Annotated in this window: 49 protein-coding genes (2 of these 49 cut by a window edge); 11 read left to right on the top strand and 38 right to left on the bottom strand. The window is 67.7% G+C overall.

Annotated elements, in window-relative coordinates:
• Positions 1 to 866: the start of a monovalent cation:proton antiporter-2 (CPA2) family protein gene (locus C2U31_RS15810; protein WP_103273631.1), read on the bottom strand. 949 nt of this gene lie to the left of the window's left edge; only the first 866 of its 1,815 coding nucleotides appear in the window; its start codon is at positions 864 to 866; its stop codon lies off the left edge, out of view.
• Positions 867 to 1,004: 138 nt separating this feature from the next.
• On the bottom strand, positions 1,005 to 2,780 hold the full coding sequence (msbA, locus tag C2U31_RS15805) for a lipid A export permease/ATP-binding protein MsbA (RefSeq protein WP_103273630.1): 1,776 nt from the start codon (positions 2,778 to 2,780) through the stop codon (positions 1,005 to 1,007).
• Between the two features lie 101 nt (positions 2,781 to 2,881).
• Between msbA and C2U31_RS15800 the strand changes: the two genes are divergently transcribed.
• The 4 genes from C2U31_RS15800 (at position 2,882) to C2U31_RS15785 (ending at position 5,944) form a co-directional block, all read left to right on the top strand.
• Complete coding sequence (locus C2U31_RS15800) at positions 2,882 to 3,853, top strand: glycosyltransferase family 9 protein (RefSeq protein WP_103273629.1); 972 nt, start codon at positions 2,882 to 2,884, stop codon at positions 3,851 to 3,853.
• A 15-nt stretch (positions 3,854 to 3,868) separates the two neighbouring features.
• Positions 3,869 to 4,633 carry a YdcF family protein gene (locus C2U31_RS15795; protein WP_103273628.1) on the top strand — a complete coding sequence of 255 codons (765 nt, stop codon included), beginning with the start codon at positions 3,869 to 3,871 and terminating at the stop codon, positions 4,631 to 4,633.
• Positions 4,634 to 4,769: 136 nt separating this feature from the next.
• Positions 4,770 to 5,051, top strand: a complete 282-nt coding sequence (locus C2U31_RS15790) for a YkgJ family cysteine cluster protein (RefSeq protein WP_103273627.1) — start codon at positions 4,770 to 4,772, stop codon at positions 5,049 to 5,051.
• 338 nt (positions 5,052 to 5,389) lie between these two features.
• Complete coding sequence (locus C2U31_RS15785; protein ID WP_103273626.1) at positions 5,390 to 5,944, top strand: ATP phosphoribosyltransferase regulatory subunit; 555 nt, start codon at positions 5,390 to 5,392, stop codon at positions 5,942 to 5,944.
• 100 nt (positions 5,945 to 6,044) lie between these two features.
• On the opposite strand, the gene C2U31_RS15780 is transcribed toward C2U31_RS15785, so the two are convergent.
• Genes C2U31_RS15780 through dnaE form a run of 7 tightly spaced genes read right to left on the bottom strand, consistent with a single transcriptional unit; the run spans position 6,045 to position 15,234 of the window.
• Positions 6,045 to 7,205: a glycosyltransferase family 4 protein gene (locus C2U31_RS15780; protein ID WP_103273625.1), complete on the bottom strand. Its 1,161-nt coding sequence runs from the start codon at positions 7,203 to 7,205 to the stop codon at positions 6,045 to 6,047.
• Positions 7,180 to 7,905 (bottom strand): polysaccharide deacetylase family protein, encoded by a 726-nt coding sequence (locus C2U31_RS15775; protein ID WP_103273624.1) that lies wholly within the window; start codon positions 7,903 to 7,905, stop codon positions 7,180 to 7,182. The genes C2U31_RS15780 and C2U31_RS15775 overlap by 26 nt, the downstream gene beginning before the upstream one ends.
• Positions 7,906 to 7,921: 16 nt before the next feature.
• Positions 7,922 to 9,037 (bottom strand): glycosyltransferase, encoded by a 1,116-nt coding sequence (locus tag C2U31_RS15770; RefSeq protein WP_103273623.1) that lies wholly within the window; start codon positions 9,035 to 9,037, stop codon positions 7,922 to 7,924.
• Positions 9,034 to 9,792 (bottom strand): glycosyltransferase family 2 protein, encoded by a 759-nt coding sequence (locus C2U31_RS15765; protein WP_103273622.1) that lies wholly within the window; start codon positions 9,790 to 9,792, stop codon positions 9,034 to 9,036. Before C2U31_RS15765 ends, C2U31_RS15770 begins: the two co-directional genes overlap by 4 nt.
• Positions 9,789 to 10,646 carry a polysaccharide deacetylase family protein gene (locus tag C2U31_RS15760; protein ID WP_103273621.1) on the bottom strand — a complete coding sequence of 286 codons (858 nt, stop codon included), beginning with the start codon at positions 10,644 to 10,646 and terminating at the stop codon, positions 9,789 to 9,791. Before C2U31_RS15760 ends, C2U31_RS15765 begins: the two co-directional genes overlap by 4 nt.
• Positions 10,643 to 11,743, bottom strand: a complete 1,101-nt coding sequence (locus tag C2U31_RS15755) for a glycosyltransferase family 4 protein (RefSeq protein ID WP_103273620.1) — start codon at positions 11,741 to 11,743, stop codon at positions 10,643 to 10,645. Before C2U31_RS15755 ends, C2U31_RS15760 begins: the two co-directional genes overlap by 4 nt.
• Entirely contained in the window at positions 11,743 to 15,234 is a 3,492-nt protein-coding gene (gene dnaE, locus C2U31_RS15750; protein ID WP_103273619.1) for a DNA polymerase III subunit alpha, read from the bottom strand. Before dnaE ends, C2U31_RS15755 begins: the two co-directional genes overlap by 1 nt.
• A gap of 128 nt (positions 15,235 to 15,362) precedes the next feature.
• Here dnaE and lpxO point away from each other — a divergent pair, with 128 nt between their 5' ends.
• On the top strand, positions 15,363 to 16,262 hold the full coding sequence (lpxO, locus tag C2U31_RS15745) for a lipid A hydroxylase LpxO (RefSeq protein ID WP_103273618.1): 900 nt from the start codon (positions 15,363 to 15,365) through the stop codon (positions 16,260 to 16,262).
• A 73-nt stretch (positions 16,263 to 16,335) separates the two neighbouring features.
• Here the strand turns inward: lpxO and C2U31_RS15740 are convergent, their stop codons facing one another.
• From C2U31_RS15740 to hrpA, 3 genes are all read right to left on the bottom strand, one after another.
• The gene (locus C2U31_RS15740; protein ID WP_103273617.1) at positions 16,336 to 17,634 is read right to left on the bottom strand and encodes a nitrate/sulfonate/bicarbonate ABC transporter ATP-binding protein; all 1,299 of its coding nucleotides are present in this window, start codon (positions 17,632 to 17,634) and stop codon (positions 16,336 to 16,338) included.
• Between the two features lie 8 nt (positions 17,635 to 17,642).
• Positions 17,643 to 19,376, bottom strand: a complete 1,734-nt coding sequence (locus tag C2U31_RS15735; RefSeq protein ID WP_103273616.1) for an ABC transporter permease subunit — start codon at positions 19,374 to 19,376, stop codon at positions 17,643 to 17,645.
• A gap of 338 nt (positions 19,377 to 19,714) precedes the next feature.
• Complete coding sequence (gene hrpA, locus C2U31_RS15730) at positions 19,715 to 23,743, bottom strand: ATP-dependent RNA helicase HrpA (protein ID WP_103273615.1); 4,029 nt, start codon at positions 23,741 to 23,743, stop codon at positions 19,715 to 19,717.
• Positions 23,744 to 24,005: 262 nt separating this feature from the next.
• Here hrpA and argA point away from each other — a divergent pair, with 262 nt between their 5' ends.
• Positions 24,006 to 25,364: an amino-acid N-acetyltransferase gene (gene argA, locus C2U31_RS15725; RefSeq protein WP_103273614.1), complete on the top strand. Its 1,359-nt coding sequence runs from the start codon at positions 24,006 to 24,008 to the stop codon at positions 25,362 to 25,364.
• Positions 25,365 to 25,536: 172 nt separating this feature from the next.
• Positions 25,537 to 25,809 (top strand): oxidative damage protection protein, encoded by a 273-nt coding sequence (locus C2U31_RS15720; protein ID WP_103273613.1) that lies wholly within the window; start codon positions 25,537 to 25,539, stop codon positions 25,807 to 25,809.
• Positions 25,810 to 25,901: 92 nt separating this feature from the next.
• Here the strand turns inward: C2U31_RS15720 and C2U31_RS15715 are convergent, their stop codons facing one another.
• Complete coding sequence (locus C2U31_RS15715; RefSeq protein ID WP_158658391.1) at positions 25,902 to 26,378, bottom strand: hypothetical protein; 477 nt, start codon at positions 26,376 to 26,378, stop codon at positions 25,902 to 25,904.
• A 212-nt stretch (positions 26,379 to 26,590) separates the two neighbouring features.
• Here C2U31_RS15715 and C2U31_RS15710 point away from each other — a divergent pair, with 212 nt between their 5' ends.
• A complete protein-coding gene (locus C2U31_RS15710) occupies positions 26,591 to 28,576 on the top strand; it encodes a phosphocholine-specific phospholipase C (RefSeq protein WP_103273611.1) in 1,986 nt (661 codons plus the stop codon).
• Between the two features lies 1 nt (position 28,577).
• Here the strand turns inward: C2U31_RS15710 and C2U31_RS15705 are convergent, their stop codons facing one another.
• The 11 genes from C2U31_RS15705 to phoU form a co-directional block, all read right to left on the bottom strand.
• Complete coding sequence (locus tag C2U31_RS15705; protein ID WP_233772396.1) at positions 28,578 to 29,210, bottom strand: hypothetical protein; 633 nt, start codon at positions 29,208 to 29,210, stop codon at positions 28,578 to 28,580.
• 60 nt (positions 29,211 to 29,270) lie between these two features.
• The gene (locus C2U31_RS15700; RefSeq protein ID WP_233772395.1) at positions 29,271 to 29,897 is read right to left on the bottom strand and encodes a hypothetical protein; all 627 of its coding nucleotides are present in this window, start codon (positions 29,895 to 29,897) and stop codon (positions 29,271 to 29,273) included.
• A 60-nt stretch (positions 29,898 to 29,957) separates the two neighbouring features.
• Positions 29,958 to 30,959, bottom strand: a complete 1,002-nt coding sequence (locus C2U31_RS15695; protein ID WP_158658390.1) for a hypothetical protein — start codon at positions 30,957 to 30,959, stop codon at positions 29,958 to 29,960.
• Between the two features lie 293 nt (positions 30,960 to 31,252).
• Positions 31,253 to 32,311 (bottom strand): hypothetical protein, encoded by a 1,059-nt coding sequence (locus C2U31_RS15690; protein ID WP_158658389.1) that lies wholly within the window; start codon positions 32,309 to 32,311, stop codon positions 31,253 to 31,255.
• Between the two features lie 74 nt (positions 32,312 to 32,385).
• Entirely contained in the window at positions 32,386 to 33,372 is a 987-nt protein-coding gene (locus C2U31_RS15685; RefSeq protein ID WP_103273607.1) for a hypothetical protein, read from the bottom strand.
• Positions 33,373 to 33,382: 10 nt separating this feature from the next.
• Positions 33,383 to 34,390, bottom strand: coding sequence for a hypothetical protein (locus C2U31_RS30570; RefSeq protein WP_158658388.1), 1,008 nt, complete (start codon positions 34,388 to 34,390; stop codon positions 33,383 to 33,385).
• A 32-nt stretch (positions 34,391 to 34,422) separates the two neighbouring features.
• Positions 34,423 to 34,923 carry a hypothetical protein gene (locus C2U31_RS15675; RefSeq protein WP_233772394.1) on the bottom strand — a complete coding sequence of 167 codons (501 nt, stop codon included), beginning with the start codon at positions 34,921 to 34,923 and terminating at the stop codon, positions 34,423 to 34,425.
• Between the two features lie 17 nt (positions 34,924 to 34,940).
• Positions 34,941 to 35,627 (bottom strand): pilus assembly protein, encoded by a 687-nt coding sequence (locus tag C2U31_RS15670; RefSeq protein WP_158658387.1) that lies wholly within the window; start codon positions 35,625 to 35,627, stop codon positions 34,941 to 34,943.
• Positions 35,628 to 35,648: 21 nt separating this feature from the next.
• Positions 35,649 to 37,907 (bottom strand): TcfC E-set like domain-containing protein, encoded by a 2,259-nt coding sequence (locus tag C2U31_RS15665; RefSeq protein ID WP_199770827.1) that lies wholly within the window; start codon positions 37,905 to 37,907, stop codon positions 35,649 to 35,651.
• 120 nt (positions 37,908 to 38,027) lie between these two features.
• Complete coding sequence (locus C2U31_RS15660; RefSeq protein ID WP_103273604.1) at positions 38,028 to 38,582, bottom strand: fimbrial assembly protein; 555 nt, start codon at positions 38,580 to 38,582, stop codon at positions 38,028 to 38,030.
• Positions 38,583 to 39,004: 422 nt separating this feature from the next.
• Positions 39,005 to 39,730: a phosphate signaling complex protein PhoU gene (gene phoU, locus C2U31_RS15655; protein WP_103273603.1), complete on the bottom strand. Its 726-nt coding sequence runs from the start codon at positions 39,728 to 39,730 to the stop codon at positions 39,005 to 39,007.
• Positions 39,731 to 40,001: 271 nt separating this feature from the next.
• Between phoU and C2U31_RS15650 the strand changes: the two genes are divergently transcribed.
• Both C2U31_RS15650 and C2U31_RS15645 read left to right on the top strand, forming a co-directional pair.
• Entirely contained in the window at positions 40,002 to 40,325 is a 324-nt protein-coding gene (locus C2U31_RS15650; protein WP_103273602.1) for a type II toxin-antitoxin system RelE/ParE family toxin, read from the top strand.
• Complete coding sequence (locus tag C2U31_RS15645) at positions 40,322 to 40,651, top strand: addiction module antidote protein (protein ID WP_103273601.1); 330 nt, start codon at positions 40,322 to 40,324, stop codon at positions 40,649 to 40,651. The genes C2U31_RS15650 and C2U31_RS15645 overlap by 4 nt, the downstream gene beginning before the upstream one ends.
• 57 nt (positions 40,652 to 40,708) lie before the next feature.
• Here the strand turns inward: C2U31_RS15645 and rpiA are convergent, their stop codons facing one another.
• The 4 genes from rpiA to rmuC form a co-directional block, all read right to left on the bottom strand.
• Complete coding sequence (gene rpiA / locus C2U31_RS15640) at positions 40,709 to 41,386, bottom strand: ribose-5-phosphate isomerase RpiA (protein WP_103273600.1); 678 nt, start codon at positions 41,384 to 41,386, stop codon at positions 40,709 to 40,711.
• A 42-nt stretch (positions 41,387 to 41,428) separates the two neighbouring features.
• On the bottom strand, positions 41,429 to 43,093 hold the full coding sequence (locus tag C2U31_RS15635) for an isovaleryl-CoA dehydrogenase (RefSeq protein ID WP_103273599.1): 1,665 nt from the start codon (positions 43,091 to 43,093) through the stop codon (positions 41,429 to 41,431).
• A gap of 56 nt (positions 43,094 to 43,149) precedes the next feature.
• Complete coding sequence (locus tag C2U31_RS15630; RefSeq protein ID WP_103273598.1) at positions 43,150 to 44,679, bottom strand: amidase; 1,530 nt, start codon at positions 44,677 to 44,679, stop codon at positions 43,150 to 43,152.
• A gap of 99 nt (positions 44,680 to 44,778) precedes the next feature.
• The gene (rmuC, locus tag C2U31_RS15625; RefSeq protein WP_199771037.1) at positions 44,779 to 46,179 is read right to left on the bottom strand and encodes a DNA recombination protein RmuC; all 1,401 of its coding nucleotides are present in this window, start codon (positions 46,177 to 46,179) and stop codon (positions 44,779 to 44,781) included.
• A gap of 161 nt (positions 46,180 to 46,340) precedes the next feature.
• On the opposite strand from rmuC, the gene C2U31_RS15620 reads away from it, so the two are divergent.
• On the top strand, positions 46,341 to 47,048 hold the full coding sequence (locus C2U31_RS15620) for a YrbL family protein (protein WP_103273596.1): 708 nt from the start codon (positions 46,341 to 46,343) through the stop codon (positions 47,046 to 47,048).
• Positions 47,049 to 47,114: 66 nt separating this feature from the next.
• Here C2U31_RS15620 and C2U31_RS15615 read toward each other — a convergent pair whose 3' ends face one another.
• From C2U31_RS15615 to C2U31_RS15570, 10 genes are all read right to left on the bottom strand, one after another.
• On the bottom strand, positions 47,115 to 47,843 hold the full coding sequence (locus tag C2U31_RS15615) for a DNA-3-methyladenine glycosylase (protein WP_103273595.1): 729 nt from the start codon (positions 47,841 to 47,843) through the stop codon (positions 47,115 to 47,117).
• Positions 47,844 to 47,855: 12 nt separating this feature from the next.
• Positions 47,856 to 48,212 carry an arsenate reductase gene (locus C2U31_RS15610; RefSeq protein WP_103273594.1) on the bottom strand — a complete coding sequence of 119 codons (357 nt, stop codon included), beginning with the start codon at positions 48,210 to 48,212 and terminating at the stop codon, positions 47,856 to 47,858.
• The gene (locus C2U31_RS15605) at positions 48,209 to 49,018 is read right to left on the bottom strand and encodes an ABC transporter permease subunit (RefSeq protein WP_103273593.1); all 810 of its coding nucleotides are present in this window, start codon (positions 49,016 to 49,018) and stop codon (positions 48,209 to 48,211) included. Before C2U31_RS15605 ends, C2U31_RS15610 begins: the two co-directional genes overlap by 4 nt.
• Positions 49,015 to 49,935: an ABC transporter permease subunit gene (locus C2U31_RS15600; RefSeq protein WP_103273592.1), complete on the bottom strand. Its 921-nt coding sequence runs from the start codon at positions 49,933 to 49,935 to the stop codon at positions 49,015 to 49,017. The genes C2U31_RS15605 and C2U31_RS15600 overlap by 4 nt, the downstream gene beginning before the upstream one ends.
• A gap of 22 nt (positions 49,936 to 49,957) precedes the next feature.
• The gene (locus C2U31_RS15595) at positions 49,958 to 51,085 is read right to left on the bottom strand and encodes an ABC transporter ATP-binding protein (RefSeq protein WP_103273591.1); all 1,128 of its coding nucleotides are present in this window, start codon (positions 51,083 to 51,085) and stop codon (positions 49,958 to 49,960) included.
• Positions 51,086 to 51,091: 6 nt separating this feature from the next.
• A complete protein-coding gene (locus C2U31_RS15590; protein WP_103273590.1) occupies positions 51,092 to 52,195 on the bottom strand; it encodes a polyamine ABC transporter substrate-binding protein in 1,104 nt (367 codons plus the stop codon).
• Positions 52,196 to 52,362: 167 nt separating this feature from the next.
• Positions 52,363 to 53,094 (bottom strand): 3-deoxy-D-manno-octulosonic acid kinase, encoded by a 732-nt coding sequence (locus C2U31_RS15585; protein ID WP_103273589.1) that lies wholly within the window; start codon positions 53,092 to 53,094, stop codon positions 52,363 to 52,365.
• A gap of 107 nt (positions 53,095 to 53,201) precedes the next feature.
• Positions 53,202 to 54,911 carry a dihydroxyacetone kinase family protein gene (locus C2U31_RS15580; RefSeq protein ID WP_103273588.1) on the bottom strand — a complete coding sequence of 570 codons (1,710 nt, stop codon included), beginning with the start codon at positions 54,909 to 54,911 and terminating at the stop codon, positions 53,202 to 53,204.
• A gap of 234 nt (positions 54,912 to 55,145) precedes the next feature.
• On the bottom strand, positions 55,146 to 55,562 hold the full coding sequence (locus tag C2U31_RS15575) for a group II truncated hemoglobin (RefSeq protein ID WP_199770826.1): 417 nt from the start codon (positions 55,560 to 55,562) through the stop codon (positions 55,146 to 55,148).
• Positions 55,562 to 57,671, bottom strand: partial view of an ABC transporter permease gene (locus tag C2U31_RS15570; protein ID WP_103273587.1) — the 3' portion only. The gene runs 422 nt beyond the window's last position; 2,110 of the gene's 2,532 nt are visible here — the last part of the coding sequence; the start codon falls outside the window, past its right edge — the gene reads right to left on this strand; the stop codon is at positions 55,562 to 55,564. The genes C2U31_RS15575 and C2U31_RS15570 overlap by 1 nt, the downstream gene beginning before the upstream one ends.

The raw sequence follows: 57,671 nt of genomic DNA, 5'->3' as shown, positions 1-57,671 counted from the left end.
AGATCCAGCGACATGCCCACGCCCAGGAAGAACAGGCCCAGCAGAATGCCCCGGAACGGTTCGACCTCGGCTTCCAGCTGATGCCGGAAAGTCGATTCGGACAGCAGCACGCCGGCCAGGAATGCGCCCATCGCGGTGGACAGGCCGCCCAGCTCCATCAGCAAGGCCGCGCCCAGCACCACCAGCAGCGCCGCCGCCGTCATGACCTCGCGCGCGCGGGCCGCGGCCAGCAGGCGGAACAGCGGATTGAGCAGCCATCGGCCAGCCGCCAGCAGCGCCAGCACGCAACCCAGCGCGATGGCGGCCTGGGTCCAGGGATCGCCGTGCCCGCCCGTGCCGGCGGGCGCCAGCAGCGCGGCCAATGCCAGCAGCGGCACGATGGCCAGGTCCTCGAGCAGCAGGATGGAAACGATGCGCTGGCCCTGGGCGCTGGCGGTCTCGTCGCGCTCGGCCAGGATCTGCATGACGATGGCGGTGGAGGACAGCACGAAGCCCATGGCCGCCATGAACGCGGCCGGCGCCGACAGCCCGGCCAGCAGGCCGACCCCGGTCAGCAGCGCGCCGCAGGCCAGCACCTGGGCCACGCCCAGGCCGAAGATCTCTCCGCGCAGCTTCCACAGCCGCGAGGGCTGCATCTCCAGCCCGATGATGAACAGGAACATCACCACGCCCAGCTCGGCGACGTGCAGGATGGACTTGGGATCGGAAAAGAAGCCGATGCCGAACGGGCCGATCGCCAGGCCGGCCGCCAGATACCCCAGCACCGACCCCAGCCCCAGCCGCTTGAACAGCGGCACGGCGACCACCGCCGCGCCCAGCAGCACGACGACGTTGACGAGTTGATTGCCTTCGGCGGGCACGGACATGAGGCTTCTCCTGGTTCGGGCAGCCCTCAGTCGGGCATCTAGAGCATCGATCGCCACCCATCGGGATGCCGCGGAGCCGGCTTTGCCGGTCCGCAGGCATGCGCCGCGAGGGGCAGCGCGCAAGCGCTTCGGGGAGGGCTAGTCCTCGCGGAACTGCATCTTGTAGAGCGATGCGTACAGGCCATTGGCCGCCAGCAACTCGGAATGGGCGCCCTGCTCGACGATCCTGCCGGCGTCCAGCACGATGATACGGTCGGCGTTCTGCACGGTGGACAGGCGGTGCGCGATGACCAGCGTGGTGCGACCGCGCATCAGGCGTTCCAACGAGGCTTGAACCTGACGCTCGGACTCGTTGTCCAGGGCCGAGGTGGCCTCGTCCAGGATCAGGATGGGCGCGTTCTTGATCAGGGCGCGCGCGATCGCCAGGCGCTGGCGCTGGCCGCCGGACAGGCGCGCGGCGTTCTCGCCCACCTGGGTCTGCAGGCCGTTGGGCAGGCCCTCGACGAATTCCAGCAGGTTGGCGGCGGCGAGCGCGTCGCGGACCTGCTGCTCGCTCGCCTCGCCCAGCGCGCCGTAGCCGACGTTGGCGGCGATGGTGTCGTCGAACAGCACCACGTCCTGGCTGACCAGCGACAGATGCGAGCGCAGGCTGCGCAGCGTCAGGTCGTTGACGGGCACGTCGTCGACCAGGATGGTTCCGGTCTCGGCCAGCACGAAGCGCGGCAGCATGTTCACCAGCGTGGTCTTGCCGCTGCCCGAGCGGCCCACCAGCGCCACGGTCTGGCCGGGCTCGACGGTGAAGGACACGTCGTGCAGCGTGTCGCGGTCGGCGTCGGGGAAGCGATGGCCGACGCCTCGGAATTCCACGCGGCCGCGCACCGGCTCGGGCAGCGTGCGCGTGCCCTGGTCGATTTCCGGCTTCTGGTCGATCAGCGTGAACACGCTTTCGGCGGACACCAGCATCTTCTGCATGCGGGCGGCGACGTTGGTCAGGCGCTTGATGGGATCGAAAATCTGCGCCAGGGCGGCCATGAACGAGGCGAAGCTGCCCACGGTCAGGGAACCGCTATTGGCCTGGCTGAGGGCGACGGCGATCACCGCGCCCACAGAAATCGAAATGCAGACCTGGGTCAGCGGCGTCAGCGCGGCGTCGGCCGTGGTCGTGCGCATGGCGAAGCGGCGCAGCTTGCCGCTGACGAAGGCGAAGCGGCCGCGCTCGACCTCATAGCCGTCGAACAGCTTGATGACGCGCTGGCCGTCGATGCCCTCGCTGACCACCCGGGTCAGCTCGGCATTCATGTTGACCGTGTCGCGGTTGATGCTGCGCAGGCGCTTGATGAACACGCGGGCGACCAGCACCGACACCGGCAGCATGATCAGGATGATCAGGGTCAGTACCCAGGACATGTACAGCAGCACGCAGATAAGCGCGATCACGACCAGGGTTTCGCGCACCAGCACGGAAATCACATCGGTGGCGTAGCCGGTGACGTTGCCGGCGTCGATGGTGAAGCGGTTCAGCAGGCGGCCGGTGTCGCCGGTCTTGAAGTCGGCGTCGGGCAGCCCCAGCAGACGTTCGAACATGTCGCGGCGCATGCCCAGCAACACGTTGTTGGCCACCCAGGCCAGCAGGTAGTCGCTGAAGAAATTGCAGACCCCGCGCACAAAGATCAGTCCCACCACCGCCAGCGGCAAGGACCAGACATAATGCGGCTTGACGCCGGAAAAGCCCTCGTCGAGCAGCGGTTTCATGATGACCGCCAGCGTGGGCTGGGTGGCCGCCGCGCCCGCCATCAGCAGGATGGCAAGCACCAGGCCCTTCCAGTAGGCGCCCACGCGCTTGTAGATCCGCCCCCAGAGTTCGGCTTTGACAGGCTCGGAGCCCAAGGTCGCTTTGCGTGCGGCAGAATTCAAAGGAATCACTCGCTTCAATACAATTATGCGGTGGATTGTACCGGCTGCGCGCCGCCGTCCGCCCCCTGTCCCGTCCTTGACCTGCGCCCCGGCGCCCGCCCATGTCCGAATTCAGCTGTCTGTATGTCCGCCTGCCCAACTGGGTTGGCGATGTCTGCATGAGCCTGCCCAGCCTGCGCGCCCTGCAGGCGGCCGGCCTGCCCCTGGTGATCTGCGCCCGCCCGTGGGCGCGGGACCTGCTGGAAGGCATCGACAAGCAGGATTTCATCGCGATGCGAGGCAAGGTTGGGCCCGACCGGGCCGCGGTCAGCGCCCACCGTCGCGCGCTGGGCGTCGACGGCAGGCGCGCCCGGGGCCTGCTGCTGCCCGACTCGCTGTCCAGCGCCCTGGTGTTCCGGCTGGCGGGCCTGCCGTCGGCGGGCTACCGGGACGACGGCCGCAGCCTGCTGCTGCGCTGGCCGGTGAACAAGCCGGAGGCGTCCCTGCACGCCGTCGAATCCTGGCACTACCTGACCCGCGCCGCGCTCACGCGCTGGGGCCTGCCCGCCGGCCCGGCCCACCCCGCCCCGACGCTGGACCTGCCGCTCACGCCCGCCCACGAGCGGGCAGCCGACGAGGCCCTGGCCGCCGCCGGGCTGACAGGCAAACGCTTCGTCCTGATCGCGCCCACGGCCACCGGCCTGCACAAGGGCAAGGTCAAAGTCTGGCCAGGATTCGATACACTTACCCGCGGCTTGCAGAATCAGGGCCATACCGTGGTAATGTGCCCTCCTCCCGCGGAAACGGACGAGGCCCGGCGCAATGCGCCGACCGCCCAGTTGCTGCCGCCGCTTTCGCTCGGCGCCTTCGCCGCCCTGACCGCGCGGTCGGCCCTGGTGATCTGCAACGATTCCGGCGTCTCGCACGTGGCCGCCGCAGCGTCCGCACGGCAGCTCACGCTGTTCGGCGTCACCCGGCCCGGCCGCACCGGCCCCTGGTCGCCGCGCGCGGTCTGCGTGGGCGCCGAAGACGCATGGCCGCCGGAGGATGAAGTCGAACGGCAGGCCAGGCGCCTGCTGGACGGCCAGCAGTAACCGGATTGTTTAGACATGACCTTTTCCAGCTATCTGACCAACCTCATCATTCCATTCAACCTGTGCATGACGCTGGTCGTCATCGGCTTGGTGCTGGGCCTGTTCCGGCTGCGCAAGACCGGCGGCGCGCTGATCGTCGCGGGCCTGCTATGGGCGCTGGCCTGGTCGCTGCCGGTGACCTCGGTCTGGCTGGGCGGAGCGCTGGAAAGCCGCTATCCCCACCTGTCGCCCGAGCAATCCCCGACCGCCGACGCGATCGTGGTGCTGGGCGGCAACACGGCCAACGGCCGCGCCAACTGGTTCCTGCCTTATGAAAAAGACAAGGCCGTGGTGCGGATCGACATCGCCGCCCAGCTCTACCTGGCCGGCCGCGCGCCCAAGGTGCTGCTGTCGGGCGGCGCACTGGAAGGCGACGTCAGCGAAGCCCGCGGCATGGCCCACGCCATCCGCCAGCAGGGCGTGCCGGAAACGGCGCTGATCCTGGAGAACTCCAGCCGCACCACCTACGAGAACGCCGCCATGACCGAGGACCAGCTCAAGGCCCGCGGCATCGGCAAGATCCTGCTGGTGACCTCCGCGCTGCACATGCCGCGCGCCATGGCCGCCTTCGCCAAGCAGGGCGTGGTCGCCATCGCCGCGCCGGCGCCGCCGCAGATCGTGCCGCCCACCGACGGCTCGCTGTCGCTGTGGGTGCCCGACCAGCGCACGTTCGACGCCAGCCGCTCCATCATCAAGGAATACGCGGGCCTGTTCGTCTACTGGCTGCGCGGCTGGGTGTAGGTCCACCCCCGAAGCGCCTGCGGCGCTTTCCCCTCAAGGGGGCGCCGCTGCGGACCGGCGGAGCCGGCTCCGCGCGGCCCGGGTCGCGGTGGTTGCTGGCGTGGACCAGGGTTGCTGGCGTGGATAAATAAGATCTATGAATGTGCATTTGCAGGGGCAGGACTGCCGGCCTGGTTGTGGGGCCTGTTGTACTGCGCCGTCGATTTCCAGTCCGATCCCTGGCATGCCGGATGGCAAGCCGGCCGGCGTGCGCTGTGTGCAGTTGCTGGCGGATGAGCGCTGCGGGATTTTCGGGCAGCCCGAGCGGCCGGTCGTCTGCAGCGGGCTGCGGCCGTCGGCCGAGATGTGCGGGGGCAGCCGGGAGCAGGCGATGCACTGGCTGGGCTGGCTGGAGCGGGAAACGTCCGTGTCCGTCTGAACGGCGATCCATTCGCCGGCGCGCCAGGCTGGGTTTACAAGCCGGATACCTTGTGTGAGGATACGGCGATGGATTTCCGTAACGACCTCGTCAAGCTTCACCACCACGGCAGCAGCCTATTGCGCCGTGGTTCGTTACGTCCATAGCAAGGATTCCGGGAATACGCATCCGACACCCGTACCGTGCTCAACGACCAAGGCGCCAACAGGCGCCTTTTTTTATTCCTTCTTTCCGAACCAGGAGCATCACCATGACCATGATCCGAGGAACCCGATTCATCGTCGGCAACGAAGCCGCCCAGACCCGCGCGCTGGAAAACCGCTACCGGAGCTACCTTCATTGAAGCTGGCGCCGAGGAAGCCATCGTCCCCGCCCTGTGGGCGCAGGACACGTTCATCAAGAAGACCGGCGGCAGCGAAATCATGGGCCAGATGTGGGCCTTCGCGGACAAGAAGGGCCGCCCGTGCTGCCTGATCCCCGAAGCCACCGCGCTGTTCCAGGAACGTAGCGCCGAACTGCTGGGCAGGCGACTGGAACGGCCGCTGTTCTACATCGCACGGTGCTACCGCTATGAACGGCCGCAGGCGGGGCGGTATCGGGAATTCACCCAGCTGGGATTCGAATTACTGAGCCCGGACCCGGCCTCCGCCTCCCGCCGCAGCCAAGCTCTGGCTGCCGGTTTCCTGGATGCGCTGGGCCTGCGCTACCAGACCGATGGCATGGCGAAAAGAGGCCTAAGCTATTACCTGGACGGCCAGGGTTTCGAAATGCGTTGCGCCGAACTGGGCGCACAGCAGCAGATTCTGGGCGGCGGCGCATACCCGGAAGGCGCGGGTTTCGCCTTCGGCGCTGAACGACTGCTGCTGGCGATGCAAGCGCAAGACCTGATTTAGCAGTCCGGCTTCCGGCCATCGCCTTGCCTCGGTGCTATCGCCCCGGGGCAAGGACGCAAAGAAAACGGGACGATGCACGCCCCGCTTCCTGTTTTCCCGATCAGGCCGCCGCCTGCTCCCGTTCGCGCAGCACCTGCGCGTAGAGGCTTTCATAACGCGCCGCCACCGCTTCCCAGCTCTGCTCGCGCGCGATGGCCAGGCCGCGCTCGGCCAGCGAGGCGCGCAGTTCGGGTTCCGAACCAAGCCGCTCCAGCGCCTGCGCCAGTTGCGCGCCGTTGCGCGGGTCCTGCAGGATCAGCGCGTCCTTGCCCGCTGACAGGTACTGTGCGAAGCCGCAGTAGGCGGGCGAGCTGACCACCACCGGCAGGCCATGCGACATGGCTTCCAGCGGCGCCATGCCGTAGCTGTCGTTCAGCGTGGGATGGGCGTAGATGTCGGCCGCGCTGAAATACTGGGCGACCTCGGGGGTGGGTTCGATCAGGGCGACCCGGTGCGCGATGGCGCCGGCGCCGCGCACGCGTTCGCGCGTGGCTTCGTCGGCCCCGACCACCAGCAGCCGGTAGTGCGCGGGCAGCTGCGCCAAGGCGTCCAGCAGCGCCGGCAACCCCTTGCGCAGCGGGTTGCGCGCCACCAGCAGGCAACCGATGGTGTCGGCGTCCCAGCCCAGCCGGTCGCGCACGGCCTGGCGCTGGGCGGCGTCGGCGGCCGAGGGCAGCTTGACGCCGGGCGCGATGATGTCCACGGCCAGGCCCGGACCGTAGCTGCGGTGCAGCTGGTCCATGATCAGCCCGGACACGGCCACCACGCGGCGCTCGGGCGCCGGACGCACGCGCGATTTCTCGAGCAGCAGGTAGGTCGCCAGCCGGGGGCTGAGCCAGGCGGTCAGCCGCTTGAGCGGCTTGGCGCGGGTCAGGCGGTTGTAGCGCACCGGCGTCACGTGCATGACCTGGATCTCGCCGGCCCAGCCGTTCATGTGCGAATGCACGATGTCGAACCGGCCGCGCGTGAGCCGGTCGGCGCGCCATGCGAAATACAGCACGCGCATCCAACTGGGCAGCCAGCCGGGGAAACGGATGGGCAGGAAGGGGAAAGGCAGGTCGCTGTCGAAGTCGCGCGCCACGATCTCGATGTCATGGCGCTGCCCCAGCACCCGCATCAACTCGACGCCATAGGCCTCGGCGCCGCCGAAGCGGTTGCCGAAACGGTCGACGAGCAGCGCGATGCGCAGCCGCCGTTCAACCGCGCCGGCGGGAGTCTTCATACCGGGTCAGGCACTTCTGCAGGAAGCGGAGGATGCCGGTCGAACGCGATACCGTCACGCGCGGCAGGCCGAAGACATCGTCATCGGCGCCGGCGCGGCCGCGCACGGTCAGCGTGGCGTTGTCGTAGCCGGCCTCGCGCGCCATGTCGCGGTGTTCCTGCTGCTGCTCGCCATACGGATAGCAGAAGGCCGTGACCGGCGAGCCCAGCGCCTGTTCGAGTTCGTCCTTGGACTGGACGATCTGGCGGCGCGCCTCGTCGGGCGGCAGCGCGGGCAGATGGACGTGGTCCAGCGTATGCGAGCCGACTTCGTTGCCGGCCTGGGCCCAGGCGCGCATCTCGCTCACGGACATGAGCGGCGCGTGCGGAATGCCCACGTGCTTGTCCCAGACGTTGCCGCCATCGAACTGGTGCGAGACGAAGTAATTGGTGGCGGTGAAACCCAGTTCGCTCAGCACCGGCGTGACGTTCTCGAAAACGTTGCGGAAACCGTCATCGAACGTGATGCCGAACACCTTGCCCTGGCGCTCGCCGCGCACATAGGGCATGACGTCGCGCATGGACAGGCCGCGATAACCCAGCCGGCGCATCCAGCGCATCTGGCGGGTGAAGTCGGACGGGTGCACCGTCAGGCCGCGAAACGGCGTGCCCTTGGGATTGGGCTCGCCGATCTGGTGGTACATGAGAATGGGGATACGCATGGACCGGATTATAAGGTCAGCGTCCAGCCAGCGTACGCTGGTAGACGTCCAGCGTGGCGGCGGCGAAACGGTGCAGGTTGAAGTCGCGCAGCGCCGTTTCCCGGGCGTTGCGGCCCATCTGCCGGACCATTTCCGGCTGGTCCAGCATCAGCCGCAGCCTGGCGGTCATGGCCGGCACGTCGCGCACCGGCACGATCCAGCCGTCCACGCCGTCGGTCACGTTCTCGGGCAGGCCGCCGGCGTCGCTGACCAGGGCCGGCAGGCCCAGGCCCATGATCTCGCGGCAGGCGAAGGACAGCGCCTCGCGGTACGACAGCACGAAACCCGCATGGCAGGACGCCAGCGAGGCGCGCACATCGTCCAGCAGGCCCGGAAAGCGCACCTGGTCGATCATGCCCAGCTCGCGCACGCGCGCCAGCTTCGCCTCGGACGGCGGATCGCCGGCCACCATCAGCAGCACCCGCGCCTTGTCCTCGGGCGGCAGCGCGGCCACGGCGGCCACCAGGTCCAGCCAGCCCTTGTCGTAGTCGGTGCCGCCCGCGCTGCCCAGCAGCAGCTTGCCGCGCCATTGCGGCCCGAAGATCAGCTCGCGCAGCTTGTCCAGGCTGTCGGGCGGCGGCGGCGCGAAGAAATTCGTGTCGATGCCGTGGCGGATGGTGGTGATGGGGCGCCGGCCGTAAGGCGACGCCGCCATGATGCCGTGGATGTAGTCGCTGACGGCGATGCCATGGTCGGTGGCCAGCGCCACCCGCAGCTTGTGGCCGAAGCTGGTCAGCGGATGGTCGTTGTGCTTGGTGAAGACGATGCGCGGGCGGCGCGCCATGGCCAGCGTGGCCAGCATCACCTGCTTGTGGTCGGCCGAGCCGTTGGCGTGGATGATGTCGAAGCCGCCGCGCTTGATCAGCCGGCGCAGCCGGGCCCGGTCGCCGAACCAGGACGAGGGGCGCGTGGTGTAGCGCATGTCCTCGACCGTGACGCCGGGAATCGCCTTGGCGTAGCGGTACAGACGGCTGGTGGACGGCGCCGCCACGGTGATCTGGTGTTCGCGCGACAGCGCCCGCGCCAGGTTGATGATGTAGGTGACGTGCCCGCCGCCGTTGCCGCCGTGGAAGTTCGTGTAAAGGATCTTCACTGCTTGTTCTTCTCGGCCAGGAACATCAGCTTCGAATAGCGGTAGAAGCTGCCCGACGCGGCGGTGACGGCCAGCACCAGGCCGTGGCGGCCGTCCAGGAAGCCCCGGCGGATCAGGTAGATCCGCACGAAGGTCCAGAAGCTGTGCCCCAGCGCGCCGAAGATCGAGGTGCGCCGGCCCTTGGCGTACATCGACGCGGCGGCGTCCGACGAATAGCGGTTGATCTTGTTGATCAGCGCGTCCAGCGTGTCGTAGGGAAAATGGTGGAAATGGCCCTTGAGCTGCAACGGGCGCTTGCCGTCGTTCGGCACCACGCGCTCATGCACGTAGGCGTCGTTGAAGCGCGCCGTGCCGCGCTTGAACAGGCGCACCACGTAGTCGGGCCACCAGCCGCTGTGGCGGATGTCGCGGCCGCAGAAATTGGACAGGCGCGGCATTTCATAGACATCGCCGCGCGGCGCCTTGAGCGTTTCCTGGATCTCGCGCGCCAGTTCGGGCGTGACCAGTTCGTCGGCGTCGATGGACAGCACCCAGTCGCCGGTCGCCAGGTCCACGGCGCGATTCTTCTGCGGCCCGAAACCGGGCCAGTCGCTCGTCACTTCCACGCGCGCGCCCAGCGCGCGGGCCAGCTCGACCGTGCCGTCGGTGCTGCCGGAGTCCACCACGATGAATTCGTCGGCGAAGTCCACGGACTTGAGGCATTTGGCGATGTGGGCCGCCTCGTTCTTGGTGATGATGATGACCGATAGCTTCATCCGCGATTCCTAAGACGCTTTTTCCAGGCTTTCCAGGCGTGGTAGCGCGGACCCCAGAACGGGTCGCGCGACAGCCAGATGCGCCGGTTGAGCCAGGAGCCGCCGCGATTGCGCACCGCGAAGCGGTAGATGTGCTCGGGATCCGCGCCGGGCGTGTTCTGGCCGAAAGGGTCGGTAGTGTACAGGTGCCGGAAGCCGGCCTCGCGCGCCGCCGCCACGTAGTCGGCGTCGAAATAACCCTGCGGCCAGCACAGGTGGTCGCTGACGCTGCCCAGGCGGCCGGCCAGCGCCTCGCGCGACAGCCGCAGCTCGTCGGCGATGCGGGCGCGCTTGGCCTGGACGTCGCCGGCGCATTCCTTGTCCCAGCGCGTGTGCGTGTGGGTATGGGAATGGAATTCGAACGTGCCGGCGGCGCGCATGGCCTCGATCTCGCTCCAGCGCAGCATGACCTCGTCGGCGCGGCCGGCGGCGACCAGCTGCTTGCAGGCGTCGTGGTCCGGCGTGGCGGGCAGCGGGCCGCCCTGCCCCGCATGCGGCCGGACGGGGCCGTCGCCGATCCAGCCGGTGATGATGAACAGGACGGCGCGCATGCCGTGGCGCGCCAGCACCGGATGCGCGTGGACCCAGTTGTTCAGGTAGCCGTCGTCGAAGGTGATCAGCACCGAACGCTCGGGCACGGGCGCGCCGGCCAGGCAGGCGGCGAACTGATCGGCCGACAGCGACTGGTAGCCGGCGCGCGCCAGGCGCGCGATCTGGTCCTCGAACACGTCCGGCGTGGCGGCGATCATGCCGCCGGCCGGCGTCACGTGGTGGTACATCAGCACCGGCACGTTGGGCGCGCTGCGCGTGCTCATTTGCCGCGCTCCGCCAGCCACTTGCCGTAGACCGCCTCGGTGGTCTCGGCCAGCCGGGACGGCGAGAACACGCCCTCGTCCCAGACCAGCTTGCGGCCGGCCTCGCCCATGGCGCGGCGCAGCGCCGGATCGTCGATCAATCGCGTCAGCGCGGCGGCCAGCGCCGCCGGATCCTTGGGCGGCACCAGGATGCCGGTCTCGCCGTCGCGGAACATCTCGGACACGCCGCCCACGTCCGTGCCGACCACGGGCAGGCCGCTGGCCTGCGCCTCGACGTAGACGGTGCCGGACGCTTCCTGCTGGGTGGCCAGCGCGAACAGGTCGAAACCGGCCAGCAGGTTGGGCACGTCGCGCCGCATGCCCATCAGGTGGATGCGGTCCTGCAGGCCCAGTTGCGCCACGTATTCCTGGGTCTGCTCGAATACCGGCGAACCGCCCCCGACGAACACCAGGTGCAGCTTGGGACGGCTGGCCATCAGCGGAGCGATCGCGTCGATCAGGTCCTTGTGGCCCTTGGTGGCGCGCATCACGGCCACACAGCCGACCACCACGTCGTCCTGGGCCAGGCCCAGCTCGCCGCGCAGCGTGGAATGCTCCACGGGCGGCGGCAGCACGATGGGCGAGTACACGGTGGCCACGCGATCCGGCGGCACGCCGCGATCGATCAGGTGCTGGCGCACGTGGTCGCTGACGGTGGTGACGCAGTGCGGCAGCCGGGTATAGGACCACAGCGAGCCGACCTTGTTGGACAGATGCCGCGTGCGCACGATCAGCGGCGTGCCGGCCAGCCGGCCGGCCGCCGCCGCGATCACGGTATCGCGCCGGCTGTGCGTGTTGAGCACGTCGAAACGGCCCGCCCGCAGAATGCCGCGAATGATGGCCACGCCCTTCAGGTAATTGAGCGGGCCGTCCATTTCCAGCGTGTGCACGGTGAAACCGGCCTCGGACAGGCGCGTGGCCAGCAGCGCCTGCGGCTGGCAGATGGCCTCGACATGATGCCCGCGCGCGCGCATGGCATTCATTTCCTTGAAGATGCGGCCTTCCTGGCCGCCGAAGCTGGTGGCGGCTTCGGAGTGGACGATACGCAGCTTACGCATCAGTAGGTGACCTCGACGCCGTCGGGCTTGGTCCAGGCGTTCAGGTTCTCGAACAGCGCGTCGGCCATGCGCACGCGCCATTCCTCGCCCAGCCGGACCGTGCACAGGAAATTGTTCTTGGTGTAGACGATATCGACCGGCACCCCGGGGATGCCGTTCTCGGGCTCGGCGCGGAACGGATTGAGCAGCTGCCGCAGCCGCGCGGCGTCGGCGCCGCCGTTGAGCTTGACGCGCAGCGACTTGGCGCGCGCCTCGCGCGCCAGCTGCAGGTCATACAACTGGTCGGCCACGATGCGCATGCCGCCGGAATAATCGTCGTTGCTGACTTTGCCCTGCACGATGATGAGCTGGTCCTCGCGCAGCCGGTTGCGGTGCTTTTCGTAGAGTTCGTTGAACACCGAGATCTCGACTTGGGCGGTGCCGTCGTCCAGCACGGCGAACACCATCTTGCCCCGGCGCGTCATCATGGTGCGCACGCCGGCCAGCACGCCGCACATCCATTGCAGGTCGCGCTGCGGCTCCAGGCGCGCCAGCTGCATGGGCACGATGCGGCGCACTTCGTCGCGCCAGGCGTCGAACAGGTGGCCGCTGTAGTAGTAGCCCAGCGCCGATTTTTCCTCGGTGAGCTTCTTGTGCAGGTCCCAGGGCGCGACCTTGGCCAGCTCGCCGGCCACCACGTCGCCGCTGTCGTCGCCGAACAGCGAAGCCTGGTTGGCGCTGCGCGCGGCCTGCTCGGCCGCTTCCATGGCCGTGGGCACCGAGGCCAGCATGGCGGCGCGGTTGGGCTCGATGCCATCGAAGGCGCCCGCCTTGATCAGCGCCTCGATGGTGCGCCGGTTGACCGAATGCTTGCTGACACGGCGGCAGAAGTCGAACAGGTTCTGGAACGGGCCGCCTTCCTTGCGCGCCCGCAGGATTTCCTCGACCGCGCCCTGCCCCGTGCCCTTGACCGCGCCCAGGCCGTAGCGCATGGTGCGCGGCGGCTTGCCCTTCTCGGTGTGCTTGTCGGCCACCGGCTCGAAGCGGTAGCCCGAGTGGTTCACGTCCGGCGGCAGCACCTCGACGCCGTTGTCCTGGGCGTCGCGGCAGAAAATCTGCACCTTGTCGGTGTCGTCCATGTCGGAAGACATGGTGGCGGCCAGGAACTCGGTCGGGTGATACGCCTTGAGCCAGGCGGTCTGGTACGAGATCAGCGCGTAGGCGGCCGAGTGCGACTTGTTGAAGCCGTAGCCCGCGAACTTCTCCATCAGGTCGAACAGCTTGACCGCCAGGTCCGGGTCATGGCCCTTTTCCTTGGCGCCCTGCTCGAACAGCTCGCGGTGCTTGGCCATTTCCTCGGGCTTTTTCTTGCCCATGGCGCGGCGCAGCAGGTCGGCGCCGCCCAGCGAGTAGCCACCGATGATCTGCGAGATCAGCATCACCTGTTCCTGGTAGACGATGACCCCATAGGTGCTCTTGAGGGTGCTCTCCAAGTCGGAGTGGAAGTAGTCCACCGAGGCGCGGCCGTGCTTGCGGTTGACGAAATCGTCCACCATGCCCGATTCCAGCGGCCCCGGACGGTACAGGGCCAGCATGGCGATGATATCTTCGAAGGTGTTGGGCCGCAGCTTCTTGAGCAGCTCCTTCATGCCGCGCGATTCCAGCTGGAACACCGCCGTGGTGTTGGCGTCGCACAGGATCTTGTAAGCCGCCGCGTCGTCCAGCTCCAGCGCCATCACGTCGAAGTCGCGCTTGTCCGCGTTGAACTGGCGCACGTAGCGCACGGCCCAGTCCAGAATGGTCAGGTTGCGCAGGCCCAGGAAGTCGAACTTCACCAGGCCGGCGGCCTCGACGTCGTCCTTGTCGAACTGCGAGACCGCGCTGTTTTCCTGGCCGGGCTGGCAATACAGCGGGCAGAAGTCGGTCAGCTTGCCGGGCGCGATCAGCACGCCGCCGGCGTGCATGCCGATGTTGCGGGTCAGGCCCTCGAGCGGCTTGGCCAGGTCCACCAGTCCGCGCACTTCCTCTTCCTGCTCGTAGCGTTCCTTGAAGGCCGGCTCGTCCTTGAGCGTGCGCTCCAGCGACCAAGGATCCATCGGGTTGAACGGGATCAGCTTGGACAGGCCGTCGCAGAACATATAGGGCATGTCCAGCACCCGGCCGGCGTCGCGCACCACGGCCTTGGCGCCCAGCGTGCCGAAGGTGGCGATCTGGCTCACGGCCGCGCGCCCGTATTTTTCCTTGACGTAGTCGATGACGCGTTCGCGGTTGTCCTGGCAGAAGTCGATATCGAAGTCGGGCATGGACACCCGCTCCGGATTCAGGAAGCGCTCGAACAGCAGGTCATAGCGGATCGGGTCCAGGTCGGTGATGCCCAACGCGTAGGCCACCAGCGAGCCGGCGCCCGAGCCCCGGCCGGGGCCCACGGGCACGCCATTGTTCTTGCCCCAGTTGATGAAGTCCTGCACGATCAGGAAGTAGCCCGGGAAGCCCATCTGGATGATGGTCTTGCACTCCCAGCGCAGGCGTTCGTAGTACTGCTCGCGCTTGGACTCGCGCACGGCCTCGTCCGGGAACAGGAAGGCCAGGCGCTTTTCCAGGCCCTGCTCGGACAGCTGCACCAGGTAGTCGTCCAGCGACACGCCATCGGGCGTGGGGAAGTTGGGCAGGCGCGGCTTGCCCAGCACCAGGCTCAGGTTGCAGCGCTTGGCGATCTCGACCGTGTTGGCCAGCGCCGAGGGCACGTCGGCGTAGCGCCGGTGCATTTCCTCGGAACTGAGCAGGTATTGATCCTTGGTGAAGCGGCGCACGCGGCGCGGATTGGCCAGGATCTCGCCTTCGGCGATGCAGACGCGGGCCTCGTGGGCCTGGAATTCGTGCTCGTCCAGGAACTGCACCGGATGCGTGGCCACCACCGGCAGGCCGGCCTCGGCCGCCAGCCGCATGGCCGCCTGGGTGTAGGCTTCGTCGCCGTCGAAACCGGCGCGCTGCAGCTCGATGTAGTAGCTGCCCGGAAATAGAAGCGCCCACTGGCGCGCCAGCGCCAGCGCCGACACGGCGTTGCCGGCGTCCAGCGCCTGGCCCACGTCGCCCATGCGCCCGCCCGACAGGGCGATCAGGCCTTCCTGGCCCTGCAGCCATTCGCGCCGGATCTCGGCCCGACCCTTGCCCTGGTTGACCAGGAAGGACTGGGTCAACAGCTCGCACAGGTTCAGGTAGCCCTGGTGATTGCGCACCAGCAACAGCAGGCGGAACGGCTTGTCGCGATCGTCGTCGTTGGTGATCCAGACGTCGCAGCCGGCGATGGGCTTGATCCCGGCGCCGCGCGCGCCCTTGTAGAACTTGATCAGGCCGAACAGGTTCGACAGGTCGGTCAGCGCCACGGCCGGCTGGCCCAGCTTGGCGACCCGCTTGATCAGGTCGGGAATGCGCACGATGCCGTCGACGACCGAGAACTCGGAGTGGACGCGCAGGTGGACAAAGGGGGACGGAGTTGTTGCGGCTTCGGACATGGCCGGAATTGTACCCAGTCATATCGGTCAAAACCCCTTTCTCGCCGGGATCCCGATCCTGGCGCCCCGCAACCCTGTGTAACAATACGCCTTGCACCCGAAATCCTGTTCCAGGACGAGATTCACGTATGAAATGGCTCATTCCCGGGATCTGGCTCGCCGCCATCCTGTTTGCGCACTTCCGAGGCCGCGTCAAGCTGCCGCTGCGCCGCCAGCTGCTGGACCACTCCGTGCTGCTGGCGCCGGTCAACGCCTTCATGGTGCTGGCCTCGCGCGTGCCCACCACGCCCTACCTGCCGTCGCGCGAGATCGACGAGCTGAAGGTGCTCGATGACAATTGGGAGACGATCCGCGACGAAGCGCTGCAGATGGCCGAGATGCGCCGCATCCGCGCGGCCGACGGGCACAACGACATCGGCTTCAGCTCCTTTTTCAAGTACGGCTGGAAGCGCTTCTACCTGAAGTGGTATGACGCCCGCCACCCCTCGGCCGAGGAGCTCTGCCCCAAGACCGTGGCCATCCTCAAGACGCTGCCCAAGGTCAAGGCCGCCATGTTCGCCGAGCTGCCGCCGGACGGCCAGCTCAACCCGCACCGCGACCCCTTCGCCGGCTCGCTGCGCTACCACCTGGGCCTGTCCACCCCCAACGACGACGGCTGCCACATCATCGTGGACGGCGAACCCTACAGCTGGCGCGACGGCGAAAGCGTGGTGTTCGACGAAACCTATGTGCACGAGGCCTACAACAAGACGCAGCAGAACCGCATCATCCTGTTCTGCGACGTCGAGCGTCCGCTCAAGTGGCGCTGGGCCGAGGCCTTCAACCGCTGGTTCGGCCGCGTGGTGATGTCGGCCGCCAGCTCGCCCAACGACGGCGGCGACCAGACCGGCGCCATCAACAAGCTGACGCACGCGCACTGGGTGTTCGAGCAGAAGCGCAAGGCCTTCAAGGCCTGGAACCGCAACGCCTACAAGGCGGTCAAGTACGGCCTGATCGTGCTGGTGGTGGTGGCGTTCATCGCGCTCTGACATCCAGGGCGCGAAGAAAAAAGCCGGCGCGGTCGCCGGCTTTTTTTCATTTGCGCGCCCCCGATCGGGCATCTCAGGCCGCCGGCTCCTGCTCCGGCAGCGTCAGCACGCCGGTCCGGTAGTCGTAGCCGTAGATCTCGCCATAGCGCCCCCACTCCACCGCGATCTTCAGCACGCGCTCGGCCTCGTCGGGCTTGAGGAATTCCTCCAGCGAATCCAGGAAGTTCTTTTCCGGCAGCTGGCCGGTCGGTTCCTGCTCCAGGCTGTGGCGGATATGCGCGGCCAGCGGCACGTGCGCCAGCAGCTGGCGGCCGAAGATGAGCTGCTTCTGGCCCTGGTCGGCCAGCACGTAGCGCTGCCCCAGCGGCGTCAGGAAGATGTCGCCCCGGTCGATCTGGGCCAGGCCGAACAGGCCCAGCGCCTCGCAGGCCGGCAGCAGGTCGTCGTCCGAGATCTCGGCTTCCTCGGCCAGCTTGGGCAGGTCGGCGCGGCCGTTGAACGGCGCCTCGGCCAGCACGTCCAGCACGCCCTCCATGCGCTCGACCTCGGTCTGCGGAAAGCGGTAGCCCAGGCCCTGCTGGCGCGGCGTGGGCGCGCCATGCGCCGGACGCGAGGTCATCAGCGCATAGACCTCGTCGATCAGCGCCCGCACCTCGGCCGAATCCGGGTTGCGCGGCCGGGGCAGCCCGATCTGCACCTGGCTGCGGATGCGGCCCGGATCGCTGGCGAACACGATGATGCGATCGGCCATCATGACCGCTTCCTCGATATTGTGCGAGACGATCAGGATGCCCTTGGTCGAGATGCGGCTTTCGTCCCAGAGTTCCAGCATGTCGTCGCGCAGCGTCTCGCCGGTCAGCACGTCCAGCGCCGAGAAAGCCTCGTCCATCAGCAGCACGTCGGGGTTCATCACCAGCGCCCGGGCGATGCCCACGCGCTGGCGCATGCCGCCGGACAGCTCGCGCGGCAGCGCCCCGCCAAAGCCACCCAGGCCGATCAGGTCCAGCACCTCGTCGGCGCGGCGGGCGCGCTCGGCCGGCGCCACGCCCTGCGCCTCCAGTCCCAGCTCCACGTTCTGCTGGGCCGTCAGCCACGGAAACAGCGCGAAGGACTGGAACACCATGGAGATGCCCGCCGCCGGGCCGTACACCGGCTGGCCCCGGTACATGACGGTGCCCTGGTCGGCATTGACCAGGCCCGCCATGATGCGCAGCAGCGTGGACTTGCCCGAGCCGGACTTGCCCAGCAGGGCCACGATCTCGCCTTCATGCAGGATGAAATCCACATGCTCCAGCACATGCCGCGCCGTGCCGTCGGCGGCGCGGAAGGACTTGCCCACATCATGCAGTTCGATCAGGGTATTGGCGTTCATGAGGTTTCCTAGCGGCCCTGGTCCTGGGCCAACAGATAGAGCTTGCGCCAGAAGAACCGGTTCAGCAGCATGACGAACACGCACATCACGCCGATGCCCAGCGCGATGCGGTGGAAGTCGCCCTGCTCGGTCATCTGCTTGATGTAGCTGCCCAGGCCGGTGGCCATCAGCGAGGTGTCGCCCCAGCTCACATACTCGGACACGATGCTGGCGTTCCACGAGCCGCCGCTGGCGGTGATGGCGCCGGTGATGAAGCTGGGGAACACGGCTGGCAGATAGACCCGGCGCCACAACAGCCAGCCCTTCAGCCCGAGGTTGGCCGAGGCCAGTCGCAGTTCGTTGGGAATGGTGGACGCGCCCGCCACCACGTTGAACAGGATGTACCACTGGGTGCCGAACACCATCAGCGGGCTCAGCCAGATGTCCGGATTCAGCTTCCAGGCCACCATCACGAAGACCACCAGCGGGAACAGCAGGTTGACCGGGAAGGCGGCCAGGAACTGCGCCACGGCCTGGACTTTCTGCGAATACTTCGGCCGCAGCCCGATCCAGACCGCCACCGGCACCCAGAACAGCGAGGCCAGCCCGATCAGCAGCAGCACGCGCGCGAGCGTGATGCCGCCCAGGCCCACCACGTGCAGCACCTCGCTCCAGCCCACGTCCTCGTGCACGAAGACCACCAGCTTGTAGGTCGCCAGCAGCGCGCCGGCGGCCAGCAGCGAATCCCAGACGCGCGACCAGCGCGGATCGGGCGCCTTGGCGCGGGCGCGGATCGAGGTGCCGTCATACGGCACGCTGAACCAGCCCAGCGCCCGGCGCATGCGCGCCCAGAAGCGGTTCGACAGCGCCATCATCCAGCGGCTGCGGCGGGTCCAGTCCAGCAGCCAGGACTGCTGCGCGGCGTCGCCCTGCGATTCCTCGAAGCGGAACTTGTCGGCCCAGGCCAGCAGCGGGCGGAAGAACAGCTGGTCGTACAGCAGGATGCCGGCCATCATGGCCAGGATGGCCCAGGCGATGGCGGCGCCGTTCTCCGATTCGATGGCCACCGCGATGTAGGAACCGATGCCGGGCAGCTTGATGTCCTGGCCCGCCACCGAAATGGCCTCGGCCGCCACCAGGAAGAACCAGCCGCCCGACATGGATATCATCATGTTCCACAGCAGGCCCGGCGTGGCATAGGGCAGCTCAAGCCGCCAGAAACGCTGCCAGCCCGACAGCCGGAACACGCGCGCCGCCTCGTGCAGCTCGGGCGGCACCGTGCGCATGGACTGGTACAGGCTGAACGCCATGTTCCAGGCCTGCGAGGTGAAGATGGCGAAGATGGCGGCGCATTCCACGCCCAGCAGGTTGCCGGGAAATAGCGCGATGAAGGGCGCGATGGCGATGGCCTGGAAACCCAGGATGGGCACCGATTGCAGGATGTCCAGCATCGGGACCATGGCCTTTTCCGCCGTCCGGTACTTGGCCGCGATGGCGGCGAAGACGAAGCTGAACAGCAGCGAGAACGCCAGCGCCGTGAACATGCGCAGGATGGTGCGCAGCAGGTAATACGGCAGATAGACCGGATCCAGCGAGATCGGCAGTTCCTCGCCCACGGCGAAGGGCCGGCTCATCTGCGAGGCGCCGTAGGCCATCAGCGCCAGGATCGCCAGCACCAGCGGCAGCAGGCCCCAGTCCCATCGATTGGGCGCCGAGCGGGACAGGGATGACGGGCGGGTCCGGTTGCTGAACAGCTCGAACATGGCGGCAAGGCTCCAAGGCGGAGGGAGTCGAAAAGCCCGAGCATTCAAGCATAACCAGATGACGCATTTCTGAACGTCGGCACTTGAAATCCCTGGCTATTTCACCCTGCTTTCAAGCCACTTTCAACCCACTTGCGCACGACCCAAAAAACGAGACCTCGCGGAGCCCACAACCCTTCTGGGCGCTCCACTTCCACCATGCCCGCCCCCCAGGTTGTCACGCTGCCACAACACTCACGCCCCGCAAGCAACAGACGCTCCCCCATCGGGATGCCACGGAGCCGGCTTTGCCGGTCCGTCGGCATGCCCCTGGGGGAAGCGCGCAGCGCTCGGGGGGGTCATCTCTTTATGGATTCCCAGCTCTTCATCAGCCGCTTGACCGACACCGGCATCGGCGTGCGCAGCTCCTGGGCGAACAGGGCCACCCGCAGCTCTTCCAGCAGCCAGCGGAACTCGTCCAGGCGCGGATCCGGCGCGCCCTTCAGCGCCGAACGCGCGCGCTGGTACTGCGTCAGCAGCGGCGCCATCTCGGCCACCAGCTTGGCGTCGCGGGCCGGGTCGGCGCGCAGCTTGTCGATGCGCGCCACCGCCGCCTTCAGATAGCGCGGATAGTGCGACAGCTGGGCATAGGGCGTGTCGCGGATGAACCACTTGGGCATCAGCGCGCCCAGCTGCTGCTGCAGGTCGGCATAGGCGGCCGCGTGCGGCTTGGCCTGGGGCAGCTTGCGTTGCAGCGCCGCGTATTCCGTCAGCACCGCGCCGGCCAGCCGCGCCACTTCCTGGGCCAGCAGGCCCAGCCGGCCCTTGCCGTCGGCGCGCCGGGCCTCGAACTGCTGCTGGTTGACCGGCCAGGGCTCGGCCAGGCAGGCCTGGCCCAGCGCGCAATCGATGATCTGGTCGCGCAATTCCTCCTGCGTGCCCAGCGTCATATAGAGCATGCTGATCTTGGTCAGGTCGGCCAGGTTCTTTTCCAGGAACTTGACCTGCTCGCGCAGCCCCAGCCGGAACAGCTTCAGCAGGCCGGCGCGATGATGCTTGCGCGCCTCGTCCGGATCGTCGAACACGTCCAGGTCGCAATGCGCGCCCTTGTCCACCAGCGCCGGATAGCCGATCACCGACTGCCCGCCGCGCTTGATCTCCATGATCTCGGGCAAGGGGCCGAAGGTCCAGCCGGTCAGGTTCTCGTGCGCCAGCGCCTGCGCCACCTCGGTGTCGCGCGCGGCCAGCTGCTGGAACGTGGCCTGGGCCTGCTTGCCGAACTCGGCGCGCAGCTGCGCCAGGTTGCGGCCGGCGGCCAGCATGCGGCCATGCTCGTCGACCACGCGGAAGTTCATGAACAGGTGCGCCGGCAGCGTCTCCAGCTTGAAGTCGGCCTGGGCCGGACGCACCTGCACCTGGTCCCACATGTCCGCGATCACGGCGTCGACCAGCCCGCTCGGCGGCTCGGCCAGGCGCTCGAACCAGCGCTCGTAGAATCCCGCCGCGTAGTCGGGCAGCGGCACGCAATGGCGGCGCAGCTTCTGCGGCAGCGATTTGAGCAGCAGATGCACCTTTTCCTTCAGCATGCCCGGCACCAGCCATTCGCAGCGCGCCGGATCGAGCTGGTTCAGCGCGAACAGCGGCACCGACAGCGTCACGCCATCGCGCGGCGAGCCCGGCTCGAAGTGGTAGTCCAGCGCCATGCTCACGCCCTGCCACTCGACCTTCTTGGGGAAGACCTCGGTGGTGACGCCGGCGGCCTCGTGGCGCATCAGCTCGTCGCGCGTCAGCATGAGCTTGGCGGCGGCGGCCTTGTCCAGCCCGGACACCCACTTTTCCAGCGTCGCGGTCTGCGAGATGTCGGCCGGCAGCTGGCGGTCATAGAAAGCGTAGATCAGCTCGTCGTCGACCAGGATGTCCGGCCGGCGGGTCTGATGCTCCAGCTTCTCGATGCCCGCGATCAGCTTGCGGTTGTGCGCCACGAAGGCCAGCCGCGTATCGATCTCGCCCGGCACCAGCGCCTGACGGATGAACAGCTCGCGCGCGTGACTGGGGTTGACCCGGCCGTAGTGGATGCGCCGGCCGGTATAGATGGTCAGGCCGTACAGCGTGGCGCGCTCGTTGGCGACCACCTGCCCGGCCTTCTTTTCCCAGCGCGGGTCCGACCAGTTCTTGCGCAGCAGGTGCTCGGCCACCCGTTCCAGCCAGGTCGGCTCGATGCGCGCCACGCAGCGCGCGTACAGCCGGGTGGTTTCCACCAGCTCGGCCGCGACCACCCAGCGCCCCGCTTTCTTCACCAGGCGCGAGCCGGGGTGGATATGGAAGCGGATCTCGCGCGCGCCCTGGTAGTGGCCGCCCTCGTCGCTCTTGAAGCCGATATTGCCCAGCAGGCCCGACAGCAGCGCCAGGTGCAGCTGCTCGAAAGTGGCCTCGGTCTGGTTGACGCGCCAGCCCTGCTCGCCCACCAACGCCGACAGCTGGGTATGCACGTCGTGCCACTCGCGCAGCCGGATCGGCGACAGGAAATTCTGGCGCAGCAGCGCCACCAGCTTGCGCTGCGAGCCCTTGTGCTGCACCTGCTCGCCGTACCAGCGCCACAGTTTCAGGAAGGAAATGAACTCCGACTTGTCGTCGGCGAACTTGGCGTGAGCGGCCTCGGCCGCCTCGCGCTCCTGCATGGGACGGTCGCGCGGATCCTGCACCGACAGGGCCGAGGCGATGATCAGCATCTCGGCCAGGCACTGCTGGTCGCGCGCGGCCAGGATCATGCGGCCAATGCGCGGGTCCACCGGCAGCTTGGCCAGCTCCTGGCCGCTGCGGGTCAGCGTAAAGGACGCGCCCGAGGCAGCCTCGGCGCCATCGTCGGCGGCCGACTGCTCGATCGCGCCCAGCTCCTGCAGCAGGTGATAGCCGTCGGCCACCGCGCGTCCCGGCGGCGCCTCGACGAAGGGAAACTGTTCGATGTCGTCCAGCTTCAGCGCTTTCATCCGCAGAATCACCGAGGCCAGCGACGAGCGCAGCACTTCGGGATCGGTGAAAGGCGCGCGCGCGTTGAAGTCCTGCTCGTCGTAAAGGCGGATGCAGACGCCCGGCCCGACCCGGCCGCAACGGCCGGCGCGCTGATTGGCCGAGGCCCGGCTGACCGGCTCGATGCGCAGCTGCTCGACCTTGTTGCGCCAGGAATAGCGCTTGACCCGCGCCAGGCCGCTGTCGACCACGTAGCGGATGCCCGGCACGGTCAGCGAGGTCTCGGCCACGTTGGTGGCCAGCACCACGCGGCGCGCGTTGCCGCGCGGATGGAAGATCTGCTCCTGCTCGGCCTGCGACAGGCGCGCATACAGCGGCAGCACCTCGGTGCCGACCGGGTGATGCTTGCGCAGCGCCTCGGCCGATTCGCGGATCTCGCGCTCGCCGGGCAGGAACACCAGCACGTCGCCCGGGCCGTGGCGCGCGCACTCATCGACCGCGTCGACGATGGCGTCGATCAGGTCGCGCTCCTCGTCGCCGGACATGCGCTCACGGTCCCGTTCGCGCTCGCGGGCCGGCCGCGCGGGCGCCGGCGCGTCCTCGTCCTCGGCCAGCTCCTGGCGCACCGGACGGTAGCGCAGCTCGACCGGGTACAGCCGGCCCGACACCTCGATCACCGGCGCCGGCTTGTCCTCGGCCGCGCCGAAATGGCGCGCGAAGCGTTCGGCGTCGATGGTGGCCGAGGTGATGATGACCTTCAGGTCCGGCCGCCTCGGCAGCAGCTGCTTCAGGTAGCCCAGCAGAAAATCGATGTTGAGGCTGCGCTCGTGCGCCTCGTCGATGATGATGGTGTCGTAGCGACGCAGCAGCGGGTCGCGCTGCGACTCGGCCAGCAGGATGCCGTCGGTCATCAGCTTGATGGCCGCGTTGGGGCCGGTGCGGTCATTGAAGCGCACCTGGTAGCCGACCACCTCGCCCATCGGCGTGTTCAGTTCCTCGGCGATGCGCTTGGCCACCGAGGTCGCGGCCAGGCGGCGCGGCTGGGTGTGGCCGATCATCTTGCGGCGGCCGCGTCCCAGTTCCAGGCAGATCTTGGGCAGCTGCGTGGTCTTGCCCGAGCCGGTCTCGCCGCTGACGATCACGACCTGATGGGCCGCGATGGCGCGCGCGATCTCCTGCCGCCGGGCGCTGACGGGCAGATCCTCGGGATAGGTGACGACGGGAATGGGCCGCTCGGGACGGTCCGCCGGCGCGGCGCGTTCGGCGCGTTCGGTGCGTTCGGTGCGTTCGGTGCGTTCTGTACGTTCGCCGCGCTCGGCGCGCGGCGCGCGCGCGGGACGGGCGCCGCCGGACGCGGGCGCGTCGGGGCTGCCGGGGCCACGGGCCGCTTGCGGCGCGCGCGGACGGGATGATTCAGACATGTGGGATTTATCCGGTTAGCCGGGCATTATAAATTTCCACGGCGTCCCGCGCCCCGCCTGGGCCGCCGGCCGGCGCGCCCCGGCGAAACCCCGGCGGGGCGCGGGCGATTTTTCCGCTGCCCGCCGACCCCGGCAGTCATATAATTTCGCCACGCCGCCCGCGCGGCAGGCCGCCCCCGATGCCGGGGCCCCCGCGCGGACGGCGCCATGGCGCGGCCAGGCGCCGCGCCCGTCCCATATATCAGGAACCTCACCACCCATCATGCCCGACCTGGAACCAGACACCGTCTCCGCCCTCGAAGCCCCCGAATTCGCGCCCGCCCAATTCGTCCGATGGTTCCGAGAGGTGGCGCCCTATGTGCATGCGTTCCGAGGCAAGACGTTCGTGGTGGCGTTCGGCGGCGAGCTGGTGCAGGCCGGCGCGCTGAACACGCTGGTGCAGGATCTGTCGCTGCTGTCCGCGCTGGGCATCCGCCTGGTGCTGGTGCACGGCTCGCGTCCGCAGGTCAATGAGCAGCTGCGCCTGAAGGGCTATACCCAGCAGTTCGATCGCGGCCTGTCGCCCACCGACGCCGCCGCGCTGGAATGCGCCAAGGAAGCCGCCGGCGAGATCCGCCTGGATATCGAGGCCGCGTTCAGCCAGGGCCTGCCCAACACGCCCATGTCGCACTCGCACATCCGGGTCATCTCGGGCAACTTCGTCACGGCCCGCCCCACCGGCGTGCTGGACGGCGTGGACTACAAGCACACCGGCCAGGTCCGCAAGATCGACGTGGACGCGCTGAAGTTCGCCATCGAGAAGGGTTCGTCGGTGGTGCTGCTGTCGCCGCTGGGTTTCTCGCCCACGGGCGACGCCTTCAACCTGGCGATGGAAGACCTGGCCACCAGCGTGGCCGTGGCGCTGCGCGCCGAGAAACTCATCTTCCTGTCCAGCTCGCACGGCGTGCTGAACGACGACGGCACGCCCGACACCGAGCTGGCGCGCGTGGACGCCGACGCGCTGCTGGCCGCCGGCACGCTGGACGAGGAAACCAGCTACTTCCTGCAATTCGCCTCGCTGGCGGTCAAGCGCGGCGTGGCCCGCTCGCACCTGCTGCCCTTCTCGCTGGACGGCAGCGTGCTGCTGGAGATCTTCACCCACGACGGTGTGGGCACCATGGTGGTCGAGGACACGCTGGACGACCTGCGCCCGGCCACCATCGACGACGTCGGCGCCATCCTGAGCCTGATCGAGCCGCTGGAAGCCGACGGCACGCTGGTGCCGCGCCCGCGCAGCGTGATCGAGCGCGACGTCGAGAACTTCACCGTGCTGGAGCACGACGGCGTGATCTACGGCTGCGCCACGCTGCACAACTTCGCCGAGGAGCAGATGGCCGAGATGGCCTGCCTGATCGTGCATCCGGAATGGCAGGGCTCGGGCGAAGGCGAGATCCTGCTGCGCCACATGGAGTCGCGCGCCCGCGCGGCTGGCGCCAAGCGCCTGTTCGTGCTGACCACCCGCACCTCGCACTGGTTCATCAAGCGCGGCTTCGTGCAGGGCGGCATCGCCGACCTGCCGCGCGAAAAGCAGCACAACTACAACCGCTCGCGCAACAGCCTGGTCTTCATCAAGAAGTTGTGACCCCCCGGAAGCGCCATGCGCTTTCCCCTCCAGGGAGCGCCGCCGCGGACCGGCAAAGCCGGATCCGCGCGGCCTCGATCGCGACAACCTTGCGATGCGGAGGGCATCTCGCATGACCGTTGCCGGCATGAACTAAAATGCGGCGTTATCGTCACTTTCCGGCAGCGAAATCATGGCCCGTACCGTCAACTGTTTGAAATTGAAGCGTGAAGCCGAGGGACTGGACTATCCGCCCTATCCCGGCGAGCTGGGCACGCGCATCTGGCAAAGCATCTCGAAGGAAGCCTGGGAAGAGTGGAAGCAGGTGCAGACGCGCCTGGTCAATGAAAACCGCCTGAACCTGGCCGACTCGCGCGCCCGCAAGTACCTGCAGCAGCAGATGGAACGTTTCCTGTTCGAAGACGGCAGCGTCGAAGCCCAGGGCTACGTGCCGCCCTCGGCCTGAGGCCGCGCGCCAGGCATGTCGAAAGGCCCGGATCCGGCATCGCGCCGGGTCCGGGCCTTTTCCATTGCGTGGCGGCCATCTGCGCGCGCCGTTCAGTCCCAGTGCGTCAGCGTGATCCGGTAGCCATCCGCCGGATCGGCGGTCCTGGACACCGCCAGCACCACCAGCTCGCCCGAACCGGACTGGTACTCGGCGTGGCGCACCAGTTCCTCGCCGTCCGCGAGCGCGGCCGCCACCATGCCGGCGGCCTCGGCCGGACGCGGCTGGAAGCCGCGGCTCTGCAAATAGGCGTCCAGCGAGGCATAGGCGTCATCGACGCTGCCAGGCGACACCGCGTAAGACACCTCGGAACGCGGCGCCTTGTCGCCATCGCCAACCGAGCCGAAGTAGTCCGGCGCGCCGGCCGCGTTCGCCACGGGCGCATGGCGCACCAGCGAGGACATGCCCACGTAGTAGGCCAGCGTGCCGGGCTTGGGCGCGTAGTCCTCCTGGGAAAACAGCCACGCATAGGCGGCGGCCCAGATCGCCAGCGCCACGGCGGCGAGCGTCACGACAGACCAGGCAAGCACTTTGATTCGCATCGCGGGCGGACGGCCCTATCCGGGGCCGCGATAGTGGGTACGCGGGGCCCCATCCTATAGAAATCGCGCGCCGCCGTCCCGGAAAAGGGTAACGACTTGCAAACATCTGACCGGCGTCAGTCGCGACGCGCGCGCCGCATCGTGGCGCGATGCGCCGATGGCCTTAAGATTCGCCTGTCGCAGGCCGTATTAATGCCGTCATGAAAGTCGAACCGCGTTCTCCCCATTTCCAGGACCTCCCGGACGCCATCAAGCGCGCGCTGGCGATCGAGCCCGATCGCCGCAGCGGCACGATCCGGGACGTGGACCACGTCGTCATCCTGATGCAGGAGAACCGCTCCTTCGATCACTACTTCGGCACGCTGCCAGGCGTGCGCGGCTTCGCCGATCCGCATCCCGCGCCCACGCCCGGCGGCGACGTGCTGACGCAGGCCGGCGACGGCATCCGCACCGGTCCCTATGCCTTGCAGCCCGAGCATCGCAGCAACACGCCGGTGGGCTACATCACGCCGCACACCTGGGACGACGCCCAGCGCGCCTGGAACGACGGCCGCATGGACCAGTGGCTGCCCGCCAAGGGCCGTCTCGGCATGGGCGCCTACGGCCCCGCCGAGCTGCCGTTCCAGACCGCGCTGGCCGACGCCTTCACGCTGTGCGAGGCCTATCACTGCTCGATGCAGGCCGGCACCAATCCCAACCGGCTGTTCCTGTGGACCGGCGCCAACGATCCGCGCGGCGAGGCCGGCGGCCCGGCCCTGGTCAACACCCATGACCGCCTCGGCCCCGCCGCCGAGGGCTATGCCTGGACCACCTATCCCGAACGGCTGCAGCAGGCCGGCGTGGACTGGCGCATCTACCAGGACATGGCCGATAACTTCAACGACAATCCCCTGGCCGGCTTTCGCCAATACCGCGCGGCGCATGCCGCCGGCGGTGACGCGCCGCTGCGCGAGCGCGCCCTGTCGACCCGCACGCTGCAAGACCTGGCGCGCGACGTCGCCGCCGGCAGCCTGCCCCAGGTCTCGTGGATCATCGCGCCCGCCGCCGACTCCGAGCATCCGGAAGTCTCGTCGCCGCGCGCCGGCGGCGCCTACACGGAACGGGTGCTGGACATCCTCACGTGCAATCCGGCGGTCTGGAGCCGCTGCGTCTTCTTCGTCACCTACGACGAGAACGACTGCTTCTACGACCACGTGCCGCCGCCGGCCCCGCCCGCGCGCAACGACGGCGCGCAATCGGGCGGCCTGTCCACCGTGGAGCTGGACGGCGAATACCACGACGCGCGCACCGGCCCCAGCGCCGGCACGCCCGACGACCCCGCCGCCCTGCACGGCCGCGCCTTCGGCATGGGGCCGCGCGTGCCCATGCTGGTGGTGTCGCCCTGGAGCCGGGGCGGCTGGGTCAACGCGCAGGTGTTCGACCACACCTCGGTGATCCGTTTCCTGGAAGCCCGCCATGGCGTCATGGAACCCAATATCAGCGCCTGGCGCCGCGCCGTCGCCGGCGACCTGACCTCGGCGCTGGACTTCAGCGGCGAGCGCGACCACGCGGGCGAGCCGCCCGGCGGCCACGCCATCTCGACGCGCCGCAACTGCGCCCTGCCCTATGCGCTGGAAGCCGTGGGCCGCATGACGGCCGATGGCGAAAGCTACCGCCTGACCTTCCGCAATCCGGGCAGCGCGGGGGCCGTGCTGCATGTGTACGATCGCCTGGACCTGAGCACGCCGCCCCGGCGCTACACGCTGGGCGCGGGATCGCGGCTGGACGATGGCTGGCGACTGTCGGCTCGCGGCGACTACGGATTGTGGCTGCTGGGTCCGGACGGATTCCACCGCGAATTTCGCGGCGACGCCCGGGACGGCGGCCTGCTCGAGGCGCAGCTGGTGCCGGTCAGCGCCGGCCTGCGCCTGCGGCTGATCAACCATGGCGAGGCGCACCAGCCCATGAAAGTGGAATCGCGCATCGGCGACGGCTGGCGCGCGGTGGCGCACGTGCAGGCCGGCGGCGCGATCGAGCTCAAGTACGCCGGCTGCGAAGGCTGGTACGACCTGGAGATCACCGTGCCGGACATGCCGGCCTTCGGACGCCGGCTGGCGGGTCGCATCGCGTCCGGCAAGCCCGGCGTGCCGGATCCGAGGCTGCGGCGCGGCTGGACGCTGGCGCCGTGGACGCCGACGCCGGCATGAATCAGCCCGGGCCGCAGGCCGGCTGACCGGGCACGGCGACGCGCGTGCCGCGCAGCAGCCTCGGCGTGCCCGGGTAGACGTTGAAGGCGTCGATCTCGCGCCCATCCACCTGTGCGCGCTCGATCCGATGACGCACCGTGCCCGTGGCCGTGATCCGCGCGCCCTCGGCCACGCATTCGACCTGGATGGCGGATTCCCGGTCCTCCGGCACCTGGCGCACCAGCGCGCTGTAGGCGATGTTGACCACCACCATGCCGGCCATCTGCTGACGGCCGGTTTCCATCTTTCCAACCTCGGGCTTGACCACCAGCCTGTACACCTGCTCCACCTTCACGCCGTCCAACGGCTTGAGCGCGATGCGCTTGCTCTGGCCTGGCGACAGACTCATCTGGAACGGCGCCGCGTACAGGGTCGGCGCCGTCGTCTGGCCAATGGGCTCCAGCTTTTCATCGCGCAGCGGCACGCCCGGATTGAGCAGCCTGGACAGCGAGACCGACACGTACTCCGGACGGTCGCCCTGATTCGATACCGTGACCTGCACGGCCTCGTCGCGCACCTCGATCTCCTTGGGATAGACATCGATCAGCGCCGAGGCCGGCGCGCTGCACAGCAAGGCCAGGAGGGCGCTTGGCAATAAGGCGATTGCTTTCATGGGAGTTGGCATATTGTGAATGCCGCCGCCAGCGGCTGGTCCTCAGGGTTTGATGGCGACAGCCTCGAACGTCATCGACAAGACGCCCTGATACGTGCCCACGACATCCCGGAAATCGCCTTCGGGAGGCAAGGCGGCAACCTTGAGCGCGTACATGCCGACGGAATTCGTCCCCGCGACAGCAGGCGCCGGGTTCTCGAATTCGGCATTCTGCGCCACCTGCAGGGGCTTGAGCGCGCCGCCTTCGGGGCCCATCGTCACCGTGGGCTGGCGAAACACCTGCTTCTTGGCGTTCTGCAGCACCAGCGGCGCGTCCAGGCGCACCTGGAACTTGTTCGGCAAGGACGTCACGCGCAGGCGCAGCGCCACTTCATAGGGCGTGTTCCAGCCACCCAGCTGTTGCATTTCCAGGTTGTCCTGCCAGCCGCCCAGCTCGTTGGTCACCTCGATGAATTCCAACGGCTTGACGTAGGCCTTGATGGTGCTGGAGGTCTTGCCCGTGACGGTGATATCGGCCAAGGCCAGCGCCGGCATCATGATGGGCAGCGCCCACAGGCAGGCCAGAATGAGAGGCTTGATCGCCACAACGCGCCAATAGGACGGGCGCGGCACGTCAGGAGAATGCGCGCACGCGCCGGATTCCGGCCGAGAAAAAAGCGGGGTCTTCATGAATACTCTCATATGTACTCCCATATATGTACTCCCATATCAAAGCGACGAATGCCGCGCCTAGGGCTGGGTGACGATGGTGAACGTAAGCACATCGCTGAAATCCGTACTCTTGAGCGTTGCGTCAGCCCAGGCCTTGAACGTGGGCGTCAGGCATGTCCTGCCACTCTTGCTCAGCGTCAACGGCAATCCATTGATACTGGGCAACGCCACCGGCGCGCCGCCCCCCGCCAAGCTCAACGTATAGGGAATTGTCTCGTTGCCATTTTCCGCGCTGGCAAGCAAGAACTTGCTCTCGGCAACGCCATTGCGATTGCTCGCGCTGATCAAATACTTGTCGAATTCAATGAACTTCGGATCGTAAGCAAAGCACAGCCGCTGCTCATCGGTGACAAACGTGCGCGTCGTTTCCTTACCCCGGGCCAACTCCCCCAGGTCCCAATCCGGCGCGCTAACCGTGATTTCCGTCGTGACCGGCGACGGCGGCGTCGCCTCGCCCGCCTTGATGAGTCGGCACCCCCCTAGCTTGGGAGCCATGTAGAGCGCCCCCTTTTGCACATAAAACCGATCGAGGTTGGACTCGTTCGACACGTGAAAGCCGACGGCCGGCCACTTGTTTAGCTCGCTGGCAGCGAACTCTGCGCTGATAGTGGCAGTGAATCTCCCAGCATTGGACCAGTGTGCGACGCCCACATTCGACCGATAGTAGGTGTGGTTGGAATTGAACTCAGTAAGGCTGTTGGTTGGGTTCATGCCATTCATCGTTACTATCACCGTCCCGTCCGAGCGCTTTCTATTGCCTTTTTCATCGAAAAAGAATACTGCCAAGCCCCTCGACATAAAGTAAAGTGAGTTGCCAATATTTCCAGACGCGGCCTGGAACCTGACGGTAAAGGAAGCCGCTATCCTGTCGCCAGATTGCACAAGGCTGCAATTTTCATAGGTACCGTCGATGACCTCGGCATAGGAGGCTGCCCAAGCCACCCGGCCCGTGCATAGCCACAACACGGCCAACAAGCCCAGCATCGAACTGCGCAGGATGACTTTGCGGATTGATTTCACAGGCATTCCCCTCGATGAAAGCATGGCGGCGGCATGCCGCAATAGGCATGGCAGCCCTCAAGCAAGGGTAAGGCCCGCTGCGCCATAGCCATTGCCGGACACGCGCCCAGCCCAGGCACGGCCAGAAAAACCGCCATTGGAGGACGCCAGATGGCGCCGCGAGATAAGTTCATTTTCCTTTCTACCTCGCCATTCCCGGGCTCGCCGGGTTCTTTATCGTGATATGCGCGCGCTGCCCCAACGCCAGGCCCACGGGCACCGCCAGACCGCGAGTCGCGTGCGCCCTCGCACGCCTAGGGTTGGGTCGTGATGGTGAAAGTAAGCACGTCGCCGAAGTCGCCGCCCTTGACGTCGGCGCCGGCCCATGCCTTGAACGTGGGCGTCAGGCAAGTCTGCCCGCTCTTTCCCAACGTCAACGGAAGGCCATTGATGCTGGGCAACGGCACCGGGGCGCCGCCGCCTGCCAGGCTCAGCGTATAGGGAACCTTCTGGTTGCCATCATCCGCATTGGCCAGCAGAAACTTGCCTTCGGCCACGCCGTTGCGGTTGCTTGCGCTGATCAGGTACTTGTCGTATTCGATGTACTTCGCGTTGTAGCGAAAGCAGAGCCGCTGCGCGTCGGTGGTGAAAGTCCGCATCGTTTCCTTGCCCCGCTCCAGTTCACCAAGGTCCCAATCGGGTGCCGTGACGGTGATTTCGGTGTTCACGGGCGAAGGCGGCGGATTGGATGGATTGACTACCTGGCATGTCTTCATGCCGGGAGAAACGTATAGCAAGCCGGCGCTATCCAGCACGATCGTGCTGGCCGAGTCATTCGCCACGTTCGCCATCCGCACGCCAAAAGCAGGCCATTTGGCCAGATCCGTCAACGTCACCTTCACTTCCAGCTGAGCAGTGAAGGCCGACCGATTCGACCAGTACTTAAACTGGGAAGAGGTACCGCCATAGTCCAACCCGAATTCGCTGAACGCCTTATACATGTTTGTGCCCTCGCCATTGAGCGCCACTGCCCAGAACTCCGCCGGGCGCCGCAATTTTCCCTGCTCATCGTAGGTGTACAGGGCCAAGCCCCTGGAAATGAATTCGTTCCCGGGAATATGCCCGCTGGCGGCTTTGAATTTGACCGTCGTCGTGACAGATGCAAACTTGCCATCCTCCTTGATGTTGCAGCCGGTATAGCTGCCCTCCATCAGATCGGAGTACTGAATGGTCTGCGCCGTCGCTGATTGACCCGCGCCCAGCGTCCACAGCAGCAGTATTGCCAGTGGGACCGTCCTGAGACAGCCAGCAACAGCAGGCAGACTTCGACAAGCACGCGCCATCAGCGCGCGACAAGACAACAAGCACTTCACAGAACATCCTTTATCAAGAATTAGGGTGAGGACCCGCGAGCGAACCATCGCCACGCAGCCCTATCGAACGCCGCCTAGGATTGGGTCGTGATGGTGAACGTAAGCGCATCACTGAAATCGCCGCCCTTGATCTTGGCATCGGCCCATGCCTTGAACGTGGGCGTCAGGCACGTCCGCCCGCTCTTGCCCAACGTCAACGGCAGTCCATTGATACTGGGCAACGCCATCGGCGCGCCGCCCCCCGTGAAACTCAGCGTATACGGAACCGTCTCGCTGCCATCCGCCGCATTGACCAGCAGGAACTTGTTATCGGCCACGCCATTGCGGTTGCTTACGCTGATCAGGTACTTGTCGTATTCGATGTACTTGGCGTCATAGGAAAAGCACAGCCGCTGCGCGTCGGTGGCGAAGGTCCGCGTCGTTTCCTTGCCCCGCTCCAATTCGCCCAGGTCCCAGTCCGGCGCCGTCACCTTGATCTCGGTGGTGACCGGCGATGGCGGCGGCTTGGCCGGATCGATGGTTCGGCAGCCCGACATGTTCGGGCCGATGTACAGCGCGCCGGTTCTTGCGAGCACGGGATCCCAACTACCCGTTGCCATATTCGCCGCCTGCACCGAGACGGCCGGCCAGTAGTTCGACGTGCCCATGTATAGATCGGCAATGACCTTGGCGGTGAATGCCCTTGCATTCATCCAGTGCGCTCTCGGGTAGGCTGCAGCCGCATACGCCAACGTGAAGTCGTCGGCTACGGCCATGTTGCTGCGTTCAGTGCCATTGATCGACACGATAGCAGCCGCCGGCAACATCGGCTTCGCCGCCGAATCGTATGAATAAATGACTATCCCCCGGGACAAGAACGTCCTGCCAGCCATATTCCCGGATGCGTCCTTGAAATCAACGGTGAAGCTGACGGTAATCCGATCGCCGCTCCAGATTATGCGGCAGTCGCGGTAGCTGCCGTCGATAACGTCGGCAGAGTAAGTGGCAGCCCAGGCGGACCGACCCGCGAACAAGCACAGCGCAGCCAGCAAGATCGCCAGACCACGAGTCGCGAGCGCCATCGCGCGCCGCCTAGGGTTGGGTTGTGATGGTGAACGTAAGCGCATCGCTGAAATCGCCGCCCTTGATCGTGGCGCCAACCCATGTCTTGAACGTGGGCGTCAGGCACGTCCGCCCGCTCTTGCCCAACGTCAACGGCAGTCCATTGATACTGGGCAACGCCATCGGCGCGCCGCCCCCCGTGAAACTCAGCGTATACGGAACCGTCTCGCTGCCATCCGCCGCATTAACCAGCAGGAACTTGTTATCGGCCACGCCATTGCGGTTGCTTACGCTGATCAGGTACTTGTCGTATTCGATGTACTTGGCGTCATAGGAAAAGCACAGCCGCTGTGCGTCGGTGGCGAAGGTTTGCGTCGCTTCCTTGCCCCGCTGCAGCTCGCCCAGATCCCAATCCGGCGCGGTGACAGTGATTTCCGTGCCCGGCGCTGGCGGTGGCTTGGCCGGGTCGATTTTCCGACAATCGCCGGTTGGCATGTTGCGGTAAAGGTAGTACACGTCCTTGGATGAGAACACGAAGCTGGGCGAATCGAGCGGCGTCAGCACATTCGCAATCTGCACACCGACAGCCGGCCAGGCATCTACATAGGCTCGGGCTATCGTTATCCTCACATTCGCGGTATATGCCCATGAAAAATTCCATATCGCATTTCCTGTGGAGCTTCCAAACATCACCGCGCTATTGCTGCGACTCGCCACGCCCAGGGCCTGCTCGCCATCAATGAAGACCAGCATCCCGGTATGCCAGTTCAATGGCTTTCCCTTCGCATCGTACCGGTGCACAGCAATCCCCCTGGAAAGAAAAGTGCCGCCAACGATATGTCCGGCGCTGGAATTGAAGCCAAGGGAAAAATTGAAATGGATATTGCTGGCGTCGCTTCGCACGCTGCAATTGATGGGACCGTAACTCACCACACCCGCGTCAAAATACTCGTACCCCTGAGCCATCGCGGTCTGCCCCGCTCCCAACAGGCCCAGCAAAGCGCAACACGACAGGAAGGCGTCGCGTATCGGTTTCACAAGTACTCCCCTCGACACAACAACGGCGACGGCTAGCGCGCCGGCACCTGATAAATCAACACGCCGTAGCCGATGCTCACCACCAGCGGCGCGGCCACGGCCCGCGCCGGATCATTCGCCACCAGCAATTTTTCCCTGGGCCGAAATGTCACCCGCCAGACCTGTGGGCTCTCGGGGCGCGCCAACTCCTTCAACGTGATCGGCGCGCGCTGTCCCGGCGCCAGCGCCAGGCGCACGGGCGCCACCAGCAGCGTCGGATTGCGCACCTCGCCAATCGGCGTCAATTCCTCGGGCTGCTCGCCGGGATTGCGCAACAGGCGCTGCTCCACATCCAGATACAGCGTGGTATCGCCGGCATTCTCGGCGTACAAGCGGCTGGTCCGGCCATCGCCGCGCAGCCAGATCTCGGCATGCGACAGCTTGAGCACGCCCGCCGCCATGCCCGCGGCTGGCAACAGCGCGCAGCACAACGCCGCCAGCAGAGCCAGCCACAGGCCACGTCGCGACGCATCGGGCAGGGTCGTCATCGCCATTTCACGTTCCGCGCCGGTCAGGGACACGCCAGCGAGCGCGACTCGCCGTTCTCGGTCCAGCGCAGACTGCCGTCCGCGATGCGCTGCGGTACGCCAGGAAACAAGGCCAGACTCCGCGCTGTGGCGGACTTGCCCGCCTGCGCATCCGGCAGCACCACGCGCACGGTGCCGGTGTTCTCCAGCACCATTTCGCGACCCTCGCAGCGGTGCGTCCAGCCCGTGGTCTGCTTGGCCACCGGCGGCATGTGGCGCACCAGCACCCCGTAGCCGATCGCCACCGACATCGGCGCGGTGATCTTGTCCTGCGGCGCCTGCTCCACCTGCATGACCTTCGCCGGGATCACGTACAGGCGGTACAGCGCCTCGGCAGTGGGCTCGACCAGCGACTTGAGCGCGATCTTGCGCGACTGCCCCGGACCCAGCGACAAGCGGTCGGGATGGGCCAGCAGGCCGGGGCGCTCGATCTCGCTCAGCGGCACCTTGCGCTCGTGCTCCATGCCGGGGTTCATCACCTGTTGCAGCGCGATGTTCAGGTACAGCGGGCCATCGCCCACGTTCTTGACCGTCACCGCGTAGTCGTGCCCGGGCACGACCTGCAGGCTGGCCGGCATCACCATGAGTTCGCCCTCGGCGCGCGCCTGGCGCGCGGCCGGCAGCGCCATGAAGGCTGCCAGGGCAAGAAAGAAAATCGATCGTGGCGTCATCTAGAAGAATCCTTTGTTCGGTTACTCGCAGCGGTAGCGGCCGTCGCTGCCTCCGTCGGACAGGTCGCAGACGTAGCTCCTGCCGGCCTGCTGCACGGTGATCTTGGGCAACACGGTCTTGGCCGATATCGAGAACAGGCCGTTCGGATGGGCCGTGTCGCCGGTTTCGAGAATCCGGCCGCCCACCGGCTCGCCGTCCGGCCCGGTCAGCAGGCCGCTGTAGACCATGTTGATGTCGACCTTGGCCTGGGCCGGATAGACCTGGCCCGGGTGCGCGCGCACGATGTTGGCCGGCACCTCGATGTTCATGTCCAGGCCGTCGTTGCCGCTGACCACGCGGGCGAAGGACACGTCGTCGTACATGCCGAGCGGTACCGCATAGGTGCCGCCGCCAGCCACCGGATGGCCCTCGACGTTGAAGCCGTAGTCCGTGCCGGACACCTCCGGCGTCTTGAGCAACAAGGCGCTGCCGCCGCCGCTATAGCGTCCCAGGGCAAGGCCGTCGGCGCTCGCCGCGACCATGCCGCGATAGTTGAAGTCCGCGCTGGTGCTGCGGCCGTTGTGGCCCAGGTTCAGCGACGTGTCGCCACGCGTGCCGGAACGGCTGCCATAGGCCGTCAGGCTGGTCTCGCGATCCTGGCGCGTCACGGTCGTGCCCAGCGACGTGGAGCCGTAGCTGTCCTGGAAATCGCGGCGGTAGTCGCCGCTCATCTGGGTCTGCCCGCCATACTGCGCCGCGCGGAAGCTGGCCTGCGTCTTGTCCAGCGTCCAGGTCATGTTGAAGTAGACGGCGTAGCCGCCGTCGCGGCTCATGTAGCCGCCCTTCTGCACCCCCAGCGCGAAGGTGGACCACAGCCCGTTGGGACGGTAGTTCCAGCGCACCTCGGCCTGATGGGTTTCGCCGAAGGGCTGCTTGTAGTAGTTGTAGCCCAGCGATACGCCGCGCACGAGATGGCTGTATGACACGCTGGTGCTGGGCGAACCCCAGTAAAAGCGCGATACATCGTTGTTCAGATAGCGGCTGACCCAGAGACTGCCCAGGGTCGGATCGCTCACCTGCAGGTTGGCGTAGCCGCCCTTGCCGCGCTCGCCGGCCAGCACGCCGACGGTCGGCGTGATGTCGGTCTCGCCGAACTTGGAAGGACGGGTCAGGTTCACTTCCGTGGCCCATTCCGAGCGCTGGCTCCGAACCACCGACCCGTTCAGGTAGAACTGGCTCAGGTTCCGGCTGACCGAGGCCTGCACCAGGTTTTCACCGGTGTTCATCTCCTGGCCCACCGTGACGTGCCAGGAATTCTGGCCGCTGGCGAAGTTCAGGTTATTGATGTCCCGCGTTTCGCTGTTGAGCACGTTGCCGTTGCGGTCGACCAGGCGGATTTCCAGCGGGTAGTAGCCGCCGGGCAGGTCCAGATAGCTGACCTCGTTGCGGCCCAGCGTGGCCGGCCGCTTCCACACCAGGCGACCGTTGCGGTAGAACTCGTAGTTGCCCTCGGCCGTCGCATACAGCACCAGCGAGCCGGCGTTGCGCTGATTGCGCAGATTGTCCTGGCTGCCTATGGTGACGAAACGGTCGAAGCTGGGGGTCAGCACGGTGCTGACCGAGCCGGACGCGTAGTCGATGCTGTTCTGCTTGCCCGCCCGCACATAGGTGCCGGAGAAGTTCTTTTGCAGGTAATACGACGACAGCCCCTGGTTGCTGGTGCTGCGGCCCTGCGTGCGGCTGCGACCGCCATACCAGCTTGCGTAGCCAAAGCTGCGCCCTGGCAAACCCAGCCAGGTATTGCCATAGACGTTCGCGCTGCGATAGCCGTCCGACGAGCCGCGCAGGTCGATGGCGTGGCTGCTGACCAGCCCCACCGACGTGGACGGCGCCAGGTAATCCGACCGCGAGCTGCGAATATCCAGCGTGCGACGCACCTTGTCGACGGTGACATAGTGGCCCGCGACCTGCATGTCGCAGCCATTGACGCACTGCTTGTAGTCGATCCTGGACACGACGTTGCGGATGGCGTTGATCTCTTCCACCGAGATGCCATTGGCCGCGTACAGCTCCGCATCGAATCCCAGCGCCGCCCGCTTCTGCGAATAGTTGACCAGGCCGGGCAGCGTTTTACCGTCGTAGGTCGCCACATAGCTGGCCGTGTTGTCCAGCTCGATCTCGCTGAAGCCTTCCGGCACGCCGTAGCTGACGACCGCCTGCGCATGCGCGCGCCCGGGGACGATGACCGAAAGGCACGCCCACGCCATGCATAGCCGAGAGGAAGTCTGTCGTACAGACATGCTGATATCGCCTGGAATACCCAGAAGGACTCACGGGAGGAAGGGAGAGAGAACGCGCGGACCCCGATGCGAGACCGGGGTCCGGGAACGGGCGCATTGCCGCGCCCGAGGCAGTGCGACTTACGGGGTCGGGGTGCCAGAGCCGCCGGAACCGCCGGTGCCGGTCGCGGCAACGGGTTCGAACACCATGACCAGATCGCCGCTGTAGCTACCGTTGGTATCCGGGCCGCCGGTGGTCTTGGTGGGCGCGTCCACGTGGACGGTGACGTTGTGGACTTCATCAAAGCCGTCGGCGGTCGTCGTCACCTGCTTGACTGTCAGCGCCGAGCCAAACTTCACCTCGCCGGTGCCAGCGCCGGACGTGAGCGAAACCTTGGCGTTCTTCATTTCGTAGACGCCGTTGGTCATCTTCAGCGGCTGCTGCAGCGAGACCTTGAAGTCCGAGTTCTTGGTCCAGACGCGGACAGGCAGCGTCTTGGAGAAGGATTGCTGACGATAGTCGGCGGCCTCGAGTTCTTCCGTGCCGTACCAGGTGGCGCCATCCGCCTTGGAAACGAAGATGGCGTCGTTGATCTGGGCCGTCAGGGTGATTTTCTTGGACACGTTGGCGGCATTGGCGACGCCAACCGCTGCCACGCCCAACCCGATCGCGAGAATGATTTTATTGAGTTTCATAGTGAACCAGCCAAAGGTTGAAGTTGTTCCTTGCCACGAGGCAAGGAGCAACCTGACCGGGTAGCTGGGTAGCATCCCGATTCAGGCAGTCGCTATGATGGAGAGACTTAAATGGAATTTCTTCGAGAAATTTCTTAATTGAAAAATTCGAAAATACAACTGCAAAAATCAATAGAAAAGGCAATGGATTAATGATCAGACTTACGCTGAATCATTAATACAAATATCCAAGAAGTCTTAATAAAGCCGCCTGCGGCAGGCGTCCGCGCACCGACTGGCGCACGACGCTGCCTCCCCTTCGGCGACATGCGCCAAGCCGGAAATGAAAAACCCCTGGAGCCCACGCTCCAGGGGTTTTTTCGGCTTGCGCCGGACGATCGGGAATCAGGGCCGAGGCCGGCTGACGCCAGCCCCCGCGCGCTTTACTCGGCCTCGTTGCGTTCGTCTTCCTCGCCGCGCGCCAGGCGCTCGGTGTTCTTCACGCCGGTGTGGCGCACATCCGCGCCCTTGACCATGTAGATCACGCGCTCGGACATGTTCTTGGCATGATCGCCGATGCGCTCGAGCGCGCGGGCGATGAAGATCATGTCGATGGAACGCGAGATGGTGCGCGGATCCTCGATCATGTAGGTGATCAGGTGGCGCAGCGCGCCCTTCCATTCCTTGTCGACTTCCTTGTCGCTGCGCACCACCGCGGCCGCCTGGATCGGATCCAGGCGGGCGAAGGCGTCCAGCGCCTGGTGCAACATGGTGCGCACATTGGCGGCCATGTGGCGCAGCTCGATGACGGGGAAGTGGCGCAGCTCGCCCTCATGGATGCGGCGCGCGACGGTAGCGACCTTCTCGGCCTCGTCGCCGGAGCGCTCCATGTCGGTCAGCATCTTCGACACCGCCATCAGCATGCGCAGGTCGATGGCCGTGGGCTGATGCCGGGCCAGGATGCGGCTGATGCTCTCGTCGATCTCGACTTCGTGACGGTTGACTTCCTTTTCCCGCTCGCGGACCTTGTCCACCAGCGCCATGTCGCCGCTGGCCAGCGCGTCGATGGCTTCCTGGATCATGGCTTCCACCACGCCGCCCATCTGCAGGAACTGCGAGCGGACGTTTTCCAGATCAGCGTCGAACTGCTTGTTTGTGTGCTCGGTCATCCGGGCTCCCTGCGTGGTTGGTTTCATTGCATTGCCCCGGAAAGTAAGCGTTTTCGTGATGGGCCTGCACAGCCCGCAAGGTTATGACCCATGTGTGACAGGATTATGAACACCCCGGCAAACCGCTGCAAGGAAGGCATTACGATCCTTGGACACGCCTGCGCCCGGCGCAAGCGTCCGGGCTGCGCTTCCCCACTGATCCCGGGCCTCGCCGGCTTGCCCACCGGTGGCTCTCACCCACAAGGAGTAGCTTTCAAGCTACAATCATACCATGCTGGAATTGCTGCGCTATCAGCGCGAGGATGGCGGCGAACCCTTCTCCGCATGGCTCAATACGCTACGCGACAAGTCGTCCCAGGCCCGTATCCGGGTGCGCCTGCGGCAGCTCGAAATGGGCAATTTCGGCGACTCGCAGCCGGTGGGCGCGGGCGTCATCGAACTACGCATACATACCGGAGCTGGCTATCGCGTCTACTGCGGCCGGCACGGCAAGGCTGTCGTCTTGCTGCTGTGTGGCGGAGACAAAGGCAGCCAGGCTGGCGACATCAAGGTCGCCCAGGCGTTGTGGCAGGAATGGAAACGGAGGCAGGCATGAGCAAGCTCAAGGGCGCGGTATCTCACCACGCCGCGGAAGTCGCCGAACTGCGAGCGGATCGCCAATTGGCCGTCGAATATCTCAAGGCCGCCCTGGAATCGCTGGACGACCCCGACGACCGGGCCGCGGGCCTGCTCGCCCTGCGCACCGTAGCCGAAGCCTACGGTGGCCTGGCCGTCGTCGCGGCGCAAGCCGGCATCAGCCGCGAGTCCCTTTACCGCACGCTGTCGCCCAATGGCAATCCCACATTGAAGACGCTGCTGGCGGTGCTCAAGACCCTGGGCCTGCGCCTGTCGGTCGAGCCCGAAAAACACGCGTCCGCTTGAGCCGGCGCGCCATGCCTGTCGCCCACGGCCGCGCAAACGCAGCCGTGGGGGAAATCATCAGGCGCGATCCAGCCGCCGGATGCCGTTCTGCGTCGCCAGCAGCGCCACGTCGGCGCCGGGCAGCGCGAACAGACCGCAAGTCACCACGCCGGGCAAGTTGTTGACGCGGGCTTCCAGCGCCGGCGCGTCGGTGATGGACAGGCCGGACACGTCCAGGATGATGTTGCCGTTGTCGGTCACGAAGCCTTCGCGCAGGCGCGGCTGGCCGCCCAGCGCCGTCATGGCGCGGGCCACGGACTCGCGCGCCATCGGAATCACTTCCAGCGGCAGCGGGAACTTGCCCAGCGTCTGGACCAGCTTGGATTCGTCGGCGATGCAGATGAAGCGCTCGGCCACCGAGGCGACGATCTTCTCGCGCGTCAGCGCGCCGCCGCCGCCCTTGATCATGTGCAGGCCGGCGTTGATCTCGTCGGCGCCGTCCACGTAGATCGGCATCGAGCGCACGTCGTTCAGGTCCAGCACCTTCAGGCCATGCCCCGCCAGGCGGGCGGCGCTGCGTTCCGAGCTGGCCACCGTGCCGGCGATGCGGCCCTTGAAACGGGCCAGCCCGTCGATGAAGAGGTCGGCGGTGGAGCCGGTGCCCACGCCGATGATGGCGTCCGGGCCGGCGACCTGTTCAACGAATTCCAGGGCCGCGTCGGCGGCCTGCTGCTTGAGTTCTTGCTGGGAAAGCATGGCGTTCCAAATGGGTAAGGCGGTACGGGGAAGTAGGGAAATTTAGCATGCGACGGCGTCCGGCCACGCGCGCGCGAGGATGGCGCGGACATCGGCGCCGGCGGGCAATTCGCCGAAAATGCCGCCGCCCGCCGCCAGCCGGCTGCCCACGAAGGCGTCCGCGACGGCGGCCGGCGCGTGCTGGATCAACAGCGCCGCCTGCCACAGCCGGGCCAGCCCGGCGGCGATGCGGCGGGCCTGGACCTCGGCCTGCGCCGTGTCGGCCAGGCTGGCGCGCCATTGCGCCAGCGCGGCGTCGTAGTCACGGTACTGGCCGGCGGCCGCGTCCAGCTCGCGCGCCAGCGCGGGCATGCCCTCGGGTTCGCGCTGCAACGCGCGCAGCACGTCCAGCGCCATGACGTTGCCCGAGCCTTCCCAGACCGAATTCACCGGCGTCTCGCGGTACAGCCTGGGCATGGGACCGTCTTCCACGTAGCCGTTGCCGCCCCAGGCCTCCAGGCACTCGGCCACCGCCGCCACGGCGCGCTTGCAGACCCAGAGCTTGGCGGCCGGCGTGCCCACGCGCGCCAGCGCCCGCGCGCCGGGGTCGGCGCGCTCGTCGACGGCGCGCGCCAGCCGCAACGCCAGCGCCATGGACGCCTCGCTCTCCAGCGCCAGGTCGGCCAGCACGTTGCGCATCAGCGGCTGCTCGGCCAGCGGCTTGCCGAAGGCCTGGCGATGACGCGCGTGATGCGCGGCCTGCACCAGCGCCTGGCGCAACAGCGCCGCACTGCCCAGCACGCAATCGAGCCGCGTGGTGGCGGCCATTTCCAGCAGCACCGCCAGGCCGCAGCCCGGCTCGCCCACCATCACGCCCCAGGCGTCCTCGAACTCGACCTCGGCGCTGGCGTTGCTGCGGTTGCCCAGTTTGTCCTTCAGGCGGCGCACGCGCACGGCGTTGCGCGGCCCGCCCGGTATCCAGCGCGGCACGAAGAAGCAGCTGGGCCCCTCGTCGGCCTGGGCCAGCACCAGGTGCGCATCGGCCTGCGGCACCGAATAGAACCATTTGTGGCCCACCAGCTGATAGGCGCACCCGCGCCCCGGCGCGCCCAGCGGCGTCGCCCGCGTGCTGATGGCGCGCAGGTCCGAACCGCCCTGCTTTTCGGTCAGGCCCATGCCGATCAGCGCGCCGCGCTTGGCGGTCAGCGGCGCGTCCGCGCCGTCGAACTCGCGCGAATACAGCGCGGGCAGCCAGTCGCCGCCGAAGTCCACCACGCCGGCCGGTTCGCGTTGCAGCAGCGGCACGGCCGCGAAAGTCATGGTGGTCGGACACAAGGTGCCGGCCTCGACCTGACCCTGCATCAGGTAGGCGGCGGCGCGCGCGGCCTGGGCGCCCGGCGCCGGCTGCGCCCAGACACGGCTGTGCAGGCCGCGCGCCACCACGCCGCCCATCAGCAGCCGCCAGGAGGGATGGAATTCGATCTGGTCGACGCGATGGCCGCCGCGGTCATAGCTGATCAGCCTGGGCGGATGGCGGTTGGCCTCGTCCCCGGCGGCCAGCGTCTGCGCCCGCCCGAGCCAGGCGCCATGGGCGGCGAGGTCGCCCTCCCAGGCCGCCGCGCCTTCGCGCGCCACCGCCGCGCGCAGCGCGGGATCCGTCTCGTAAAGGGAATAGTCCTCCAGGGGCGGAACCTGGTTGAACACGGTATGCGTCGAAAACGATGCCATGATCTCTCCCTGTTGCCGTGGGCGGGCGCGGCGCGCCCGCTGCCCCGGCCTTGCCGCTAGCGGGCCATCGGCGCCACCCGCTGCCATGGTTTGACGGCCTCGACCTGCGCCGCCAGCGCCAACAGCAAGGCCTCGCTGCCCAACGGCCCCATCAGCTGGATGCCGATGGGCAGGCCATCGCGCGACAGCCCGAAGGGAATGGAGATCGCGGGCATGCCGGTCAGGTTCGCCAGCGGCGCGAAGGGCGAATAGCCGATCACGCCCTTCTTGCCCAGACGGTAGGCCAGGTAATCGGCGTTGTCCATGGCGTAACGACCGATGGCGGCGGGCAGGCCGGCCAGCGTCGGCGACAGGAACAGGTCGTAGCCCTGTCCGTCGCGCCGGTCCAGGAAACGGCCGACGCGGCGCGTGATCTCGTGGCAGGCGTCGACGCAGGACACGTACTGCGCGCCCGAAATGTTGCGCGCGTACTCGCGCGCGCCCAGCGTGGTGGGCTGGAGTTCGTCGGCCGCCAGGCGCCGGCCGCGCGCGGCGACGAAGGCGTCGATGGCATTGGCCGCGGCGCTGGCGATCAGCGGCAGCATCGGCGACAGGACCTCTTCCGAGCCCACGGGCGGCGCGGCGGTCTCGAGTTCGTGCCCTAGCGAGGCGAACAGGCTGGCGGCCTCGGCCACCGCGGCCGCGACTTCCGGATCGATCGCGTCGCCTTCGTAGGTCGTGTTGAGCCAGGCGATGCGGCGCGGCGCGACGGCGCGCGGATCCCGCGCCGCGTCCGCCACGATCGCGCGGAAGGATTGCGCGGGCAAGGCCGGCGCGGCATAGGGCGCGCCCACGTCGGCGCCGGCGCTGATGTCCAGGGCGGCGGCGCAGTCGCGCGCCGACAGGGTCATCATGTGCTCGGTGGCCAGCCCGCCCCAGCCTTCGCCCTTGAGCGGGCCCAGCGGCATCAGGCCGCGCGAGGGCTTCAGGCCCAGCACGCCGCAGCAGGACGCGGGAATGCGGATCGAGCCGCCGCCGTCGCTGCCATGGGCGATATGCACCATGCCGCTGGCCAGCGCTGCGCCCGCGCCCCCGCTGGAACCGCCGGCGCTATGACCGGGCTTCCAGGGATTCTGCGTGGGCGCGCCGTAGACCGGCGATTCGGAAGTGGGGCTGAGCCCCAGCTCGGCGCTGGTGCTGCGGCCAAAGGGAATCAGGCCGGCGCGGCGGTAGCGGACGACGATTTCAGCGTCCACGTTCCACTCTACCTGGCCGTACAGCACCGAGCCCATGGCGCTGGGCAGGCCCAGCGCGGCCGTGCCCAGGTCCTTGAGCAAGGTCGGCACGCCCAGGAACGGACGCTCGGCCAGCAGGGCGCGCCGCCCGTCCCGCGTCAGGCCCGCGAGTTCCTCGTCCGTCCTGGCGGCCAGGCTCAGGCCCAGGTCTTCCCGCAGTCCGCAGACCGCGTTGATGTCGGGATTACGCGCGGCGACCCGCTCCAGGGCCTCGCGCATGGCCTGGCTGGCCGTGGTCTGGCCATCGGCGATGGCCGCGGCCAGCCCGGTCGCGTCGAGGGAAGAAGGATCGTGGCGTTCAGCGGTGCCCATGCTTGCGATGCTCCAGATATCGACGGCGGATTGCCGCAAGCATGAGGATATCCACTGTATGGCGGGGCAACAAGCTGCCTCCTGCCGGGCGGCTAGGAATCACGCCTGCCGGGGTGGCTCTGCCGCCACAGCGGAATAGCCGGCGTCCGCCTCCCCGGCGTCGCCCGGATCGTCCGCATCCTGACCGGACTGCCCGCCCAGCACCAGCCGCGCATCGGCCTCGGGCAAGGCTTCGACGTTCTTCAGGTTGCGCAGCATGGCGCGCGTGCGCACCTCGGTCTGGCCGATCTTGTTGCTGGCGTTGTCCAGCGTCTTCTTGACGCTGGCCAGCGCCTCGCCGAACTTGCCGAACTCGGTCTTGACGGCGCGCAGCACCTGCCAGACCTCGGACGAGCGCTGCTCGATGGCCAGGGTGCGAAAGCCCATCTGCAGGCTGTTCAGCAGGGCCGCCAGATTGCTGGGGCCGGCCACGTTGACGCGCAGGCCGTGCAGCCGGTCCAGCAGCCCCGGACGCCGCAGCACCTCGGCATACAGGCTTTCGGTGGGCAGGAACATGATGGCGAAATCGGTGGTGTGCGGCGGCGCCACGTACTTGGCGGCGATCATCCGGGCCTGTGCTTCCACCGCCTTGCCCAGCGCCGCGCCGGCCGCGCGCGCGCCCTCGGCGTCGGCCGCTTCCTGGGCGTCCATCAGGCGCTCGTATTCTTCCTTGGGGAACTTGGCGTCGATCGGCAGCCAGACCGGCGCGCCGCCCGCCCTGCCCGGCAGGCGCACGGCGAACTCCACGATCGCGTCGCTGCCCGGCACCGGCTTGATGTTGCTGGCGTACTGGTCCGGCGTCATGTTGTCTTCGATCAGCCGGGCCAGTTGCACCTCGCCCCAGGTGCCGCGCGACTTCACGTTGGTCAGCACGCGCTTGAGATCGCCCACGCCCGCGGCCAGCGCCTGCATTTCGCCCAGGCCCTTGTGCACCGCCTCCAGCCGCTCGGAGACCAGCTTGAACGATTCGCCCAGCCGCTGTTCCAGCGTGGCGTGCAGCTTTTCGTCCACGGTCCGGCGCATCTCGTCGAGCCGGGCGCCGTTGTCGGCCTGCAGCAGTTGCAGCCGCTGGTCGACCGTGGCGCGCACTTCGGACAGGCGGCGCTCGTTGATCTGGATCAGCCCCTGCAGCTGCTCGCCGAAGCCGGCGGCGAAGCGGGCCAGCGATTCGGCGGACTCGGCGCGGGCGGCCTGGGCGTCGCGCCCCAGGCCGGCGCGCAGCTCGTCCTGGGCCTGCCCCAGCTCCGCGCGCAGGGCGCGGGCCGACTCCGCCAGTTCGCCGCGCAGGCCGCGCTGGCCCTCGGCAATGTCGGCGCGTAGCGCGCGCTCGGTGCGTTCCAGCCCTTCCAGCAGCGCGTCCAGGCGGGCGGGGCCGCCGGACGGGCGCAGGCAGGCCGCTAGGCCAAGCAGGCAGGCCAGCACGGCGCCACCGGCCGCGACCCAAAGCAGGATGTCATTCAAGGTCAAGGAACTCGCCTCCAAAACAGGGATTTTAGGATGCGGCCCGATATTTTGGCTCGGGACGGCCCTGGATAAATAGCCAGCTCCGCCAGTCGGGTATGCCTGCCTGCTCCGCGCAACAGCATTAAACTGTTAACAATCTGCATGAGCACGCAACTGTTTTGAACTCCGCCGATCTTCCATCCTGTAGCAACGCAGTCTCGTTTCAATCGATCTTCGGTCCCCTGAACCTGGACGCGGAATTCCCCCTGGCGGTCGGCGGCGACCGTCACATCTTCCAGCACCCGAACGCCCCTTCCCTGCTCGTCAAGGTGATGGACATGAAGGCGCGCGCCCGCTACCTGCAAGCGCGGCCGTTCAAGCGCTGGTACAAGCAGTATCAGCGTGAAAGCGCCTACCGCGTCTACCTGAACGAGATCACCGAATACGTCAACACCACCACCCGCCCTTCCGGCGTGTGGCAGGTGCCGCTGGCCCGCATCCTGGGCGTGGCGCAGACCTCGCTGGGCCTGGGGCTGCTGGTGGAGAAGATCACCGACGACGCGGGCGGGATCGCGCCCACGGTGGCGAGCCTGGCGCGCCAGGGCCGGCTGGACCAGGCCCTGCGGGCGCGGCTGGACGAGTTCTTCGAGGATCTGGCCGACGCCCATGTCGTGCTGCATGACGTCTCGCCCTCCAACATCGCCTACGGCCGCAACGCCGACGGCAAGCCCGGGCTGTACCTGATCGACGGTTTCGGCTCGCTGCCCCTGATTCCGCTATACGCCTGGAGCCGGCGCCTGAACCGCCGCCGCGTGCGGCAGAAGTACGCCGAGATGCTGGCCTCGATGGAGCGCCGGGCGCGCGAAGCCGCCGACCGCTCCGCCTGAAACGGCGCTTGCCGCAGTGCCCTGACGTCAGCCGGCGCCTGGCGCGCTGAACAAGCGCTGCGCCCGCTACGCCCCGCCCGGCGGCGGCAATTCCCTGTCCCGCCCATCCACCCAGACGTAGTCGCGACCCGCGACCTGGCCGCGCCGCAGCGGGTTGCGGGTGCAGAACGCGGCATAGGCCGGGTCCACATAGCGGTATTGCAGATGCTCGTCGCGGCCCGCCGGAATGCCCAGCCGGGCGCAGCGCACCAGGGCGGAGGGACGCTCGCCCACGTCCTCCACGTACAGCGCCTCGGGGTCGAAGCGGCGCGCATCCCAGTCCGGCACTTTCAAGCCCAGGGCGCGGCACAGCAGGGTCTGGCCGGCGCACAGCTTGTGCGGCGGACGCGCGCCCCCCGCCGCGTCGGGATTGAGCGCCTGCATGCGCGCCAGCGCCTCTGGCCCCGAACGCGCGTCGACCCAGGGATGACCGGACTTGATCAGCACCGCGTTGCCCGGCCCGGCGGCGCTGAAGTTCAGCGAATCGCCGCCGCGCGCGTAGTACATGTAGATGACGCCGCCGTCCATGAACAGCGCGCGCCGCTTGTGGGTATAGCCCAGCGAGGCGTGGCTGCCCTTCTCGGCCTGGTAGTAGGCCTCGGTCTCGATGATGCGGGCCGACAGCCACAGGCCGTCGACGCGATGCCGGATCACCTTGCCCAAGAGGTCGCGCGCCAGCTCGCGGGCGTCGCGGTCGAAAAAAACATCGGGCAGCGCCGCTGCGGCGCTGCCCGATGGAATTGCCTTGCCGGCCATGGCGCTGCGCGATCAGGCGAAGCGTTCGCCGTAGCGCTTTTCGCTGAAACCGACCGTGACCTCGCCGTCCGGCGTGACCGTGACCGGGCGGCGCACCAGCGCCGGGTACTCGGCGATCAGCTGGGTCCATTGCGCGTCGGTGCTGGCGGCCTTGCGCTCGTCCGGCAACGCGCGCCAGGTCATGGACGTGCGGTTGACCAGCTTTTCCCAGCCGCCCACCTTGCCGGCCCAGGCCTTGAGCGTGGCGGCAGCCACCGGATGATCGCGGTAGTCGACGAAATCATGCGCGACGCCATGCGCGCTCAGCCAGTCGCGCGCCTTGACGCAGGTGCTGCACTTGCTCAAGCCATACAAAGTCGTTGATTTCATTTGAATTCGGTCTCTTTGCGCGATTGCAGTCGGTTGGCCAGGATCACGCAGGTGCCCACCGCCAGGATGAACAGCGTGGCCAGGGCGTTGATCTCGGGCTTCAGGCCCAGCCGCACGCGCGAGAACACTTCCATCGGCAGCGTGCTGGAGCTGGGGCCCGACAGAAAGGACGCCAGCACCACGTCGTCCAGCGACAGCGTGAACGACAGCAGCCAGGCCGAGGCCAGCGCCGGCGCGATCAACGGCAGCGTGATCTTGAAGAACACCACCAGCGGCGTGGCGCCCAGGTCCAGCGCGGCCTCTTCCAGCGAGCGGTCCAGGTCGCGGATGCGGGTCTGGATGACCACGGCGACGAAGGCCATGCACAGCGTGACGTGACCGACCCAGATGGTGAACATGCCGTTCTCGGCGGGCCAGCCCAGGTGGCCGCGCAGTTCGACGAACATCAGCAGCAGCGAGATGCCCAGCACCACCTCGGGAATGACCAGCGGCGCGCTCAGCATGCCCACGTACAGCGTGAAGCCGCGAAAGCGCCCCATGCGGGCCAGCACATAGCCGGCCCAGGTGCCGAGGATGACCGCCGCCGTGGCCGTCAGCGCGGCGATGCGGAACGACAGCCAGGCCGCGCGCAGCAGCGCCTCGTCGTTGAACAGCGAGTGGTACCAGCGCATCGAGAAGCCGGTCCAGGACGTGACCGCCGGCGACTCGTTGAACGAGAAGACCATCAGGCTGACGATGGGCACATACAGGAAGAAGTACCCCAGCCCCAGCGCGAGGGCGCGCAGCGTCTTGTTGGGACCGTTCATTTGCGCCCCCCGCCGGCCTGTTCCTGCTGCCTGACCTGGTTGTACTGGAACAGCGCCAGCGGCACCAGGAGCAGCAGCACCATCACGCAGGTCACCGCCGAGGCCATCGGCCAGTCGGTGTTGTTGAAGAATTCGTTCCACATCACGCGGCCCATCATCAGCGTGTTGGCCCCGCCCAGCATTTCCGGGATCACGTACTCGCCCACCGCCGGGATGAACACCAGCATGGCGCCGGCGATCACGCCCTGGCGCGACAGCGGCACGGTGATCTGCCAGAACGCCTGCCAGGGCTTGGCGCCCAGGTCATAGGCGGCTTCCAGCAGGCGCAGGTCCATCTTCACCAGCGTGGCGTAGAGCGGCAGGATGAAGAACGGCAGATAGGCATAGACCATGCCGATATAGACCGCCAGGTCGGTGCGATAGATTTCCAGCGGGCTGGAGATGATGCCCAGGGCCTGCAGCAGGTTATTGAGCAGGCCGTCGTTGCGCAGGATGCCGACCCAGGCATACACGCGCAGCAGCAGCGAGGTCCAGAACGGCAGGATCACGCCCAGCAGCAGCAGGTTGCGCACCGAGGGCGAGGAACGCGCGATGTAATAGGCGATCGGATAGCCGATCAGCACGCAACAGAGCGTGGTGATGGCGGCGATCTTGACCGAATTCAGGTAGGTGGCGAAATACAGGCTGTCCGTCAGGAGCAGAATGTAGCCGCGCAGGTGCAGGCTGAACTGCACCGCCTCGTCCTTGAATTCGGCCAGCGGGGTGTACGGCGGCACGCCGAATTGCAGTTCGGCGAAGCTGATCTTGAAGACCAGCAGGAACGGCACCAGCAGGAACACCAGCAGCCAGGCGAACGGCGGCACCACCGCCAGCGTCTTGCCTGAAGGCAGCCAGTCGCGGGGAGAAAAGCGGCTCATGAAATGGACCTCCGCGCCGCGCTCAGGACGACAGCACGGTGGCGCTGTCGGCGTCCCAGCTGACGAAGATCTCTTCGTCGATGCCGGGCGCGTCCATCTGCGCCAGCAGCAGGCTGGGCACGCTGGCCTCGACCATCGTGCCGGAGTCCAGCCGGATCTGGTACAGCGCGTAGCTGCCCATCCAGGCCATGTGGCTGACCATGCCGTGCGCCCAGTTGTAGTCCCCCTCGGGCTGGTTGCGCGACACCACCAGGCGCTCGGGCCGGATCGACACGTGCACGTCCATGCCCAGCGGCTCGCTCACGCCGTGGCTGACGTACAGCGGGCGGGTCAGCTCGGCGCACTCGATGGCGACATGGTCGGGTTCGTCGACCACGATGGTGCCGGTGAACATATTGGTCGAGCCGATGAAGCTGGCGACGAAGCGCGAGTTCGGGAAGGCGTAGACATCCTGCGGCGTGCCGCATTGGACGATCTGGCCTTCGGTCATGACGGCCAGGCGGTGCGCCATGGTCATGGCCTCTTCCTGGTCGTGGGTGACCATGATGCAGGTCACGCCGACCTGCTCCAGGATCTTGACCAGCTCGATCTGGGTCTTCTGACGGATCTGCTTGTCCAGCGCCGACATGGGCTCGTCCAGCAGCAGCAGCTTGGGCCGCTTGACCAGGCTGCGCGCCAGCGCCACGCGCTGCTGCTGCCCGCCCGAGAGCTGGTTGGGCTTGCGCCGCGCGTAGCCGGCCATCTGCACCAGGTCCAGCGCCTCGAACACGCGGTCGTGGATCTCGGCCCGGGGCACGCCTTCCTGCTTCAGGCCGAAGGCCACGTTGGCCTCGACCGTCATGTGCGGGAACAGCGCATAGGACTGGAACATCATGTTCACGGGCCGACGGTACGGCGGCGTGCTGGTGATGTCCTCGCCGTCGAGCAGGATCTGGCCCGAGGTCGCTTCCTCGAAGCCCGCCAGCATGCGCAGCAAGGTCGACTTGCCGCTGCCGGAGCTACCCAGCAGCGCGAATATCTCGTTGCGCTTGACCGACAGGTTGACGGAACGCACGGCGACCACGTCGCCGAAAATCTTCACCACGTCGGCGATCCGGACGAACTCGTCCGGATCGGCCGCGTGCTGCGCCGAGTAACGGCTATCGCTCATGATCGCTTATCTTCCGGACTTCAGCTCGGCCCACATGCGCGTTTGCAGGCGTTGGACGTTCAAGGGCTGGGCCTTGATCACATAGAGGGTCTTGGACACCTCGGGCGACGGGTAGATCATGGGATTGTCGGCCACGTCCTTCACCACGTACTTGCGCGCCTCTTTGTTGGCGTTCGGGTAGAACATGGTGTTGGTGATGGCCGCGTGGACCTGGGGCGTCTCGATGTAGTTGATGAACGCCAGGGCCTCCTCGGGATGCGGCGCATCCTTCGGGATGACCATCAGGTCGAACCAGGCCGGCGCGCCGCCCTTGGGAATGAAGTAATTCACTTCATAGGACTTCTTGGCTTCCTGGGCGCGCTTGCGGGCGATCATCACGTCGCCCGAAAAGCCGTAGACCATGCACAGGTCGCCCACGGCCAGCTCGTCGATATAGCCGGACGAGCTGAACTGGCGGATGTACGGGCGGATCTGCTTGAGCAGGTCCAGCGCGGCCTTGTAGTCGTCGGGGTTGGCGCTGTTGGGATCCTTGCCCAGGTACTTCAGCACCGCCGGGAAGACCTGCGCGGCCTCGTCCAGCATCGAGATGCCGCATTCCTTGAGCTTGGCGGCGTTCTCGGGCTTGAACAGGATGTCCCAGTTGCCCAGGTCGACGTTGTCGCCCAGGATCTGCTTGACCTTGGTGACGTTGTAGCCCAGGCCGTTGGTGCCGTAGCCCCAGGGGATGGCGTACAGGTTGCCCGGGTCGACGCTGGCGACCAGCGCCATCACGTCGGGATCCAGGTACTTCCAGTTCGGGATCTTGGACTTGTCCAGCTTCTGGAACAGGCCCGCCTCGATCTGGCGGGAGGCGTAATGCGTGGACGGGACAACGACGTCATAGCCGGACTTGCCGGCCAGCAGCTTGGCTTGCAGCGTGTCGTTGCTGTCGTAGACGTCATAGCGGACCTTGATGCCGGTTTCCTTCTCGAAACCCGGGATCGTGTCCGGCGCCGTGTATTCGGCCCAGTTGTAGACGTTGACGACCTTGTTCTGCGCGACCGCCGGCGTCGCGGCCGCCGCGACCAGCATCGCCCCGAGCGCCCAGCGCATTCCCGCCCCTAGTTTCATATACGAACCCCCTTGCCCTATGCGTGTATTTCAGGAGTGCCAAAAGGCGCAATGATAAAGCTTTTTAACGCGGACCTCCCCAACTTTGGGGGGCTTTTTGCCGCAAATCGGGGGACGATCGCCTCGTCTGCGCCCCATCGGCCCCGGACGGACGGCCCTGGCCCGCGTCAAGGCTGGATGCCCACGCCCCACGCCGTCCAGTAGCTGTCGCGCAGCTTGAGCCAGAAGCGCTCGCCGGCATCCCCCGCCACCTTGTTCAGCGAACGCCGCAGCCGCTCCAGGTTGCCCTGGCGCTGGCGATCGGACAGCCGTCCCTGGATGCCCCGGTCGAAATCGATGAGCCAGACGCGGCCCTCGCCGCCGATCAGGATGTTGAACGCGTTCAGGTCGGCGTGCCAGACGCCGGCCCGGTGCATGCGGACGATGGCCGCGGCCACCGGCTCCCAGAGCGGCTCGGCCAGCATCTGGGCCAGCGGCTTCACGCCGGGAATGCGCTCGACCAGGATGGCGGCTCGGTAGACCGGCCCCTGGCGCCAATAGGCGGCGGCCAGCGGCGCCGGCACGTCCAGGCCCTGACGTCGCATGGCGGCCAGCAGCCGATATTCGCGGAAGCTGCGCGTGCGGTCCTCGCCGGCCCACAGATAGCTGTCGCGGCTCAGGCGGGCGATCATGCCGCCGCGCCGGTAGCGGCGCAGCACGCCCTGCCAGCCCTCGCCGTGCACGAACCAGGCGGCCTGCCGGCCGCCGGCGTCCACCGGACGGGCGCGCTCGCCATAGCGGGCGGGGTCGAACAGCTGCGGTCCGGCCTCGCCCAGACGCGCGTCGCTCAGCATGGCGCCGCCCAGCGGCGCCGGCCAGGCCGCGCGGCGCGCGCCGCTGGCATCGCGTTCCGCCTTCATGGCCGGCCGCCCCGTTGCGGCGTCCGGCGCCAGTCGATGTCGCTTGCAGTCAATGGAGATACGCCAAAAGGGAAAACGTCCCCAAAATTATTACACGGACCCGCTATTTACACGGACCCGACATGCGGCCGCAGCGCCGCCAGCCAGCAGGCCACGGCCACGGCGCCGCCGTCCGGCGCACCGACGGCGCGCTCGCCCAAATAGCTGGCGCGGCCGGCGCGCGGCGCCATGGCGGCGGTCGCCTGCGCGCCCTGCTCCGCGGCCTCGACCGCCGCGGCGAAGGCGACGGCCGGCGTCGCGCCCTGGGCCAGGCCCTGCTCGAAGGCGGCGGCGGCCGGGAACAGCGCATCCAGCATGGTCCGGTCGCCGGCCTTGGCTCCGCCCAGGTCGCTGACGGCCTGCACGGCATCGCTGAACGCACCGGCCCAGTCGCGCGCCGACGGTTGCGCGCCTTGCGCCAGCCGGCGCGAGGCGCGCAGCAGCGCGGTGGCGTAGAACGGGCCGGAACTGCCGGCGATGGCCTTGCGCAGCGCGCCGCCCAGCGCGGCCAGCGCGCCGGCCGGATTGGCCAGGGCCGCGTCGGGCACCGCCAGGATGGCGTCGGCGGCGCGCTTCATGCTGGCGCCCAGGTCGCCGTCGCCCGCCAGCGAATCCAGCTCGGTCAGCGTCGGCTCCTTGGCGTGCAGCGCCGCCGCCGCCGCGCCCAGCGCCGGCTTCAGGGCGGCGATCCAGCGCTGGCCGGCGGCGTCGGGCACGGCCTGGGCCTCGCCCTGCTCCATCGCCGGCGCGGCGACGTGGATGTCCTGGTTGACCCGCCCGCCGCCCGGCCAGGCGCGCGCGCCCGTGGCCGCGTCCAGCAGCGCCAGCCGGCCGTCGTCCACGCGCAGCACCGACAGCGAGCAGCCCGGCATGTCCAGCGCCGACAGCAGCGTGCCCGACCAGGCCCGCTCGACGGCGATCCCGCGCGCGGCCAGCTTGTCATAGGCGGCGCGCATGACCACGTCCAGCTCCATCTGCGGCGTGGCGCCCAGGCCGTTGACCAGCAGCGCGACGCGCGCGCCGGCCGCCAGGCCCATGTCCTCGACGATGTAATCCAGCAGGGTCGCGGTCAGCTGGTCGGCCGGCAGCATGGCGCTGCGCTCGACGCCCTTCTCGCCATGGATGCCCAGGCCCAGCTCGATCTCGTTGTCGGCCAGCGTGAAGCCGGATTTCTCCGCACCCGGCAGCGTGCAGCCGCCCAGGGCCACGCCCATCGAGCCGAGCTGCGCGGCCGCCTCGCGCGCGGCGGCGGCGACCTGCGCCAGCGGCAGCCCCAGGGCCGCGGCCGCGCCCGCGATCTTGTGCACCAGCACGGTGCCGGCGATGCCCCGCCGACGTTCGCGCGGCGTGTGCCGGCGCAGCGACACGTCGTCGGCGACGATGGCGATCTCCACCGGGATGCCCTCGGCGCGGGCCAGCTCGGCGGCCAGGCCGAAGTTCAACCGGTCGCCGGTGTAGTTCTTGACGATCAGCAAGGCCCCGTTGGGCCCGGCCGTGGCGCGGATGGCCGCCAGCACCGCATCGGTGGACGGCGAGGTGAATACCTCGCCGCAGACCGCCGCGCTCAGCATGCCGGCGCCGACATAGCCGGCGTGCGCCGGCTCGTGACCGGAGCCACCGCCGGAAATCACGGCCACGGGCCGCCGCTCCGCCGCCGGCAGATCGTTGCGCACCAGCACATGCTCATCGCCCAGGATGGCCGTCCCCGGCGCCTGCCGCGCCGCGCCCTCGAACATTTCCCGCACCAGTCCGGACGGATTGTTGATGAGTTTCTTCATTGTCGGGCCACCTCAAAAATGAAAAGGCTCTCGCAAAAGAGCCATGAACCCACGCAGGATACCGGTTTCACCCCATCGACGGTTTCACCCCATCGGGATGCCGCGGAGCCGGCTTTGCCGGTCCGCAGGCATGCCCCCTGGGGGGATGCGCGCGAGCGCTTCGGGGGGGACTTCTCCCCCGGTCCGCAGGCATGCCCCCCTGGGGGGGGGAAGCGCGTGAGCGCTTCGGGGGGGTCACTTATTCCGCATCCAGTCGGCCACGCCGTAAAAGGACTCAAGCAGGCGATCGACCAGCGCGGGCTCGATGCCCTCGTCCTCCAGCGCGCGCCCCATGCAGGTCACCCACTGATCGCGCTCGACCTCGCCGATGGAAAAAGGCAGATGGCGCGCGCGCAGCCGGGGATGGCCGAAACGCTCGATGTAGTGATCGGGGCCGCCGAAGTAGCCGCACAGGAACCAGAACAGCTTGTCGCGGGCCTCGTCCAGGCTGGGGCCATGGGCGGCGCGCAGTTCCTTCAGGTCCGGCTCGATGTCCATCAGGTCGTAGAAACGGTCGACCAGGGCGCGCACGCCGGGCTCGCCGCCAAGTAGATCAAAAATGCTGCGGGTAGTATCCACGGGTTCGCTTATCGAATGGACGCGGGACGTCATCAGGTTTCTCTCAGGGTGACCAGGGGCGGGGTGCGCAGCACGCCGCGCAGGGCCAGGGCGCCGCCGCCCCAGGCGCCGAGCATGCCAGCGCCGATGCCGGCCAGCCACGGCCAGAGGCTGAGGGTAATCGCAAAGTCGAACACCAGGGTTGATAAAACCCAAGCAATCGCGCTGGCGCCGGCGGCCGCCAGCAGCCCGGCCAGCCCGCCCACCGCCCACAGCTCGATACGCTGCGAGCGCGCCAGCTGGCGCCGGGTCGCGCCCAGCGCCCGCAGCACGGCGGCCTCGCGCATGCGTTCGTCGCGCGTGGCGGTCAGCGCGGCGGCCAGCACCAGCACGCCTGCCGCCAGCGTGAACAGGAACAGCAGCTGCACCGCGCGCCCCACTTCGTTCAGCACCGATTGCAGTTGCCGCAGGATGGCGCCCACGTCGAACACGGTCAGGTTGGGAAACTCGCGCACCAGCGCCGGCAGGACCGGCTCCTTGCCGGGCGGCAGGTAGAACGAGGTGATCCAGCTTTGCGGCATGTCGGCCAGCGCGGCCGGAGTCAGGATGGCGAAGAAGTTGACGCGCATGGTGTCCCAGTCCACCCGCCGGATGCTGGTCACGGCGGCCTCGACCTGCTGGCCGGCCACGTCGAACAGCATCTTGTCGCCCAGCTTGATGCCCAGCGTCTTGGCCAGGCCCGACTCCAGCGAGACCTCGTCGGCGCCGGGCGCGAGCCAGCGGCCCTGTTCGATGCGGTTGGACGAGGGCAGTTCATCGCCGTAGGACAGGTTGAATTCCCGGTCCACCAGCCGCTTGGCGCGCGGTTCTTCATAGTCGTCCGGCCCCACCGGCTTGCCGTTGAGGGCGATCAGTCGGCCGCGCACCATGGGCGCCAGGCTGACGCGGCCCAGCCCTTCGCGCGCCAGCGCGTCGGACACGGCCTGGCGCTGCTCGGGCTGCACATTGATCAGGAAACGGTTGGGCGCGTCCGGCGGCAGCGTGCGCTGCCAGCCCTGGATCAGGTCGGTGCGCGTCATGGCCAGCAGCAGCAGCGCCATCAGGCCGATCGCCAGCGCGCAGACCTGGGTGATGGTGGCGACGCGGCGCCGCACCACGCCGGCCAGGGCGAAGCGCAGGGACGGCAGCCCGTTGGCCACGCGACGCAGGCGCGACAGGCCCAGGATGCAGAGCCAGGCCACCAGCGCGAACACCAGGAAGGCGCCCAGGAAGCCGCCCGCCACCACCGCCCCCAGCCGCGCGTCGCCGGCGAACCACCAGATCAGCAGAGCGAAGCCCGCCGCGCCCAGCCCGTAGCCGGCGGCGCTGCGCGCGCCCAGCGTGTCGGCGTCGCGCCGCAGCACGCGGGCCGGCGGCACATGGCGCAGCTGCGCCAGCGAGGGCAGCGCGAAGCCCAGCAGCAGCAACAGGCCGGTCAGCAGACCCTGCGCCGCCGGCACCACCGAGGGCGCGGGCAGGGTCGTGTCGATCAGCGAGGCCAGCACCGCCACCAGGCCCTGGTGCACGGCGAAGCCCAGCAGACAGCCAAGTGCCGACGAGAACAGCCCGACCAGCGCGAATTCCAGCGTCAGCATGCGCGAGACCTGCGACTGCACCGCGCCCAGGCAGCGCATGACGGCGATGCCGTCACGGTGCCGCGCCATGTAGCGCCCGGCCGCCAGCGCCACCGCCACGGCCGAGATCAGCACGGCCAGCAGCGCCACCAGCGACAGGAAGCGCTGGGCGCGGTCCAGCGTGCGGCGCACCTCGGGACGGCCAGATTCCAGCGTCGCCAGCTTCTGGCCGCGCTTGAGGTTCTGGCCCAGCCAGCCGGCATAGCCGGACACGGCCTCGGGCGGACCGGCGACCAGCAGCGCGTAGCCGATGCGGCTGCCCGGCGCGATCAGGCCGGTGGCCGGCAGATCGCTGGCGCGCAGCAGCACGCGCGGCGCGACGTTGACGAACTGCATGCCCCGGTCGGGTTCGTAGCTCACCACCCGCTCGATGCGCAGGCGCGTGTCGCCCACGTTGAGCAGGTCGCCGATCTTCAGACTCAGCAGCGACAGCAGCTGGCCGTCGACCCAGACCGCGCCCTCGGAGGGAATGCCGCGCGCCGGCGCGTCC

Source organism: Achromobacter sp. AONIH1, from assembly GCF_002902905.1.
Lineage (GTDB): Bacteria > Pseudomonadota > Gammaproteobacteria > Burkholderiales > Burkholderiaceae_B > Achromobacter.
The sequence above is the reverse complement of the archived record's forward strand: the minus strand, read 5'-3'. Positions and strand labels throughout refer to the sequence as shown.

Coding starts and splice junctions, on each gene's coding strand:
- C2U31_RS15800 (WP_103273629.1), top strand. CDS start 2,882: ATGTCCGAATTCAGCTGTCTGTATGTCCGCCTGCCCAACTGGGTTGGC.
- C2U31_RS15795 (WP_103273628.1), top strand. CDS start 3,869: ATGACCTTTTCCAGCTATCTGACCAACCTCATCATTCCATTCAACCTG.
- C2U31_RS15790 (WP_103273627.1), top strand. CDS start 4,770: ATGAATGTGCATTTGCAGGGGCAGGACTGCCGGCCTGGTTGTGGGGCC.
- C2U31_RS15780 (WP_103273625.1), bottom strand. CDS start 7,205: ATGAAGACTCCCGCCGGCGCGGTTGAACGGCGGCTGCGCATCGCGCTG.
- C2U31_RS15775 (WP_103273624.1), bottom strand. CDS start 7,905: ATGCGTATCCCCATTCTCATGTACCACCAGATCGGCGAGCCCAATCCC.
- C2U31_RS15765 (WP_103273622.1), bottom strand. CDS start 9,792: ATGAAGCTATCGGTCATCATCATCACCAAGAACGAGGCGGCCCACATC.
- C2U31_RS15760 (WP_103273621.1), bottom strand. CDS start 10,646: ATGAGCACGCGCAGCGCGCCCAACGTGCCGGTGCTGATGTACCACCAC.
- C2U31_RS15755 (WP_103273620.1), bottom strand. CDS start 11,743: ATGCGTAAGCTGCGTATCGTCCACTCCGAAGCCGCCACCAGCTTCGGC.
- dnaE (WP_103273619.1), bottom strand. CDS start 15,234: ATGTCCGAAGCCGCAACAACTCCGTCCCCCTTTGTCCACCTGCGCGTC.
- lpxO (WP_103273618.1), top strand. CDS start 15,363: ATGAAATGGCTCATTCCCGGGATCTGGCTCGCCGCCATCCTGTTTGCG.
- C2U31_RS15740 (WP_103273617.1), bottom strand. CDS start 17,634: ATGAACGCCAATACCCTGATCGAACTGCATGATGTGGGCAAGTCCTTC.
- C2U31_RS15735 (WP_103273616.1), bottom strand. CDS start 19,376: ATGTTCGAGCTGTTCAGCAACCGGACCCGCCCGTCATCCCTGTCCCGC.
- hrpA (WP_103273615.1), bottom strand. CDS start 23,743: ATGTCTGAATCATCCCGTCCGCGCGCGCCGCAAGCGGCCCGTGGCCCC.
- argA (WP_103273614.1), top strand. CDS start 24,006: ATGCCCGACCTGGAACCAGACACCGTCTCCGCCCTCGAAGCCCCCGAA.
- C2U31_RS15720 (WP_103273613.1), top strand. CDS start 25,537: ATGGCCCGTACCGTCAACTGTTTGAAATTGAAGCGTGAAGCCGAGGGA.
- C2U31_RS15710 (WP_103273611.1), top strand. CDS start 26,591: ATGAAAGTCGAACCGCGTTCTCCCCATTTCCAGGACCTCCCGGACGCC.
- C2U31_RS15700 (WP_233772395.1), bottom strand. CDS start 29,897: ATGAAGACCCCGCTTTTTTCTCGGCCGGAATCCGGCGCGTGCGCGCAT.
- C2U31_RS15685 (WP_103273607.1), bottom strand. CDS start 33,372: ATGGCGCTCGCGACTCGTGGTCTGGCGATCTTGCTGGCTGCGCTGTGC.
- C2U31_RS15675 (WP_233772394.1), bottom strand. CDS start 34,923: ATGGCGATGACGACCCTGCCCGATGCGTCGCGACGTGGCCTGTGGCTG.
- C2U31_RS15670 (WP_158658387.1), bottom strand. CDS start 35,627: ATGACGCCACGATCGATTTTCTTTCTTGCCCTGGCAGCCTTCATGGCG.
- C2U31_RS15665 (WP_199770827.1), bottom strand. CDS start 37,907: ATGTCTGTACGACAGACTTCCTCTCGGCTATGCATGGCGTGGGCGTGC.
- C2U31_RS15660 (WP_103273604.1), bottom strand. CDS start 38,582: ATGAAACTCAATAAAATCATTCTCGCGATCGGGTTGGGCGTGGCAGCG.
- phoU (WP_103273603.1), bottom strand. CDS start 39,730: ATGACCGAGCACACAAACAAGCAGTTCGACGCTGATCTGGAAAACGTC.
- C2U31_RS15650 (WP_103273602.1), top strand. CDS start 40,002: ATGCTGGAATTGCTGCGCTATCAGCGCGAGGATGGCGGCGAACCCTTC.
- C2U31_RS15645 (WP_103273601.1), top strand. CDS start 40,322: ATGAGCAAGCTCAAGGGCGCGGTATCTCACCACGCCGCGGAAGTCGCC.
- rpiA (WP_103273600.1), bottom strand. CDS start 41,386: ATGCTTTCCCAGCAAGAACTCAAGCAGCAGGCCGCCGACGCGGCCCTG.
- C2U31_RS15635 (WP_103273599.1), bottom strand. CDS start 43,093: ATGGCATCGTTTTCGACGCATACCGTGTTCAACCAGGTTCCGCCCCTG.
- C2U31_RS15630 (WP_103273598.1), bottom strand. CDS start 44,679: ATGGGCACCGCTGAACGCCACGATCCTTCTTCCCTCGACGCGACCGGG.
- C2U31_RS15615 (WP_103273595.1), bottom strand. CDS start 47,843: ATGGCCGGCAAGGCAATTCCATCGGGCAGCGCCGCAGCGGCGCTGCCC.
- C2U31_RS15610 (WP_103273594.1), bottom strand. CDS start 48,212: ATGAAATCAACGACTTTGTATGGCTTGAGCAAGTGCAGCACCTGCGTC.
- C2U31_RS15605 (WP_103273593.1), bottom strand. CDS start 49,018: ATGAACGGTCCCAACAAGACGCTGCGCGCCCTCGCGCTGGGGCTGGGG.
- C2U31_RS15600 (WP_103273592.1), bottom strand. CDS start 49,935: ATGAGCCGCTTTTCTCCCCGCGACTGGCTGCCTTCAGGCAAGACGCTG.
- C2U31_RS15595 (WP_103273591.1), bottom strand. CDS start 51,085: ATGAGCGATAGCCGTTACTCGGCGCAGCACGCGGCCGATCCGGACGAG.
- C2U31_RS15590 (WP_103273590.1), bottom strand. CDS start 52,195: ATGAAACTAGGGGCGGGAATGCGCTGGGCGCTCGGGGCGATGCTGGTC.
- C2U31_RS15585 (WP_103273589.1), bottom strand. CDS start 53,094: ATGAAGGCGGAACGCGATGCCAGCGGCGCGCGCCGCGCGGCCTGGCCG.
- C2U31_RS15580 (WP_103273588.1), bottom strand. CDS start 54,911: ATGAAGAAACTCATCAACAATCCGTCCGGACTGGTGCGGGAAATGTTC.
- C2U31_RS15575 (WP_199770826.1), bottom strand. CDS start 55,562: ATGACGTCCCGCGTCCATTCGATAAGCGAACCCGTGGATACTACCCGC.